This is a genomic window from Longispora fulva (genome assembly GCF_015751905.1).
Lineage (GTDB): Bacteria > Actinomycetota > Actinomycetes > Mycobacteriales > Micromonosporaceae > Longispora > Longispora fulva.
The window spans coordinates 4,403,498-4,461,168 of record NZ_JADOUF010000001.1; the positions used below are offsets into that span (position 1 = coordinate 4,403,498).

General features: G+C 71.3%; 45 protein-coding genes and 1 riboswitch (2 of these 46 running past the window's edge). Of the genes, 25 read left to right on the plus strand and 20 right to left on the minus strand.

Translation table 11 applies throughout. From position 1 onward, the window contains the following. The 5 genes from IW245_RS19550 to IW245_RS19570 form a co-directional block, all read left to right on the plus strand. Positions 1-595 carry the 3' portion of a helix-turn-helix transcriptional regulator gene (locus IW245_RS19550; protein ID WP_197004613.1) on the plus strand. 377 nt of this gene lie to the left of the window's left edge, so 595 of the gene's 972 nt are visible here — the last part of the coding sequence; its start codon lies beyond the left edge, outside the window; its stop codon occupies positions 593-595. 98 nt (positions 596-693) lie between these two features. After that, complete coding sequence (locus IW245_RS19555) at positions 694-1,908, plus strand: M23 family metallopeptidase (RefSeq protein ID WP_197004614.1); 1,215 nt, start codon at positions 694-696, stop codon at positions 1,906-1,908. 1 nt (position 1,909) lies between these two features. Continuing rightward, positions 1,910-1,978, plus strand: a riboswitch (guanidine-III (ykkC-III) riboswitch). 12 nt (positions 1,979-1,990) lie between these two features. Further along, a complete protein-coding gene (locus IW245_RS19560; RefSeq protein WP_197004615.1) occupies positions 1,991-2,242 on the plus strand; it encodes a CBU_0592 family membrane protein in 252 nt (83 codons plus the stop codon). Between the two features lie 207 nt (positions 2,243-2,449). Continuing rightward, entirely contained in the window at positions 2,450-4,384 is a 1,935-nt protein-coding gene (locus IW245_RS19565; RefSeq protein WP_197004616.1) for an Agd3-related carbohydrate deacetylase, read from the plus strand. Positions 4,385-4,485: 101 nt separating this feature from the next. Continuing rightward, positions 4,486-5,382 (plus strand): hypothetical protein, encoded by an 897-nt coding sequence (locus IW245_RS19570; protein WP_197004617.1) that lies wholly within the window; start codon positions 4,486-4,488, stop codon positions 5,380-5,382. Here IW245_RS19570 and IW245_RS19575 read toward each other — a convergent pair. Together IW245_RS19575 and IW245_RS19580 are read right to left on the minus strand one after the other, a co-directional pair. Beyond that, positions 5,379-6,041: a response regulator gene (locus tag IW245_RS19575; RefSeq protein WP_197004618.1), complete on the minus strand. Its 663-nt coding sequence runs from the start codon at positions 6,039-6,041 to the stop codon at positions 5,379-5,381. The two genes, IW245_RS19570 and IW245_RS19575, sit on opposite strands and share 4 nt — an antisense overlap. Further along, entirely contained in the window at positions 6,038-7,234 is a 1,197-nt protein-coding gene (locus IW245_RS19580; protein ID WP_197004619.1) for a sensor histidine kinase, read from the minus strand. Before IW245_RS19580 ends, IW245_RS19575 begins: the two co-directional genes overlap by 4 nt. Positions 7,235-7,406: 172 nt before the next feature. Between IW245_RS19580 and IW245_RS19585 the strand changes: the two genes are divergently transcribed. Beyond that, positions 7,407-8,216 carry a mechanosensitive ion channel family protein gene (locus tag IW245_RS19585; protein ID WP_197004620.1) on the plus strand — a complete coding sequence of 270 codons (810 nt, stop codon included), beginning with the start codon at positions 7,407-7,409 and terminating at the stop codon, positions 8,214-8,216. Between the two features lie 57 nt (positions 8,217-8,273). On the opposite strand, the gene IW245_RS19590 is transcribed toward IW245_RS19585, so the two are convergent. Both IW245_RS19590 and IW245_RS19595 read right to left on the minus strand, forming a co-directional pair. Further along, complete coding sequence (locus IW245_RS19590; RefSeq protein WP_197004621.1) at positions 8,274-8,462, minus strand: DUF397 domain-containing protein; 189 nt, start codon at positions 8,460-8,462, stop codon at positions 8,274-8,276. After that, entirely contained in the window at positions 8,425-9,297 is an 873-nt protein-coding gene (locus IW245_RS19595; RefSeq protein ID WP_197004622.1) for a helix-turn-helix domain-containing protein, read from the minus strand. The genes IW245_RS19590 and IW245_RS19595 overlap by 38 nt, the downstream gene beginning before the upstream one ends. 216 nt (positions 9,298-9,513) lie before the next feature. Between IW245_RS19595 and IW245_RS19600 the strand changes: the two genes are divergently transcribed. The 3 genes from IW245_RS19600 to IW245_RS19610 all read left to right on the plus strand — a co-directional run bounded on the left by IW245_RS19600 (position 9,514) and on the right by IW245_RS19610 (position 10,639). After that, positions 9,514-9,804, plus strand: a complete 291-nt coding sequence (locus IW245_RS19600; protein WP_197004623.1) for a hypothetical protein — start codon at positions 9,514-9,516, stop codon at positions 9,802-9,804. Beyond that, positions 9,801-10,013: a hypothetical protein gene (locus IW245_RS19605; RefSeq protein WP_197004624.1), complete on the plus strand. Its 213-nt coding sequence runs from the start codon at positions 9,801-9,803 to the stop codon at positions 10,011-10,013. Before IW245_RS19600 ends, IW245_RS19605 begins: the two co-directional genes overlap by 4 nt. A 128-nt stretch (positions 10,014-10,141) precedes the next feature. Then, positions 10,142-10,639, plus strand: a complete 498-nt coding sequence (locus tag IW245_RS19610) for a hypothetical protein (protein WP_197004625.1) — start codon at positions 10,142-10,144, stop codon at positions 10,637-10,639. Between the two features lie 64 nt (positions 10,640-10,703). Here IW245_RS19610 and IW245_RS19615 read toward each other — a convergent pair whose 3' ends face one another. Further along, on the minus strand, positions 10,704-11,645 hold the full coding sequence (locus IW245_RS19615) for a ribose-phosphate diphosphokinase (RefSeq protein ID WP_197004626.1): 942 nt from the start codon (positions 11,643-11,645) through the stop codon (positions 10,704-10,706). An 86-nt stretch (positions 11,646-11,731) separates the two neighbouring features. Between IW245_RS19615 and IW245_RS19620 the strand changes: the two genes are divergently transcribed. Then, positions 11,732-13,792: a phosphocholine-specific phospholipase C gene (locus IW245_RS19620; RefSeq protein WP_197004627.1), complete on the plus strand. Its 2,061-nt coding sequence runs from the start codon at positions 11,732-11,734 to the stop codon at positions 13,790-13,792. Positions 13,793-13,948: 156 nt separating this feature from the next. On the opposite strand, the gene IW245_RS19625 is transcribed toward IW245_RS19620, so the two are convergent. Genes IW245_RS19625 through IW245_RS19645 form a run of 5 tightly spaced genes read right to left on the minus strand, consistent with a single transcriptional unit; the run spans position 13,949 to position 26,202 of the window. Further along, positions 13,949-15,910 carry a hypothetical protein gene (locus IW245_RS19625; RefSeq protein ID WP_197004628.1) on the minus strand — a complete coding sequence of 654 codons (1,962 nt, stop codon included), beginning with the start codon at positions 15,908-15,910 and terminating at the stop codon, positions 13,949-13,951. Beyond that, positions 15,907-19,464 (minus strand): DUF5682 family protein, encoded by a 3,558-nt coding sequence (locus tag IW245_RS19630; protein ID WP_197004629.1) that lies wholly within the window; start codon positions 19,462-19,464, stop codon positions 15,907-15,909. The genes IW245_RS19625 and IW245_RS19630 overlap by 4 nt, the downstream gene beginning before the upstream one ends. Further along, entirely contained in the window at positions 19,448-20,620 is a 1,173-nt protein-coding gene (locus IW245_RS19635) for an ATP-binding protein (protein ID WP_197004630.1), read from the minus strand. The genes IW245_RS19630 and IW245_RS19635 overlap by 17 nt, the downstream gene beginning before the upstream one ends. Continuing rightward, on the minus strand, positions 20,617-25,326 hold the full coding sequence (locus tag IW245_RS19640; protein WP_197004631.1) for a hypothetical protein: 4,710 nt from the start codon (positions 25,324-25,326) through the stop codon (positions 20,617-20,619). The genes IW245_RS19635 and IW245_RS19640 overlap by 4 nt, the downstream gene beginning before the upstream one ends. 3 nt (positions 25,327-25,329) lie before the next feature. Further along, positions 25,330-26,202, minus strand: coding sequence for a DUF4132 domain-containing protein (locus IW245_RS19645; RefSeq protein WP_197004632.1), 873 nt, complete (start codon positions 26,200-26,202; stop codon positions 25,330-25,332). Between the two features lie 124 nt (positions 26,203-26,326). On the opposite strand from IW245_RS19645, the gene egtA reads away from it, so the two are divergent. From egtA to IW245_RS19660, 3 genes are all read left to right on the plus strand, one after another. Then, a complete protein-coding gene (gene egtA / locus IW245_RS19650; RefSeq protein WP_197004633.1) occupies positions 26,327-27,505 on the plus strand; it encodes an ergothioneine biosynthesis glutamate--cysteine ligase EgtA in 1,179 nt (392 codons plus the stop codon). Between the two features lie 347 nt (positions 27,506-27,852). Continuing rightward, a complete protein-coding gene (locus tag IW245_RS19655; protein ID WP_197004634.1) occupies positions 27,853-28,284 on the plus strand; it encodes a MarR family winged helix-turn-helix transcriptional regulator in 432 nt (143 codons plus the stop codon). Beyond that, complete coding sequence (locus IW245_RS19660; RefSeq protein WP_197004635.1) at positions 28,281-28,694, plus strand: organic hydroperoxide resistance protein; 414 nt, start codon at positions 28,281-28,283, stop codon at positions 28,692-28,694. Before IW245_RS19655 ends, IW245_RS19660 begins: the two co-directional genes overlap by 4 nt. A 78-nt stretch (positions 28,695-28,772) precedes the next feature. Here the strand turns inward: IW245_RS19660 and IW245_RS42270 are convergent, their stop codons facing one another. Further along, on the minus strand, positions 28,773-29,498 hold the full coding sequence (locus IW245_RS42270; RefSeq protein WP_197004636.1) for an AfsR/SARP family transcriptional regulator: 726 nt from the start codon (positions 29,496-29,498) through the stop codon (positions 28,773-28,775). Between the two features lie 84 nt (positions 29,499-29,582). After that, on the minus strand, positions 29,583-31,610 hold the full coding sequence (locus tag IW245_RS19670) for a S9 family peptidase (RefSeq protein WP_197004637.1): 2,028 nt from the start codon (positions 31,608-31,610) through the stop codon (positions 29,583-29,585). 187 nt (positions 31,611-31,797) lie between these two features. Here IW245_RS19670 and IW245_RS19675 point away from each other — a divergent pair, with 187 nt between their 5' ends. After that, a complete protein-coding gene (locus tag IW245_RS19675; protein ID WP_197004638.1) occupies positions 31,798-32,235 on the plus strand; it encodes a DoxX family protein in 438 nt (145 codons plus the stop codon). A gap of 21 nt (positions 32,236-32,256) precedes the next feature. Here the strand turns inward: IW245_RS19675 and IW245_RS19680 are convergent, their stop codons facing one another. The 3 genes from IW245_RS19680 to IW245_RS19690 all read right to left on the minus strand — a co-directional run bounded on the left by IW245_RS19680 (position 32,257) and on the right by IW245_RS19690 (position 33,831). Continuing rightward, complete coding sequence (locus tag IW245_RS19680) at positions 32,257-32,712, minus strand: peroxiredoxin (RefSeq protein WP_197004639.1); 456 nt, start codon at positions 32,710-32,712, stop codon at positions 32,257-32,259. Positions 32,713-32,805: 93 nt separating this feature from the next. Then, positions 32,806-33,171, minus strand: coding sequence for a hypothetical protein (locus IW245_RS19685; protein WP_197004640.1), 366 nt, complete (start codon positions 33,169-33,171; stop codon positions 32,806-32,808). Positions 33,172-33,345: 174 nt separating this feature from the next. After that, positions 33,346-33,831, minus strand: coding sequence for a hypothetical protein (locus IW245_RS19690; protein ID WP_197004641.1), 486 nt, complete (start codon positions 33,829-33,831; stop codon positions 33,346-33,348). Between the two features lie 132 nt (positions 33,832-33,963). On the opposite strand from IW245_RS19690, the gene IW245_RS19695 reads away from it, so the two are divergent. After that, the gene (locus tag IW245_RS19695; RefSeq protein WP_197004642.1) at positions 33,964-34,185 is read left to right on the plus strand and encodes a hypothetical protein; all 222 of its coding nucleotides are present in this window, start codon (positions 33,964-33,966) and stop codon (positions 34,183-34,185) included. Between the two features lie 166 nt (positions 34,186-34,351). Next, positions 34,352-35,623: a helix-turn-helix domain-containing protein gene (locus IW245_RS19700; protein WP_197004643.1), complete on the plus strand. Its 1,272-nt coding sequence runs from the start codon at positions 34,352-34,354 to the stop codon at positions 35,621-35,623. A 399-nt stretch (positions 35,624-36,022) separates the two neighbouring features. On the opposite strand, the gene IW245_RS19705 is transcribed toward IW245_RS19700, so the two are convergent. From IW245_RS19705 to IW245_RS19715, 3 genes are all read right to left on the minus strand, one after another. Further along, positions 36,023-36,478 (minus strand): hypothetical protein, encoded by a 456-nt coding sequence (locus tag IW245_RS19705; protein ID WP_197004644.1) that lies wholly within the window; start codon positions 36,476-36,478, stop codon positions 36,023-36,025. Between the two features lie 531 nt (positions 36,479-37,009). Further along, positions 37,010-43,342 carry an RHS repeat domain-containing protein gene (locus IW245_RS19710; protein WP_197004645.1) on the minus strand — a complete coding sequence of 2,111 codons (6,333 nt, stop codon included), beginning with the start codon at positions 43,340-43,342 and terminating at the stop codon, positions 37,010-37,012. Positions 43,343-43,557: 215 nt separating this feature from the next. Further along, positions 43,558-43,917: a VOC family protein gene (locus tag IW245_RS19715; protein WP_197004646.1), complete on the minus strand. Its 360-nt coding sequence runs from the start codon at positions 43,915-43,917 to the stop codon at positions 43,558-43,560. 44 nt (positions 43,918-43,961) lie between these two features. Between IW245_RS19715 and IW245_RS19720 the strand changes: the two genes are divergently transcribed. From IW245_RS19720 to IW245_RS19730, 3 genes are all read left to right on the plus strand, one after another. Next, positions 43,962-44,945 (plus strand): helix-turn-helix transcriptional regulator, encoded by a 984-nt coding sequence (locus tag IW245_RS19720; protein WP_197004647.1) that lies wholly within the window; start codon positions 43,962-43,964, stop codon positions 44,943-44,945. 19 nt (positions 44,946-44,964) lie between these two features. Further along, on the plus strand, positions 44,965-46,389 hold the full coding sequence (locus IW245_RS19725) for a WGR domain-containing protein (RefSeq protein ID WP_197004648.1): 1,425 nt from the start codon (positions 44,965-44,967) through the stop codon (positions 46,387-46,389). 155 nt (positions 46,390-46,544) lie between these two features. After that, complete coding sequence (locus IW245_RS19730) at positions 46,545-48,893, plus strand: immune inhibitor A domain-containing protein (RefSeq protein ID WP_307788898.1); 2,349 nt, start codon at positions 46,545-46,547, stop codon at positions 48,891-48,893. A gap of 52 nt (positions 48,894-48,945) precedes the next feature. On the opposite strand, the gene IW245_RS19735 is transcribed toward IW245_RS19730, so the two are convergent. After that, the gene (locus IW245_RS19735) at positions 48,946-51,117 is read right to left on the minus strand and encodes a hypothetical protein (RefSeq protein WP_197004649.1); all 2,172 of its coding nucleotides are present in this window, start codon (positions 51,115-51,117) and stop codon (positions 48,946-48,948) included. A 74-nt stretch (positions 51,118-51,191) separates the two neighbouring features. Here IW245_RS19735 and IW245_RS19740 point away from each other — a divergent pair, with 74 nt between their 5' ends. The 4 genes from IW245_RS19740 to IW245_RS19755 all read left to right on the plus strand — a co-directional run bounded on the left by IW245_RS19740 (position 51,192) and on the right by IW245_RS19755 (position 55,061). Next, positions 51,192-51,524 (plus strand): DUF952 domain-containing protein, encoded by a 333-nt coding sequence (locus IW245_RS19740; RefSeq protein WP_197004650.1) that lies wholly within the window; start codon positions 51,192-51,194, stop codon positions 51,522-51,524. 134 nt (positions 51,525-51,658) lie between these two features. Beyond that, the gene (locus IW245_RS19745) at positions 51,659-52,966 is read left to right on the plus strand and encodes an ABC transporter substrate-binding protein (protein WP_197004651.1); all 1,308 of its coding nucleotides are present in this window, start codon (positions 51,659-51,661) and stop codon (positions 52,964-52,966) included. An 8-nt stretch (positions 52,967-52,974) separates the two neighbouring features. Beyond that, positions 52,975-54,213, plus strand: coding sequence for an ABC transporter permease subunit (locus tag IW245_RS19750; RefSeq protein WP_231398870.1), 1,239 nt, complete (start codon positions 52,975-52,977; stop codon positions 54,211-54,213). Further along, positions 54,210-55,061 carry a carbohydrate ABC transporter permease gene (locus IW245_RS19755; protein WP_197004653.1) on the plus strand — a complete coding sequence of 284 codons (852 nt, stop codon included), beginning with the start codon at positions 54,210-54,212 and terminating at the stop codon, positions 55,059-55,061. Before IW245_RS19750 ends, IW245_RS19755 begins: the two co-directional genes overlap by 4 nt. On the opposite strand, the gene IW245_RS19760 is transcribed toward IW245_RS19755, so the two are convergent. Continuing rightward, positions 54,942-55,904 (minus strand): EamA family transporter, encoded by a 963-nt coding sequence (locus IW245_RS19760; RefSeq protein ID WP_197004654.1) that lies wholly within the window; start codon positions 55,902-55,904, stop codon positions 54,942-54,944. The genes IW245_RS19755 and IW245_RS19760 overlap by 120 nt on opposite strands. Positions 55,905-55,979: 75 nt before the next feature. Here IW245_RS19760 and IW245_RS19765 point away from each other — a divergent pair, with 75 nt between their 5' ends. Then, on the plus strand, positions 55,980-56,468 hold the full coding sequence (locus tag IW245_RS19765; RefSeq protein ID WP_269216164.1) for a MarR family winged helix-turn-helix transcriptional regulator: 489 nt from the start codon (positions 55,980-55,982) through the stop codon (positions 56,466-56,468). 46 nt (positions 56,469-56,514) lie between these two features. Continuing rightward, positions 56,515-57,671: the 5' portion of an AMP-binding protein gene (locus tag IW245_RS19770; protein WP_197004656.1), read on the plus strand. The gene runs 373 nt beyond the window's last position; only the first 1,157 of its 1,530 coding nucleotides appear in the window; it begins with the start codon at positions 56,515-56,517; its stop codon lies off the right edge, out of view.

Below are 57,671 nucleotides of genomic sequence, written 5' to 3' on the forward strand. Positions count from 1 at the left end.
CGACGCGCCCAACTGGTACGCCGGGGCCGACGACGTCCCGCACCTGGCGGCCCTCGCGCGCGCCGTCTGGGAACAGCGTCGGGTCGACGTGCGCTACCGGCGCTGGCGGGCGCCCCAGGAGGTGACCCGCACCCTGGAGCCGTACGGCCTGGTCCTGAAGGGCGGACGCTGGTACCTGGTGGCCGCCTCGGACGGGCTGGCCCGCACCTACCGGGTGTCGCAGGTTCTGGAGCTGCACGTCGGCGAGGACCGCTTCGACCGGGAGCCGGACTTCGACCTCGCCGGGCACTGGGCGCGTTCCCTCGCCGAGTTCGCCGCCCGGCGGTTCACCGGCGAGGCGGTGCTGCGGCTGTCGCCGGTCGCGGTCCGCCGGCTGGAGGACCTGGTCACCGACGAGGTGGCCCGGGCGGTGGCGGACACCGCGGCCACGGATCCGGACGGCTGGATCCGGGCGACCGTGCCGATCGAGTCGGTGGCGCACGCGCACACCCAGCTCCTGGTGCTCGGCGCGGGGGTCGAGGTGCTGTCCCCGCCAGAATTGCGGGCGGCGCTGGCGGAGACGGCCCGCGAGGTGGTCGCGCTGTACGCCGGCTGACCGGCCCCGCCACGCCCGGGGCACGACCCGCCGAGCCGGAAGTGCCAACAAGTCAGGCATTGTCTGGTAAAAGGTGCTTTGCTCGCTACTCTTAGTAAATGTCTGAGTTAGCGCGCAGGGTCGTGGTCGGGTTCGCTCTGCTCGGACTGATCGGCGCGGTGCCGGGGGCCGCGACCGCCGACCCGGAACCGGCGCCGTGGCAGCCGGCCACGGCCCGCCCCGCGCCGCCCGCGCCGCCCGCAGGTCCCCGGGTCGAGCCGGCGACGGCCCTCCCGAGCCACGGTTCCACCGCCTCCGCCTCCGCCCCCGCCACAGCCACCGCCGGCGCGGAGCCGACCGACGGGCCCGGGGCGACCGGCGGGACAGGTCCGACCAGCGGGCCGGGCGGATCGGCCCAGCCCACGGTGCCGGGAGCCACCGGCGCGCCGTCAGCCCTCGCCTCCGCCGTGCCCGTGCGGCCCAGGGCGGAGGAGACCCACACTCCGCCGCCGACCGGCCCGATCCCCGAGCCCCGGGTCGACCCGGGGGCGTTCGCCCGGGGCCAGGCCGTGCTGCGGGCCGGGCAGGCGTACCGGGAGGCGGCCGACGCGCGGAGCAGGCTCACCGCTGCCGAGGCCGCCCTGGCCCGCGACACCGAGCGGGTCCGCACCGACGCCGGGCTGCCCGGGGAGTTGTACCGCCGGTCGGCCGCCGTGCCGTCCCCGCTGCGCGGCCCGTGGTGGGAGTTGCGGCGGGCCACCGTCCGGCTCCCGGCGGACCGGGGCGCCCTCGAGCGCGCCCTCACCGCCGACGCCACCGCGGTCCGGGCCGGCCGGGTGGCCGTGGAGCGGGCCGACCGGCGCGCCCGCGAGGTGGCCGCCCGGCTGGACCCGGCGACCCGGGTGGCGCTGGAGGCCGGCGCGCGGGCCGTCCCGCCGGGGCCCGACCGGCTGCTCGCCCCGGTGCCGGGCACGGTGACCAGCGGGTTCGGCACCCGGATGGACCCGTACTTCCAGCGGGTCGCCCCGCACGCCGGCGTCGACCTGGCGGCGGCGGCCGGCGCCCCGGTCCTCGCCGCCGCCGCCGGCCGGGTGCTGCGCGCCGGCTGGGCCGACGGGTACGGCTACTACACCTGCATCGACCACCCCGACCGCAGGGTGTGGACGTGCTACGCGCACCAGTCGGTGATCCTGGTCCGGCCGGGCGAGCAGGTCCGCGCCGGCCAGGTGATCGGCCTGGCCGGCTCGACCGGCGCGTCGACCGGCCCACACGTGCACTTCGAGGTCCGGCGAGGAGGATCACCGGTCGATCCGGCGCCCTGGCTGGCACACTAGGGGGGCGCCCCGGGACCGGGGCCGCCCGGACGAGACGTGCGCCGTACCCGGAACGCCAAGACGACGCTCACGAGGAGTCTCCGTGGGCCAGATCGTCCAGATTCTCGGATCCCTGCTGGTGCTGGCCGGCTTCGCGCTGGCCCAGGCCGGGGTGCTCAACCCGCGCTCGCCGAGCTACCTGTGGCTGAACGTGGTCGGCTCGACCGTGCTGGCCGTCGAGGCCGTCCTCGAGCGGCAGTGGGGTTTTCTGCTGCTGGAGGGCGTGTGGGCCGTGGTGTCGGCGGCCGGCCTCGCCCGGTTGCTGCTGACCGGCCGGCGGGTCCCCGGGGAATGACCGTCCGGCGGGTCCTCGCGAGTGACCATCAGGTGACGGAAACAGCGAAACGGCAGCTCATACCGGCCGGATCGCCCGAACTCCACACCGAACGGCACGCTGTCCACAGACTTTAGGTCGGAACCTCTGTCACTCGGCGGACACAATCCCCTGTGGATCACAGAACCGGGTCCAAGGTGGGGCTGTTCGCGTAGAGAGAAGGTCCCCGTGAGACTCCGTACCCTCCTGGTCATAGCCCTGTTCACCGCACTGTTGGGAGTGCCGTCCGTGGCGTCGGCCGTCGACCCGGGCGACCGGGTCGCGCTGCGCCACCTCGTGGTCGCCGTCGACGCCGAGGACTTCGGCCTGGCCACCTGGAAGGCCGCCCTGGACCGGGTCGGCACGCCGTACGACGTGCTGCTCGCCGGCTCGGCCCCGCTGCCCAACCTCGTCCGGTCCGACGGGGCCGGGCGCTACGACGCCGTGCTGCTCACCAGCGCGGCCCTGTTCGTCGCCGACGGCTCGGGCGGCTACACGAGCGCGCTCGACGGCACCGAGTGGACGACGCTGTGGAACTACGAGGTGACCTTCCACGTCCGCCAGGTCGCCCTGTACGCCGGCTACGGCGCCTACCCCGAGGACTACTGCCTGCGGGCCGGCTCCGAGGGCGGGATCGGCGCGGCCCCCGAACAGGCGACGCTCACCCCGGCCGGCGCCACGGTGTTCGACTACCTGCGGGGCTCGGCCGCCGTGCCGATCCAACTGTCCTACGTGTACCGCTCCGAGGTCGCCCCCGGCTGCGCGGCCACCCCGATCCTCACGCTGGGCCCCGACGTGATCGCCGTGACGAGCACCGCGCCGGACGGCCGGGAGCGCCTGGCGTTGACGTTCACGACGAATCAGTACCTGCCGCAGGCGGACCTGCTGCTCTACGGGCTGCTGCGCTGGGCGACCCACGGGGTGTTCGTCGGCGAGCAGCGGCACTGGCTGCACGTGGACGTCGATGACCTTTTCATCTCCAACGACCACCTGCTGGCCGACGGGACGTACTCGCCGACCGAGTTCCGGATCTCCGGCGAGGACCTGGCCGGGGCCGCCACGCAGCAGAGCGCCCTGCGCACGGCCTATCCGCAGGCGTCGGCCTTCACCCTGAACCTGGCCTACAACGGGGAGGGCATCGACCCGACCGCTCCGGCCCAGTGCTCCTCGACCGGCACCACGGACCCGCTGACCAGCTACGCGCGCTGCCTGGCCGGCCAGTTCCGGTGGATCAACCACACGCTGACCCACCCGAAGATGAACACCACGCCGTACCAGGAGAATCTCGACGAGATCAAGAACAACCTGACGGTCGGGACGGCGGCCGGCCTGGCGCCGCCGACCGTGGTCCTCAAGACGCCGGAGTACTCCGGACTCGGCGTCTACAACCCGGACCCGAACAACGACATCGACCCGCCGACCGACTACGGGCTCGCGGCGTCCAACCTGCAGATGCTCCAGGCCGCCAAGGCCGCCGGGGTGAAGTTCCTGCACGGCAACATGTCCTTCGCCAGCCACCGGCCGGCCTGCTCGAACTGCTCGACCCCGCACCCGCTGGTGCCGGCGCTGCTCGTGGTCCCGGACTGGCCGACCGACATCGCCTACCACGTGACCACGCCCGAGGAGGAGACCACGTTCTACAACTCCTACTACGGGCCGACCGGCAGGTTCCCCTACTTCGACCACAACCTGACCTACGCGGAGGTCGTCAACCAGCAGGCCACGATCGCGATGGCGCACCTGAGCTCCGGCTCGGTGTACAGCCACACGATGCACCAGGGCAACCTGCACCAGTACGCGCCCGGGTCCAGCCTCGTCTTCGACTGGCTGAACGCGGTGCTGGCCCGCTACAGCGCCACCTACTCGGTGCCGCTGCGCACCCAGACCTGGCCGGACCTCGCCAGCTACACCTCCTACCGCAACACGCACTTCGCGGCCCTGGGCACCGGCGTGGACCCGATCTGGACGAAGTCGACCCGCACCGTGAGCTACACGTCCACGGTCGCCGGCGCCCTGTGGTTCACGGGGATCCGCGCCGGGGTGTACGACCTGTACGGCTCGGACTACATCTCCCGGATCTCGTTCACGGCCGGGGTGACCAAGTACCAGGTGCTGCCGAACTGACCGGGTGGCACCGAAGAACTGACCGAACGGGCAGGCCGCACTGAGGCATCGACAGTCATAACGTCAATGACTCCACTATGGATCAATCAGGAGGTTCGCCAGTGCGAAGAATTCTGACGGTCGCGGCCGCCGTGGCAGGTTTGGTACTGGGGTCCGGCTCTGCGGCCGTGGCGAACAACGGCGGCGTGCCGGCCCCGGTGCCGGTGCTGGCCTTCGACGTGACGACGGCGGGCGGGTTCACGCTGCCCGCCAGCCGCCTGCACGCCGGCTACATCACGTTCACGGTGAGCACGTCGGAGACCGGCTACCACGGGATCCAGGGCTTCCGGGTCAACCCCGGACACACCGCCGAGGAGGTGGTCAACGACCTGCGGCTCGGCGTCCAGTCCGCCGACCCGGCCGACAACGCCGCCGGCGCGCTGGCCCTGCAGACGGACGCCGTGCTGATCGGCGGGGTCGTGACCAGCGCGTACGCCCCGATCTCCGTCACCGTCCAACTGTGCCCCGGCACGTACTACTTCTTCGACCTCAACGACTTCTTCACCGACGGGATCACCACTCCCCGGCTGCACACCCTGGAGACCTGGGGCGGCACCCGGCAGAGCGGCCGACCCGCCTACGACGGGGTGATCGAGACCAACGAGGCCGACCACACGCCGGGCTTCAACGCGCCGGTGGCCCAGCACGCCACCGGCACGTACAAGGTGGTGAACACGACCGACGAGGTGCACGAGGTGGTCTGGCGGTCGATCGTGCCCGGCACGACCGACGCGTACATCCAGACGTACTACGACGCCGTGGTGGCCGGCACCCCGCGGCCGCCCCGACCGTGGCTGGACCGCCAGCACGGCCTGCAGGCCATGTCGCCGGGCCAGACCGCGTACATCCACATCAACCTGCCGGTCGGCGCGTACGCCCTGCTGTGCCTCGTGCCCGACGACGCCGACGGCATGCCGCACGCCTACATGGGCATGCACAAGGTGGTCGACCTGAGTTAGCCCCGGGGGGTGACCAGGCCCGACTCGTATGCGAGGACGACGGTCTGGGCGCGGCTCGACACGCCGAGTTTCGTCATCGTGCGGTTGAGGTGCGTCTTGACCGTCGCCTCGCTCACCACCAGCCGCTCGGCGATCTCCGCGTTGGACAGCCCCCGGCCGACCAGGCCCAGCACCTCCACCTCCCGGGAGGTGAGCCCGTCGAGGGCCGGCGCGGGCGGCACCCGGTCCGGACGGCGGGTGTACGCCTCGATCAGCCGGCACGTCACACTCGGCGCGAACAGCATGTCCCCGGACCCGACGATGCCGATCGCCGCGAGCAGCCGCTCCGGCGGGGTGTCCTTGAGCAGGAAGCCCGACGCCCCGGCGCGCAGGGCCGCGAACACGTACTCGTCCAGGTCGAACGTCGTCAGGATCAGCACCCGGGGCTGCGCGGCGGACCGGGACCTGGCCAGCACCCGCTCGGTGGCGGCCACCCCGTTGAGGCCGGGCATCTGGATGTCCATCAGGATCACGTCCGGCTCGAGGTCGGCGGCCAGGCGCACGGCCTCCTCGCCGTCGGCGGCCTCGCCCACCACCTCCAGGCCCGGGGCCGCGCGGAGCAGGGCCGCCAGACCGGCGCGGATCAGCACCTCGTCGTCGACGATGAGAACGCGGGTCATCTGCTGTCTTCCTCCACGAGTGCCACGGTGGGCAGGACGAGCTCCACGGCGAAGCCCCCGCCGTCGCGGGGGCCGGCGCTGAGGGTGCCACCGTACATCCGGGCGCGTTCGCGCATCCCCACCAGGCCCTGGCCGGTGGACTCCGCCGGTGGTCCGGCTGCGCGGCCGTCGTCGACGACCCGCACGGTGACGGTGCGCGGACCGTAGTGCAGGTCCACTGTGGCCCGGGCTCCGGCGGCGTGTTTCAGCACGTTGGTGAGGGCCTCCTGCGTCACCCGGTACGCGCACAGCTCCGCGCCGGGCGGCAGGGGGCGGGGCTCGCCCGTGACGGCGAGGGTGACCGGCACCCCGGAGGCCGTGACCCGGGCGGCCAGCTCGTCGAGCCGGTCGAGGCCGGCGGGCGGACGCTCGCCGCCCCCGGTCTCCTCGCCCTCGCCGACCCGGAGCACGAGGAGCAGCCGGCGGAGCTCCTCGAGCCCGGCGCCGCTGGTCGACTCGATCGTCTCCACCGCGCCGAGGGCGGTGTTCGGGTCGGTGTGGAACACGTACCGGGCGAGGCCGGCCTGCAGGGAGATCACCGACATGTGGTGGGCGACGACGTCGTGCATCTCCCGGGCGATCCGGATCCGCTCCTCGGTGACGGCCCGGCGGGCCCGTTCCTCCTGGTCGCGGCGGAGCCGGGCGGTGAGGACGGCCAGTCGGGCGTTGCGTTCGCCGATCATCCGGTTCCGGCCGCCGAACACGCAGGCCACGGAGGTGACCAGGGCCATCTGGAAGGCGATCACGTACCAGGGCAGGATCCGGGCGGACATCCCGCTGTACTGCAGCACCCCGAAGGTGACCACGGCGACGGGCACCACCCGGCGGGTCGGGTACAGCGTCGCCACCGTGTACAGCCCGAGCAGCGGGCCGAAGAAGTTGATCGACGGCAGGTAGCCCTCGGCGAGGAAGACCACGAAGGACAGGCAGCTGAAACCCAGGATCATCATCGGGTACCTGCGCCGCCCGGCCATCGGCAGGTTGACCAGCAGCGTGAGCAGCCACGCCTCGCCGTCGAACCGGCGGAAGCCGTCCGGCAGGAACAGGATCCCGACCGCGATGGTCAGACCGGCGATGGCCGTGGCCAGCAGCGTGTCCCACACCAGGGGATCGATCCGGGCGACCCTTCTGAGCAGCGCTCCGCCGGTCCCCATCCGGCAACCATAAAGCAACGTAAATCCGTTGTCACGACCCTGTTCGGATACCGCCAAAGTTGTACGGCTACCGCGCGGGCATGACCCCGCTCAGCCCCGACGGGGTAAACCGGCACAGTACTAATATCATGTCAATACCGTTTTTAGAGGTATTTGCCTTTACTCTGTGCACATGACCGATATCCGTGCCGTGAGCATCACCGACGGGCTGCAGAGCGCCCTCGACAAGACCATCGCCATCGTGCCGAAGCTGATCCTGTTCGCCGTCATCCTGTTCGTCGGCTGGCTGATCTCCAAGGGCATCCGCAACCTGGTCGACCGGTTGCTCGACCGGGTCGGCTACAACAAGGCCGTGGAGAAGTCCGGCCTACAGCGCTTCCTGGGCACCCAGAAGGCCAGCACCCTGACCGCCAAGCTCGCCTACTACGCGCTGCTGCTGTTCACCCTGGAGCTCGCGTTCGGCGTGTTCGGCCCGAACCCGGTCAGCACCCTGATCGAGGGCGTCGTGCAGTGGCTGCCGCGCGCCTTCGTCGCCGTGGTCATCGTGGTCGTCGCCGCGAGCATCGCCAAGGCCGTCCGCGACATCGCCGAGAGCGCGCTCGGCCGGCTGTCCTACGGCCCGTTCCTGGCCAAGCTCGCCCAGGTGTTCATCATCGCCCTCGGCGTGATCGCGGCCCTGAACCAGATCGGGGTCGCCAGCGCGGTCACCCAGCCGGTCCTGATCGCCGCACTCGCCACCGTGGGCGGCATCCTCGTTGTCGGCCTCGGCGGCGGCCTGGTCATGCCGATGCGCGAACGCTGGGAGCGGATGCTGAACCGCGCCGAGCAGGACACCAGCCGGATGACCGGGGACGCCGGCATGACGAGCCGGTTCGGCCAGTCGTCGTACGCGACCGGGGCCGCCGACCGCGACATGGACCCGAGCCGGATGAAGGACGCGAGTCCGGCCGCGAGCGACGCGGAGCACAAGCACACCGTCTGACGGGTACGACTCAGCGGCGGGGCCCCGGGTGGGGCTCCGCCGCTCGACGTTCGGCGGCTAGCCGAGCCGCCCGGACTTCACCGCAGCGGTGAAGGCGGCCCAGTCGCCGGGCGCGAAGCCGGCCAGGACCGGGCCGTGCGGGTCCTTGCTGTCGCGCAGGTGCGCGCGGCCGGCGTCATCCACGGCCACCTCGACACACTCGCCGTGGTCAGTCGACTTGCTTGACTTGCGGAACACCAGATCCATAGCGGCCAAACACCTTCGCAAGGTCGAGGATGAACTCCCGCGACACGGCCTCGTCGTAAGCGACATCTTCCGCGCGCCTCGTCCGGAGCCTAAACCCGTCGACGTGAATCCGCTCCTCGTAATACGTCTGCGCCACCGTGCCCTCGTCGATGGCGACCACGTCGCCGGCATCGAGATAGAACATGGTGAAGGTGCACATCCCGGAGACGACCGGCCGATCCATCGGACAGACCCGCACCGTGATCCAGTCAGGCAACGCCGCCAGCCGGTGTAACTGCTCAACCATCACCTCGGGGCCGCCGACCGTCCGCCGCAGAGCGGCCTCGTCGACGAAGACGGTCAGCTCAGGCTTGACCTCTCGGCTCTCCAGCGCCTTCCACCGCTCCAGACGGAGGGCGGTCCGACGTGCCGCGACCTCCTCGCTCACCAGCGACATGCCTTGTTCCAGGCTCATCGCATACGACTCGGTCTGCAACGGCCCGTGCACGATGACGGGGCTGTATTTCACGATCCGTTCCGCGTCGAGTTCGAGCGAGCAGTACATCTCGTAGTTGGGTGAGATGTCGCCGGAGAAGGGCTCCGCCGCCCACCAGCCCTTGACCTTCGCGCGGAGCCGCAGGCTCTCCAGCAGACAGCGCTCCTCCTCGGTCGCGCCGTAGTGCGCCAGCATCAGCCGCAGGTCACGGAGCTTGGGCTGGTGCTCGGCGCGCTCGTAGCGGGTCAGCGAGGCCGAGCCCATCTCCAGGGCCGCGCAGACCTCGCGCTGGGTCCACCCGCGACGCTCCCGCATCTTGGTGAGCTTCTGCGCGAGGCGGCGGGCGTTGATGGTCGGCATGACCGACAGATTACCGAGTGTCCGGTCTTGACACCAGAGTGCTAACTCATCATTCTGAGTCCACCGCACTACGGATCGCAGAGTCAAGATCACTCTTGGTGACAGAGTGGCTGGTCGGGGCCGTGGTCGCCGGTACCCATCAAAAAAAAGCAGCAGCGGGGACATTGCTTGGACGGCGCGCCCCCACCGCTGCGACCCCACAGAAGGGCTACGCCCATGCTCAACGCTGAGCCGCACCAAGTCAAAGAGCTGGCCGGGAAGATCAGCGACTTCACCGACCACTACGCGCCCGGCGAGCTGGAGGCCGTGCTGTTCCTCGACCCGGTCGGCCGGGTCGGGTTCGGGCCGGGGCCGGACGCGCCCGCCGGCTGCCAGGTCATCATGAACCGGGCCGGGGTCGACCGGCTGATGGTGCTGCACGGGTACACCCCGCTGGACCTGCTGCGGGACCCGGGGCGGGACGCGTTCGCGGAGCTCGTGTTCGAGAACTCCTGGGCCGACCAGTGAACCACGCGCCCGCCTGCACCGCGCCGTTCTGCGCGAACGAGGAACTGTCCGTGGCCCGGTTCACCGCCGAACAGCTGCGGAACTTCACCGCCCTGGCCCGGGCCCGGGTCAAGCCGGTACCGTGCCCGAGCTACCCGGGGGAATACCACACCGTCCGGCGGGCCGACACCCTCGCCGGGATGGCCGACTGGGCGCTGATCACGCGCTGAACCCGGGCGCAGCCCCCGGGCCGGGGGCTGCGCTCCCCCGCGCCGGCTCGCCGGCCGGGCGTCGGCGAGAATCCGGAGGACTGCGAACGGCGAGTCCGGAGGTGCCCGTGGACGATGGAATCGGAACAGTGGACCGGGTTGTGGCCGCCATACGGGCCCAGTACGAGGTCTTCTCGGCCGGCCGTACGCCGCACCCGGAGGCCGCCGCGGCCCGGCTGCCCGACGGCACCGTCGCGCCGGAGGTGCTGCGCGCGTGGGCGGCGTTCGACAACGCCTACCCGTGGTACCTCAGCTCACGGCGCAGTCCCGTGCCCGTGATCGGGGCCGACCGGGTGCTCAACGTCGCGCCCATGGCCGACGTGTGGCGGCACGTGTGCCACGACAGCGTCGCCGACGAACTCGAGGACGACCCGGAGACCCTCGACTGGCTGCTCGAACTGGCCGGCGAGCTGACCGACCGGTACGGCGGGTACGGGATCGTGCTGGAGCCCGACGACGACACCGTCTGCCGGATCCTGTGGATCGCCCCGGACCGCACCGCACGGATCCTGTGGTACGAGGACAACGAGGTCGAGCAGACGGAGCCGTTCCAGGACTGGCTGGCCGGGCTCTTCGAGGACGAGTGACCGGCCGGCCCCCGGAAACCGCCGTGGTCCCGGGGGCCGGCTCGTCGCGTACCCGAAAATGGGTTCAGGGGTGGAAGAGCGCGCTCACCGACTCGCCGTTGTGGATGCGGCGCATGGCCTCCGCGAGCGCCGGGGCGACGGAGAGCACCTTGAGCTTGTCGCTGCGCTCCTCCGGCGGGATCGGCACGGTGTTCGTGCAGACGATCTCCAGCACGTCGGACTGGGAGCCGATCCGCTGGAGCGCGCCGCTGGAGAACAGGCCGTGGGTGCACGCGACGCGGACGGTCTTCGCGCCGAGTTCCCGGAGCCGGTCGAGGAGTTCCAGGACGGTGCTGCCCTTGGCGATCTCGTCGTCGAGCACGATGATGTCCCGGCCGGCCACGTCGCCGATCACGGAGGAGATCGCGACCCGGTCGTCGGCGAACCGCTGCTTCGCGCCGGCCGCGACCCGCACGCCGAGCAGCCGGGCGAACGCCGCGGCCTCCTTCGCGTTGCCGAGGTCGGGCGACACGACGGTCGTGTTGGACAGGTCGTACTGCCGGAAGTGTTCCGCCAGCTCCCGCAGCGCGTGCAGGTGGTCGACCGGCACGCTGAAGAAGCCGTGCACCTGCGGCGAGTGCAGGGTCATCGTCAGCACCCGGTCCGCGCCGGCCGCGACCAGCAGGTCCGCGACCAGCCGACCGCCGATCGAAATGCGCGGTGCGTCCTTCTTGTCCGAACGGGCGTAGGAGTAGTGCGGCATGACCACCGTGGTGCGCGCCGCCGACGCGCCCCGGGCGGCGTCGAGCATCAGCAGCAGCTCGACCAGGTGCTCGCTGACCGGCCTGACCAGGGGCTGGATCAGGTAGACGTCACGTTCGCGGCAGTTGGCCTGGAGCTGGACCTCCAGGCAGTCGTTCGCGAAGCGCTGCGACCGGACCGGCAGCAGCGGGGCCTCCAGGTGGGAACAGATCTCGGCGGCCAGGGCCGGGTGGGCACTACCGCTGAACACGGCGATGTCTCGCATCGGAACTCCATTGTTGATCTCACGAGGCGAGCAAGAGGCTACCCGGCCGTCATCCACCGGCCATGATCGGCCGGTACACACAGGTCATGACCCCTTCCCTCACCCGCCGGGCCGTACTGGGCACCGGCGCCGGCATCGCCGCCGGCTCCCTGCTCCCCCTGTCGCTGCGGTCCGCGCTGGCCGCGCCCGCGCCGCCCGGCGACCTCAGCTCGGTCAAGCACGTGGTCTACCTCGTGCAGGAGAACAGGTCATTCGACCACTATTTCGGTACCCTGCGCGGCGTCCGCGGCTACAACGACCCCAACGCCGTCACCCTGCGCTCCGGCAAGCCGGTCTACGCGCAGCCCACCACCGGCGGCCACGTGCTGCCCTTCTCGGTCCGCGAGGCCGCGAAGGCCGGCAACAAGGACATCCACTACATCGGCGACCTCAACCACGACTGGAACGGCGGCCACAAGGCCTGGGCCGACGGCTGGTTCGACAACTGGATCGCCGCCAAGGGCCCGGCCACCATGGCCTACTACGACCGCACCGACCTGCCGTTCCACTACGAGCTGGCCGACACGTTCACGTTGTGTGACGCGTACCACTGCTCGGTGATGAGCTCGACCAGCCCGAACCGCAACTACCACGTCAGCGGCACCATCGGGTTCGAGGCCAACGGCAGGCGGGCCACCGGCAACTCCGCGTACTCCGAGGACAGCCACCCGGGCTACACCTGGGGCACGTACGCCGAGAAGCTCGAGCAGGCCGGCAAGACCTGGAAGGTGTACCAGGAGGTCGACAACTACCAGGACAACAACCTGGAGTTCCACGCGCCGTTCAAGCAGATCGCCCGGAAGGTCCTCGCGGGGCTGGGTCTGAAGAGCCTGGACACGTTCTACTCCCGTCTCGCGGACGCTTCCGGTGCCGACCGCGACGCCCTGCTGGCCGGGCTCGCCGCCGGGATCGCCACGCTGACGCCCGGCGAGAAGTCCCGCTACGACCGGGCCCTCGCCCGGGTCGAGCCCGGCGGCCTGGCCGCCGCCTTCGCCACCGACGTCGCCAACGGCACCCTGCCGCAGGTCAGCTACCTGGTGCCCTCGGCAGCCGACTCCGAGCACCCGGGCGCGTCCTCCCCGGCCGCCAGCGCCAGCATCACCTACCAGATCCTCGACGCGCTCGGCTCGCACCCGGAGGTGTGGGCCGGCACCGTGCTGTTCCTCACCTACGACGAGAACGACGGCTACTTCGACCACGTCCCCCCGCCCGTACCCGCCCCGTCCTTCACCGACGAATGGGTCGACGGCCAGCCCATCGGCCTCGGCGTCCGGGTGCCGATGCTGGTCATCTCGCCCTGGACCGTCGGCGGCTACGTCAACTCCCAGGTGTTCGACCACACCTCGATGGTGCGGTTCACCGAAGAGTGGCTCGGGGTCCGCGAGACCAATATCAGCACGTGGCGTCGGACGGTGTCCGGCGACCTGACCTCGGCGTTCTGCTTCGACCGGGGGGTTCGGCCGCCGGAGGTCGGCGCGCCGGGTCCCGTGCCGGCGGCGACGCCACGGTGGCGGCCGACCCCGCCCGCGGCGCAGGTGATGCCGGTGCAGGAGCCGGGGGTGCGGCCGGCGCGGGCGCTGCCGTACCAGGCGGACGCCTACCTGGCCGGGGGCAAGCTGGCGGTGCGCAATGACGGGACCGCCAGTGCGCATCTGGTGGTGTGGCCGTATGCGGGGGAGTTCGCGCGGCCGGTGCATCTGGATGTGTTGGGGGCGTCGACGGTGGATGTGCCGGGGACGCTGGGGGGCGCTCCGGCGGCCGGGGCGGGTTCTGGTGGGTATTCGTTCGTCGTGACCGGGCCGAACGGGTTCCGCCGGGAGTTCGCCGGCGCCCGGGAGTCCTCGGTCGAGGTGCGCACGACGGTGGGCGGCGCGAGCCGGACCCTCGTGTTGTCGCTGGCGAACACCGGGACGACCGGAAACCGGACCTTCGTCATCGACGGGGACCGGAGAATCACGGTCAAGCCCGGCAAGGTGTACGAGCTGAAGCAGGGCACCGCGACCTGCCACGGCTGGTACGACGTCGCCGTGACCGTGGTCGAGGAAGCCGGATTCCGGCGGCGGCTCGTCGGCCACATCGAGAACGGCAAGGAGAGCGTGACCGCGTAGGGCGTCGCCGCCCCGTGATCGTGCCGCGCGTCGGCGGCTCCGGCTGCCGACGCGCGAGCGGGCGGGGCGGCGTCCAGAGTTTGTGGGGCGGGTGCCGGCTGCCCGGACTCTGCGGAGTCGTCCGCTCGGTCGGGGAACTGGCGGCACCCGACCCCGTCAGGCCGTCGACTCCGGGGGGAGCCAGGTCGCCTCCGCGAAGGCCCGGGCCGACGCGTCCTCGTAGACGGCCGCCGACAACCAGGCCAGGGCATAGGCGTGGCCGTCGTCGTCCGCCAGTCGGCCGAAGGCGTCCCGTGGCCGGTGCCGGGCCGCCGCGCCCACGTCCGCCAGGAGCGTCGCCCCGGTTTCCAGTCGGGCTCGTCGCAGGATCCGGCTCTCGTCCCTGGCGAGGGCCTGCACGGCCCGCCCGCCGGACACTGCGCGCTCCACCTGGGCGCGGAGGAACCGGAGCGCGGGATCGGCCGCGACCACGCCCCCGAACCGGCCACTGTCCGCGTCGTCTCCGCGACCCGAACCGGACTCGACGACACCGGCACCGTCGACGGTGCCGGTGGAGGACCCCTCGGCGGCGGTGCCGCCGGCAGCGGAGGCACTCTCGTCGGTGGCGATGGGGGCGGGGAGGTGGCTCGGGTGCAGGCGGTCGATGCCCAGATCGACGCGGCCGGCCCACTCGTCGGGCAGGAGCAACGCCGCAGGACCCTCGACGGGTACGCCGACCGTCAGCGCCCGGACCCGACCCGGCCGACCCGGATCCGGCCGACCGACCACGAGCAGCTCGCCGTCCGCGGCCCGCGCCAGGATCCGCAGATTGTGCCGGTACGGCAGCTCCGGATACTCCGCCGCCGGGGTCAGGCACAGCGGCACACCATCCACAGTGTCCGCCCACACCCCCTCCCCGTCGGCCCCACGCACCCGTACCCGGAGGAAGAGCAGGTCATCGCCCACGGGGTGTGCCTGGACCCCGGCCGCCAGCGCCTCGAACGCCCGGTGCACCTGCGCCCTGAGCGGCTCGGCCCACAGGGTCGTCGTGGGAGCGTCGGTCCAGGGGGCGCCGGCGGCGCGGACGGCACGGACGGCACGACCGGCGCCGAGTTGGCCGGTGTCCGTGGCGGTCGCGCCGGACAGGATCAGGCCGGCGCGGCCCAGCGCCCGGTGGCTGATCGCCGCCTCGCCGACGGCGACCGTGGCCTCGGCGGAACCGGCGACCCGGCCGACGCCGCCCGGGTAGATGTCCGCGACCGCCCACAGGGTGCCGTCGCGGTCGACCAGGTACGTGATCACCCCGGCGTGTCCCGAGTCGGCGACGACGGGGACGGTGCACAGCCCGTACAGGCGGAGGCTGCCCCGAGGGTCGTACGCGCGCCGGGCCGTGCCCAGCAGGTCCGGTGACGCCTCGGGGCCCCGGAGTCCGTGGGCGACCGCGAGCAGGTCACGGAGGCTGTCGGTGAGGTCGCCGAGCCGGTACCCGGGCTGCTCCTCGCGGGCCGCCCGCAGTCCGGCCGCGACCCGGCGAGCGGCCGCGGCGCACCGGTGCAGGCCCTGCGCGCGGGCCTCGTGCGCGGCACGCAACAGGCCGACCCCGGTGACCACCCCGGACCCGACCACGCCGGTACCGAGGACACCGGCACCGGACCGCCACAGCTCCTCGGCGGCCGCGCGCTGCCGGGCCGTGAGCGGAGCCGGCGCGGCCACGGAAGGGTTGTCTGCGTCGCCGATGGCGTCCATGTCGTCGCCGACGCCCTCGAACTCGTCGGCGTCCGCCTCACCGGCCGGCGGGGCCAGGGCGAGGACCGCCGCGCGGTGCAGACAGTTCGGGGCGAGCAGGCAGCTGCACCGGGCCGCCCCGGCCTCCCGCAGCACGCCCCGGTCCGGGGTCAGTGTCACCACGGTGTCGCCGTCCACGGTCACGACGACCGTGTCGCCGTCGGCGGTCACCGGCCAGCTCGCGGCCCGGGTGACCATGTCGTCGAGCCGTTTGCGGAGCCGGCCGGGCAGTCCGTCGACGGCCTCCGCGACGAGCAGCGCGTCGGCGGCGGGCAGGGCCACGGCGCCCGGCGACCCGGGCTCACCGGTGCCGGCGGCCGGCGACGTCCCGGTGGGGGTCTGTGGATGCGTCATCGGGTCTGTTCTCCCACCCAGCGGGCCAACTCCAACGGACTCAGTGCGGCCACGGGCATCCCGGCGGCCACGAGCTGACTGGCGACCGACACGCTGTACCGGGGCCGGCCCGTGTCGTCCAGGCTCGCGCAGCCGAGCACCGTGCACCCGGACTCCACCAGGGCACGGGTCTCGGCGAGGAGGCCGCTCACCGGGTACCCCTCCTCGAAGTCGCTGACCACGACCACCATCGTCCGCGAGGGGACGGTGACCAGGCTCCGGGCGTGGCGCAGCCCTTTCGCGATGTGCGTGCCGCCACCGACCCGCACCTCCAGCAGCAGGCCGAGCGGGTCGGAGACCCGGTCGGTGAGGTCGACGATCTCGGTGGAGAAGGCCAGGAAATGGGTGGTCAGCGCGGGCACCCCGGCCAGCACGGACGCGGTGAGCGCCGACCAGATGACCGACGCCTCCATCGAGCCGGACACGTCCACGACGAGCACCAGCCGCCAGTCGACGCCCTTGCGGGCCCGGGTGTGGAAGACCGGCTTCTCCGGGACCAGCATCAGACTGCCGTCGGGGCGGCGGCGGCTCGCGGCGAGGTTGGCCCGCAGCGTGCGCGGCAGATTCAACCGCCCACCCGGCCGGTACGTCGGACGCGGCGTGTTCAGCCCGGACAGCGCCGGCCGCAGCCGGGTGGCCAGCTCGCGGGTCAGCTCGGCGACGATCCGGGCCACGAGGGGGCGCAGTTTCGCGACGGCGGACTCGGGCATGGCCCCGGCCAGGGACAGCACCGCCTGGAGCAGTTCGACGGACGGCCGGACCGTGTCCGGGTCCAACAGGCCGGCGGCCTCGATCCGGCCGGCCTCGACGGCGCGCGCCAGCACCTCCTCGCGGACCCCCGCCCCGAACAGGACCTCCAGCTCCTCGGCCCAGTCGCGTACGCCGGGGAACGCGGCCTCGCGGCCGGCCCGCCCCGCGTCGTCGGCGGCCCGGCCCTCGCCCCGGCCCGCGCCGTACAGCTCGTCGAGGGCCGTCGCGTACCGGCCGGCGCGGCCCGTCAGGCCGGACGTGTCCCGGCCGAGGAGCAGCCGCCACCGGTCGAGGGGGCCGAGTGACCCGGTCGCCTCGACCTCGGGAGCCGCCTGGACACCTGGCGGGGTGGACCCGACGGCGTCGGGCGGCGGGCCACCGTTCGACGCGAACTCCCCTGCGGGGGCGAGCCCCAGCGGGCCGAGCGCCGCCAGCCCCGCCCGGTCAGCGAGCAGCCGGGCCAGCAGGGTGCCACTGTCGGCGGGCGCGTCGATGTCCGTACCCCCGCCGAGGCGGCCGTCGACCACGGCCAGCAGCCGGTCCCGCCCGGCGGGGCTGACGGTGTGGAAGCCGCCGCGCAGCGCGGGCAGCCGGGCGAGGAACGCCGCGTCCGGCAGGGTCTCCACCCGGCCGAGCAGGTCGTCGAACACCGGCCCGCCGGCCTGGAGCAGCGGCTCTGCGACGGTGAGCAGCCCGGCGAGGTGCGCCTGGAGGGTACGCCGCGCCGGCGGACTGCCAGCGCCGTCCACCCAGGAGGTGACCCGCAGGGCGAGGCCGGCCTGGTCGCGCCGGCCGAGCAGGACCAGCACGGCGTGCGCGGCGGCGGATATCACCGGCGCGCCCGTGTCGGCCAGGTCGCCGAGCGCGGCCTCGAGCCTGAGCCCCACCCCGTGCGCGTCGGACCGCTGGGCGAGGGCCGCCAGCGCCCGGGCGTCGGCCGGGTCCTCGGAGCCGGCGAGGCCGTCGAGCTGGCGGACCGCCGCGGTCTCCACCTCCGCGGTAGTGGCCTCGATCGCGGTCAGCCGGTCCGGGTCCGGCCTGCCCAGGCCGGCGATGTGGCCGAGGCGCAGCTGGTCGAGCAGGGCCAGCGCCGCGACGGTCTCGGGCAGGCTGGCCGTGGCGGGCACGAGGACGGCGAGTTCGGCCAGCCGTTCGGCGGCCAGGCCGGGCAGCCCGCACCGGGCGGCCGCGGCGAGCGCGCCGAGCACGTCCGCGATGGTGGGGCCGCCGTCCACGGCCAGCCGGCGGTGCCGCTCGGTGAGGGTGCCGTGCGCGGACTGGGCGAGGGTGACGCCGCGCAGCCCGGCGAGGTCCAGCATCGCGTCGGTGCCCGGGGTCCACTCCAACCGCCACCGGGTGGTCAGGCCGTCGGAGCCGGACAGGCCCTCGACGGCTGCCGGGGTCGCGTAGCCGACCCCGCACACGGTGAGTTGGTTCAGGACGATGTCCCGGCGTCGGTCCAGGTCCGAGCGCAGGGGATCGAGCCGCAGGTCCTTCTCGGCCGCGCCGGGGCCGGGCAGACCGAGCGCGGTCAGCAGCCGCTGCACCGCAGGCCGCAGCCCCGATCTGGGGGTACCGGCCGCCAGCGCCCCCCGACGCTCCCCCACCAGCACGTTCTCCATCGCGGCGGCGACGACCCGCCCCCGGCCGAGCACGTCGCCGTGCGCGAGCACGCTGCCCATCGCCTCGACCAGTTCGCCCCGGCCCGGGGCCGGCAGGCCGCGCAGCCGGGCGAGGTCGAGCGCCATCCGGACGGTCTCGCGCGCCTCGGCGGGCCCGGCGGGATGCCCGGCCGACCGCAGGTACGCGCAGACCCGCACCACGGCCGCCACCGCGGCGTTCTCCACGGCGACCGGATCCGCGCCGGCCTCCAGGACGCACTGCTGCCAGGCGGGGTCACGGATGCCGGCCGGATACCCGGACCGCTCGTCGAGCAGCCCGAACGTGTACGCAACCAGCGACGTCGCCACCTCCACCCCGGACGGCCCGGGCTCGACGGGCTCGTCGGTCACCGCGAGCGCCGCCGCGTGGAAGGACCCGACGAGCGCGGTGACCCGCCGCCCGGCCCCGCCCGGGGCGGTGCCGGCCGCCGGCCCGGTGCCCGGCCCCGCCGGGAGCGGCATCTCGCCGCGCAGGGTCTCGGCCAGCACCCGGCGCATCCACGCCTCCCGGCGCAGGTCCAGGCCTGACACCCCACCCCCGCGCCGGGCGTCGTCCCGCAGCGCCCAGCCGACGAGCAGCGCCGCCCGGCGCACCTCCTCGGGGTCGGCCCCGGGCGCGCGGGCCTCCACGGTCCGGTCCCACATGTCGTCACCCGGCCGACCGGTCGCCGCGTCGCGCAAGGCTGTGGACAGCACCGGGTCGGGCCCGTCGCGGTCCTCGCCGGCCCGCCAGGCGGGGTCGGCGAGCGGCAGGTCGCAGGGCACGACGGGCACCCCGCGCCGGGCGGCCCACCGGATCGCGGCCAACTCCGGGGAGAAGTCCGCGAACGGGTAGAACGCCGGCGGGGAGTCCCCGACCACCCCGGCCAGCGCGACCGGGGCGACCGTCCCGGGGTCGGCGAGCCACGGGATCCAGCCGCCCAGCTCCGGGGGCAGCTCGAGGAGCAGCACCTCGGGGTCGGCGGCGTCGAGGAGGGCGGGGAGGACGGCCGCGAGGGCCGGGGAGTGGTGCCGCACCCCGATCAGGTGCGGCACCGTGCTCCCGGCCAACGCGCCGACGGCCACCTCCGGATCCCCGACGTGCCCGTCAGTCGGTGAGGACATCGCGCAGCTCCCACAGTCGCCGCCACGTCCACGACCCGTCCTCGGCCCGCCGCCGGACGGCCCCGTCCCAGTACCCCAGCAGGGTGGCACCGTCGGTCGGGTCGTCCTTGCGGACGACGCCCAGCAGGTGGCCGGGCAGCAGGGAGAGCACGTCGCGGTCCCCGGGGAAGTACGCCGCCGCCAGCCCGAGGGACGTGGCCACGGCGACCGCCTCGGCGGTGCTCATCACGGTGGAGGGTTTCTGCACGTCCCAGCCCTCGACGGAGCGCCCGCCCCGCAGGTCCCGGAACGCGGTGACCAGCACCTCGAGCACCGCGCCGTCGATCGTGAACGGCGTCGCCGCCCGGGCCAGCGCCGCCGTGGCCTGCCGGCGGACCAGCTCGGTCTCGGCCGCCAGGTCGCCGATCGGCCCGACGGTCTCGAAGTTGAACCGGCGTTTGAGGGCCGCGGACATCTCCGACACGCCCCGGTCGCGCAGGTTGGCCGTGGCGATCAGCGTGAAGCCGGGCGCGGCGTGCACCGTGGCCTCCCCGGTGCCGGCGAGTTCCGGCACCGCGATCCGCCGGTCCGACAGCAGGGACACCAGGGCGTCCTGCACCTCGGGGAGGCACCGGGTCACCTCCTCGATCCGGGCCACCGCCCCGGTGCGCATGGCGCGGAGCACCGGCGAGGCGACCAGCGCCTCGGGGCTGGGGCCGTGGGCGAGGAGCATCGCGTAGTTCCAGCCGTAGCGCAGCTGGTCCTCCGTGGTGCCGGCCGTGCCCTGCACGACGAGTTCGCTGGTGCCGCACACGGCGGCGGACAGCAGCTCCGACAGCATCGACTTCGCGGTACCGGGCTCGCCGACCAGCAGCAGCCCGCGCTCCCCGGCGAGGGTGACGACGCACCGCTCGACGAGCGCCCGCTCGCCGACGAACTTGGCGGAGATCACGAGCCGGGCGGGCAGCCCCGAGCCGCCGTCCGGCGCGCTGGCACCCGCCGGCAGCTCCAGCTCGCGACCGTCGCTGCCGACGATGAAGGTGACCACGGCACGCGGGGTCAGCCGCCACCCGGGCGGCCGGGGCCCGTCGTCGTACCCGGCGAGGAAGGCCAGCTCGGCGGCGTACGCGTCCTCGGCCGGTTCTACCTGGCGGCGGTGGGTGATGGTCTCGGTCACGGTCGGCGGCGCCTTTCGGTGATGAGCTCGTCGAAGCGGGGGCCGTCGCCCTGGCGGACCCGCTGCCAGGCGACGGTGAAGAGTTCGGACAGGGGGACGGCGGGGACCATCATGTCCAGGAACCAGGCGCCGGCCTGGTCGGTGAGCAGCAGGCCCGTCTTCCACGCCTCCATCGGCAGGCGCGGGGACCTCAGCTCCAGCCAGCCGCCGGGCAGGAACAGCGACCGGCCGGCGCGGCTGCGCTTGCCCTCGACGACCAGGTCGGTCGCCGCCAGCTCGGCCCGGGCCTTCTTGGACCGGGCGGGCTTCCAGCCGTTCCACAGGGTGATGTTGCGGTCCGTCGGGTTCGGCAGGGCCAGGAGCTGCAGGTACAGCGTCGCGGCGTCCGTACCGATCCCGTGGGCGGCACTGACCTCCTCGACGAGGTCCGGCACCACGGCCGCCGGGTTGCGCGGCTCCACGGAGCCGTCCCCCGGAACCGGCACGCCGCCGAGCACCCGGGCGATCCTGCCGTCGAGCAGCCCGCGCAGCGCCGTGACGGTCTCCGGCGCGTCCATCTCCGACCAGACCAGGTCGAGCGCTGGATCGTCCAGACCGGTGAGCTGCGCCGGGGTCAGGTGCACCCCGCGCCACCCCGAGTCCGCCTCCACCAGGAGTGGGCCGATCCGGTCGCCCTCGGTCGTCGTGGTGGCCGTCACGCCCAGCTTCTCGGCGAACTTCGGGATCTTCTTCGGATCGATGTGTCCACAGCGCAGGGTCGTGTCGGGGCGGGCCAGCAGGGCCAGCACCCGGTCCAGGGCCCCCGGGAGCGCCGCGCGCACCGGATCGTCGGCCGGCAGGTGGTGGGCCAGCCAGGGCAGCGCCCGGGCCAGGGAGACGACCACGGACTGGGCCGCGATGTCCTCGGTCGGCGCGGCCAGCCACCGGCAGGTGCCGGCGTTGACGATCCCGTGCACCAGCTCCGAGGGCGGGACCGGGAAGTGCAGCCCCGCCTTCGCGAGCTCGACGATCAGGCTGTCGCGGACCGGGGTGCGCACCCCGTTGCGATCCACGGCCCACCGGGCGAGCCGGTCGACGTCCGGGCCGGTCGTCCACAGGTCCGCAGGGTCGGCCGGCACCAGCAGGGCGAGGGCCCGGGTGAGCGGCAGACCCGACCGGCTCCAGGTGTTGTTCGCCGCCGAGAACTCGGCCTCGGTCAGGCCCAGGGCCTCGAAGCCGTCGCTGACCACCCCGGCGAGGACGACGGCGGCCTCGGCGCGGCTGATGCCGGCCCCGGTGGACAGCGCGTCGACCCTGGCCGGCTCCCAGGTCACCGGCCCGTGCTCCCGGTACGCCGCCGCGAACGCCGCCACCGCCGCCGCGTCCACGGTGCCGTCGGCGAGCGGCTGTTCCCGGGTGATCCGGCCGCCCGGCAGCGCGCCGAAGGCCCCGTCCAGGCTGAACTCCAGCAGCTCCGCGTACTCGCCGCCGGTGCTCAGCACGACGGCCCGCCGGCCGTCCCCGCCGAGCACCTGGCCGACGACCAGCGCCACCCCGTCGTCGGGCACGACGGTGACCCGGCGCATCCGGCTGCCGGGGGCGAGCAGGCCGACCTCTGCGCAGTGCCCGGCGAACGCGACCAGCGCCGCGCGCCGCGGTTCCGGGGTGGTCGGCAGCGCCGCCCGGTACAGCACGGCGGGCAGCAGCCCGAACACGTCGAACCAGTCCTGGTCCCCGGACGGGGCGGGCTGCGGCCCGGTGGGGAACTCCCCGAGGAACACCCGTGCGGCCCAGTCGACGAAGCGCGCCACGCTGTACTGCCGGTTGTAGCAGTACCGGATAAGCATGGTCAGCCCCGACTGCAGGTCCTCGTCCAGGTACGGCCCGGCCTCGGGCTCCACACCGCCCTGACCGGCGACCTCGCGGCCCTCGAGGATCGCGCAATAGTCGGCGAGCATCGCGGCCTGCGACGCGGCGACCCCGACGATGCCGGCGACCCCGGCGACCAGCTCCGGGTGGCTGATCCCCGGCAGCACCCGGCGGACCAGCTCGGCGACCGGGTCGGGCGCGCCGGCGACGGGCTCAGCCGCGAGGAGACCGACCGCGCCGGCCACCAGCTCGGCGGCCTGCGCGTCGGTGACCGCCCGCAGCGCCGCGGAACCCGCCTCGTCCCGCACCCGCATGTGGTGCCAGAACCGCTCAGGGGGCAGCACGGGCGTGCCGGCCGCGAACGGGGGCCGGCGCTGCCCGACCAGGTACGACCCGATCGCGAAGCCGTCCGACAGGCACCCGATGTGCGGCTGCCGGTGCCAGTTCGCGAGCCGGGCGAGCCCGACCACCTCCGCGGCGCCGGGGAACCGGAGCGCGCCGTTGAGTTCCTTGCCGACCGGGTTGTCCGGGGTCAGGGTGAACGTCCGGCCGTCGATGCCCTCGCCGACGAGGGTGCCGTCGGCGGTCTTCCGCAGTCGCCAGCCGGTGAGGCCGTCCGCGCCGCCGAAGGGGCCGAGCTCCGCGCCCGGGGCGGGGTGCAGCCGGCACCGGTCGCGGAGCAGGGTCTCGCCGTCGCGCGCGCCGTCCTCGAAGAAGGCTGGCAGCGAGGCCCGGCCGAGGGTGCCGGTCCTCGGGTCCAGCTCGTGCCACGTCTCGGGGTCGTCGGACGGCTTGAGCGCCCAGTAGGACACACCGTCGGAGGCCACCGGCAGGTAGCCCTCCGCCGACCGGTCTCCGGGGTGCAGGGGGCGCGCGCCGCTGGTCCGGCCGCCGCCGGGCAGGGGCAGGGAGACGGCGTCGCCGCTGTCGAAGGCGTGGTCGCCGACGACGAAAACGTCGTCAGGGGTGCCGGACCAGTAGCCGCCCCGGTCGGAGCCGCGGTCCCAGCAGACGAGGAGTTGGCCGTCCACGTACCGCAGGATCTGCCGCCACATCCACTTGCGCTGGTCGGCGGGGATCCGGGTGTGGTGCTCGAGCTCGATGCCGTCGCGGCCGACCACCTGGACGACCGGGGAGTCGTCGCGGGACACGAGCAGGTGCGGCCACTGCGGGGTGAGCCGCAGGTCGGTGGCGTCGTCGGGGGTCGTGGTGGCCCGGGCGACGGCGTCGTCCAGCGCCGGCCAGCCGTACTCGTCGAACACGCCCGCCCGCAGCGTCCGGCCCAGCAGCGGGCCGAGCGGGTGGTCCACGATCCGGCGGGTGGCCTCGGGGTTGACGGCGAAGCCCTCGGCACAGGCCAGCGCGTTGAGCCGGTTGAGCTGGTCGGACAGCGTGGGCAGTCCGTGGCCGGTCAGGTTCCCGGCGAACTCGGCGAGCCAGCCCTCGGCGGCCAGCCGCAGGCCGGGCACCGCCAGGGCTCGACGCACCTTCGTCAGGTCGGCGCGGGTCGAGCCGTAGCCCCGCAGCTCGTACTCCAGGCCGCTGGCCAGGGCCGACCGGTAGCGCGGGTCTCCGGCCACGGCCAGCAGGTCGCGCCGGCCGTCGGCCGGGTCGGTCAGCCAGTCGTCGACGGACAGCCGCGACGTCTGGTTCTCGGGGTCGGTGACCGGCACCCCCCGGGCGAGGCACAGGTCGAGCAGGTCGGGGTCGATCCAGGAGCCGTCGCCGAGGTTCACCGCGACGCCGTCGGCGACGAGGCGCGGGGCCATCCGCTCCACGAGGTCGAGCAACGCGGGCTCGCGGCGGGCGTTGCGGTACCTGCGGCGCATCCGGTGCGCGGAGAACCGGGTCAGCCAGTCCGCGGCCCCGTCGGAGGTGCCGTCGATCAGCGCCTCGACCGCGCCGGCCTCCTCGAGGATGGACAGCCAGGTCGCGTCGCCGCAGTTGCCGACGGTCATGCCGAGCAGCCGGGCGCGCAGGGCCGGGTCGCGGCGGGCGAGACGGACCAGCGTCCCCCGGTACGCCGTCCAGAACGACTCCGGCGCCTTCATCGTCGCGGGCGCGCCCAGCAGCTCGCCGAGGACCTGCTCGTCCACCTCGTCGAGGGCGAGCCCGGCGGCCTTGGCGAGCCGGCGCAGGTCGGTGTGCATCGCCGCGTACGGCGGGAGGCCGCCCAGGGTGCGCTCCACGCACAGCCGGCGGAACCGGGTGAACGCCTCCAGCGGGGTACTCCGTGCGGCCAGGTCGCGGGCGTGCAGGGACAGCGCCTTGGCGGTGAGCGCGCCGCCGAGGGCGAACTCGAGGAACACCGCGTGCTGGCGCTCCTCCTCGATGGTCAGCGCGTAGACCCGCTCGGCCTCGCGGGCCTTGCCGAACATGATCGCCGCGTACGACGCGGACTCGGCGGCCAGGAACGCCCGGCCGGCCTGCTCGTAGTAGGTGGGCAGGAAGTGCGGGACGGCGAGGGCGAGCTTCTGGCCGAGGGCGTCGAAGCCGTCCTTGGCCGGGCCGATCCGGGAGCCGGCCATCCGGGCGAGCTTCTCGATCTCCTTGACCAGGGCGAGGGCGTGGTGCCCGTTGGCCGGGTCGTTGACCAGGGCCCAGGCGGGGAAGCCGAGGGCGCGCTGCCGGACGATCCCGACGTCGGCCACTGTGGACGGTGCGTGGAAGCCGAGGAAGTCCATGGTGAGATCCTCGGCGCCGCCGAGCGTGCCGGGGACGAGCCGGACCACGGTCCGCCCGCCGAACGCCGGGTGGGTGTACGCGCGGGCCGTCAGGGTGTCGACCGTGTCCTCGGCGTCGACCGACGCACCGAGGGGCAGGACTGCTCCCGCGTCCAGCAGGTGGGCGCTGCGCATGCTCTAGGACTCCGTTTCGTTCTTCTCGACGGTGCGGCCGGCGTACAGGGCCGCGGCCATCCGCATGCCCTCGGACCAGGTGACCGGCCCGACCTCGGAGACCGGCAGGGCCTTGCCGCCGGGGCCGACGAAGACCAGGTCGCCGGTCTCCGCCTCGTAGTACGGGTCGTCGGCGCCGATCCAGGACCGGGCCTCGACGATGTCGCCGCCCTCGACGACCCGGCAGACCGCGTAGCCGCCGCGCACCGGGTAGCCCTGGGAGGCCGCGCGGGCCATCAGGTGCCGCAGCTGCTCGTAGTGGCCGCCGGCGTAGGTGGAGACGCTGGTCGCGAGGGGGTCGGTGTCGGCGGGGCGGGTCCAGGTCTCGCGGAACAGCTGGTCGACGGTCTGGGTGCCGCCGAGGTCCGCGGAGAACTCGCGCAGGTCGTCGAGCTCGGTGAGCGTCACCGGGTGCGGGATCACCATCCGCTCGCACGGCAGCCGGACGGTCTCGCCGTCGAGGTTGACGACGCCGATGCCCGTGTCGTCGGCGTGCCGGAGGAAGCCGACGGCGTCGGGATCCCACTGTCCATTCTCGTCGAGCACCGCGACGACGAGGTCGGTGAGCGTGGCCCGCCAGGTCTCGTCGGCCCAGACCTGGGCGAGCAGGGTGGCCGGGACGGGCAGGGACCGGATCATCCACCGCTCGACGTCCGCGCGACACTCGGTCTCGTGCCGGGTGAACCACTCGGTGAGCTGGCGCAGCCCGATCACGGCCGGATCGTCGCGCAACCCCTTGGGCAGGGTGCGTAACTCCTTGCCGGCGGCGTTACGGGACACGATCGCGCCGTCGCGCAGGGTCACCTCGTAGCCGCCAGTGGCGGTCAGCCAAGCCATGCGGATGTTTCCTCTCCACTGTTGAGACACCGCAGGCTAACCGTCGCCACCGACAATTCCCGAAAGCTGCTGGTGGAGTGGATGTGCCAGACTCCCTACAGTGCACGATCGGGAGGAGACCGGAATGACGGATATGCAACTCACGATCGACCTGGCGACGGCGCACGTGGCGGCCGTCTGCCTGCGTACCGGACCCGTGGAGCGGCTCGGAGTGGAGCTCGAGTGGCTGGTCCGCGACGCGGCGGATCCGGCGGCGCCCGTGCCCCTCGACCGGGTCCGGCAGACGGTCAAGGACTGCGGCGAACTACCCGGTGGCGGCCAGCTTACCTGCGAACCCGGCGGGCAGCTCGAGCTGAGTTCCGGCGCGGGCCTCGGCCTGGCCGGCTGCCTGGCCGACACCGTCGCCGACCTGCGGATCCTGCGGGCGGCGGCACACGCCAACAACCTCGACCTCATCGGGTACGGGCTGGACCCGCTCCGCCCGCCCCGCCGGATCCTGGACGCCCCCCGGTACCGGGCGATGGCCGAGTACTTCGCGCCCTACTCCCCCGCCGGCCAGCTCATGATGTGCTCGACGGCGTCGGTGCAGGTGTGCGTGGACGCCGGCCACGGCAGCGGCGGCGACCGGTGGCGCCTCGCGCACGCCCTGGGCCCGGTGCTGGTGGCGGCGTTCGCCAACTCGGCGCTGCGCGAGGGCCGGCCGACCGGCTGGAAGTCCACCCGGTGGGCGGTGTGGGACGCGCTCGACCCGGCCAGGACCCGGCCCGTGACGCTCCGGGCGAACGAGGACCTGCGCGGGGCGTACGCGCGCTACGTGCTCGACGCGCCCGTGATGTGCGTGCGGGACGGCAGCGGCGTGTGGCGGGTGCCCCAGGGGCTGACGTTCCGGCAGTGGATCGCGAGCCCCGGGGTGCGCCCGCCGGGCCTGGACGACCTGGACTACCACCTGAGCACCCTGTTCCCGCCGGTGCGGGCCCGGGGCTACCTGGAGCTGCGGATGATCGACGCGCAGCCGGGCGACGGCTGGCAGGTACCCCTCGCGGTGGTCTCGGCCCTGATGGACGATCCGGTCGCCGCGTCGGCGGCGCTCGCCGCGACCGAGGAGGTGCGCGGGGCCTGGCAGGCGGCCGCCCGGTGGGGTCTGTCGACGCCGGTGATGGCCCGAGCCGCCCGGGAGTGTTTCGAGGCTGCGGCGGCGGCGCTGGAGCGGACCGGCGCCCCGGCGGAGGTCAGGTCCGCCGTCCGGGACTTCCGGGAGGCCTACGTGGAGCGGGGCCGCTGCCCGGCCGACGACTGTCTCTGAAGCGGACGGCGCCGGGCCGCACGACGGACGCGGTCTGCCTCCGCCCAGGCCGCGTCGATGTCGGCGAGGAGCACGGCGGCGGGGTGCAGGGCGGGCTCCGCGGGCCCTGAGGTGAGGGGTTGAGTGGACACCCGGCGGACACTACCGCCCGGGTGCGACAGTCACGCCTGGTTATTCGCTGACGAACGGCGCACAGAGTCCTTCGACCAGCACCGATGGCTTATGTCCGTTGCGAATCCGCCGCTTGTTCCGCCGCTTCCCGACGTGTCCCCCCTCACATTGGCCGTGGCCCAGGTCACTCTCCGCATAGGTTGTGCACAACTTAATTGCCCACTACATTTAGCCCCATGGAACTCGAGCTGCGCAACCAGTTGTGCTTCGCGCTCTACTCGGCCTCCCGGGCGATGACCGCCGTGTACCGGCCGATGCTCGACGAGCTGGGTGTCACCTACCCGCAGTACCTGGTGATGCTCGTGCTCTGGGAGCGCGACGGCCTGACGGTCAAGGAGCTGGGTTCCGAGCTGCACCTCGACTCCGGCACCCTGTCGCCGCTGCTGAAGCGGCTGGAGGCCGCCGGCCTGCTCACCCGGTCGCGCAGCGCCGACGACGAACGGTCCGTGACGGTGTCCCTCACCGCCACCGGCCTCGCGCTCAGGGCGCGGGCCGCCGACATCCCGGGCAGGCTGCTGTGCGAGACCGGCCTGACCGGCGCCGAGGTGACCGAACTGCGCGACACCCTGACCCGTCTCACCGACACCATCCAACGGAGGAATTCGTGAAGGTTCTCTACACCACCGAGGCAGTCTCCACCGGCGGCCGCGACGGCCAGGTCCGCACGGCCGACGGTCTGCTCGACACCCAGGTCGCGACCCCGAAGGAGCTCGGCGGCCCCGGCGGAGCGACCAACCCGGAGCAGCTGTTCGCCGCCGGCTACGCCGCGTGCTTCCACTCGGCGCTGCGGCTCGTCGCCGGCAAGGCCGGCGTCGCGATCGACGGCTCGACCGTGGCGGCGGAGGTCGGCCTCGGCGCGAACGGCGCCGGCGGTTTCGGGCTGACCGTGGCGCTCACCACGAGCCTGCCGGGCGTGCCGGCCGAGCAGGCCGAGAAGCTGGTCGCCAAGGCGCACGAGGTGTGCCCGTACTCGAACGCGACCCGGGGCAACATCGACGTCGCGATCGCCCTGGCGTAACCCGCGCACGCACGGACGAGGGAGGGGCGACCCTCCCTTTTTCGTGCGCCACCCCGTGCCCGCGCGCCGCCCGAGCCGCTACGCCCCCTGCACCAACCGGTGCGCCGCCCGCACCTGCGGCCCCAGCTCCCGCAACACCAGCAACGCCTGCTGGTACGCCGCCAACGCGTCCGCCCGCCGCTCCAGCCGCCCGTACGCGGTGATCAACTGGGTCCACAGCCGTTCGCTGCGCGGGGTGTCCGCGAGCAGCCCCCGCACCAGGGGCACCACCGCCTCGGCCCGCCCCCGGGCGAGCTCCGCCTCGACGAGGTGCTCGTGCACCATGAGCCGGCGTTCGCGCAGCCCCCGCGCGGCGTGCGCGACCAGTTCGGCGGGCACGTCGGCGTACGGCTCGGCCCGCCACACCGCGAGCGCCTCCGTGAGCAGCAGCGCCGCCAGGTCGGGATCCCCGGCGATGTACGCGCGCCGGCCCCGTTCGGCCAGGTCCTCGAAGACGTGCAGGTCGAGCTGCCCGGGGTGCAGCCGCAGCCGGTACCCGCCGGGCTGGCTCTCGACCCGCGGCTCGCCCGTCAGCGCCGTGAGCAGCGCGCGCAGCCGGAACACGTGCCCGGACAGCCGGCGCGCCGGGGACCGGGGCGCGTGCGCCGGCCACAGGACGTCGACGAGGCGGTCGGCGGCCACCCACTCGTCGGGGCGGAGCAGCAGCGCGGCGAGGAGCGCGCGCTGTTGGGCGACGAGGATCCCGGCAGGATCACCGCCGCCCCGGGAGACCGCCACGGGACCGAGGACACGAAAGACCGGCACCCCACCAGCGTGGCCGGGCGGGCCGTCCCGCGCATGGGGGCGGACCCCCACCTTTTCTCCCCGCGGTACCCGTCCGTCCGGCTGCTACAGGTTCGCGCGGAGGAAGTCGAGTTCGATCGCCGCCAACCGCTCGCCGACCCCCTCCGGGGTCATGTGACTCACCCCCGGCACCGCGACCATCGCGTGCGGCCGGCCGTGCGCCGTCAGCGCCTCCGACAACCGCAGCGAGTGCAGCGGGTGCACGTTGTCGTCGGCCAGCCCGTGGATCAGCAGCAGCGGCCGGCGCAGGCCGGGGGCGTCGGCGATCAGCGCGTCGGCGGCGTACCCGTCGGGATTGTCGGCGGGCAGACCCAGATACCTTTCCGTGTACGCCGTGTCGTAGTCGCGGAAGTCCGTCGGCGGCGCCCCGGCCGAGGCGGCGTGGAACACGTCGGGCCGGCGCAGCACCGCCAACGCCGCGAGGTAGCCGCCGAACGACCAGCCGCGCACCCCGACCCGGCTGAGGTCGAGGTCCGGGTGCCGGTCGGCGAGCGTGCCGAGGGCCGCGACCTGGTCGTCGAGGGCGACCTGGGAGAACCGGCGGAACATGGCCCTGGTGAAGTCCGGGGACACGTTCGGGGTGCCCCGGTTGTCGACGGTGACGACGAGGAAGCCCTGGTCGGCCCACCATTGCTTGGTGGTCCACACCCTCGGGTTGTGGGTGATGGCCTGGTAGCCGGGGCCGCCGTACACGTCGAGGAGGACGGGGAGCTGGCGGCCGGCGACGTGGCCGCGCGGGTAGACGACGGCGGTGGGCAGGCCGTGTTCGGTGACCCGGGCGAACACCGGGCGGCCGAGGTGCGGCAGCGGCCCGGACAGGTCGGTGAGCGGGTGGCCGGGCTCCGCCGACAGGGCGCCGGTCACCGTGCGGGTGACGCCGTCGAGGGTCGCGCTGGTCGTGACGAGGACGCCGCCGCCGGAGACGGCGCTGTGGGTACCCGCTCCGTGGGTCAGCCGGTCGAGCCGGCCGTCGAGGTGCACGACGAACAGGTGCTGCTCGGCCGGGTCGCCGTCGCAGGCCTCCACGAGCAGCCCGCCGCCGTGGTTCCCGACGAGCCGGCGGACGTACAGGTCCGGCGGGGTGATCACCGCGCCGTCCACGGCGAGGGACCGGGTGTCCTCCTCGACCGTGGACAGGATCCGCCCGTCGTCCAGGACGCACGGCGTGCCGGGCACGCACTCCAGCCAGTGCTCGTCGGCGAACGCCGCCAGCTCGGTGGTCGCGCCGGTCACCGGGTCGACGGCGAGCAGCAGGCTGTGCTGCTGGAGCCGGTCGTACACGGTGATCACGAGCCCGTCGACACCGGTCAGATACGGGTACGTCTCCCGGTCCCAGCCCACCGGCGTGCTCAGCCCGTTGAGCCTGACGACATGCAACTCGACGTCGGCGTTGGGCCCGCCGGCCCTCGGGTACGCCTGCGCCACCGGGGCGACCTCGGGCCGCGCCGGGTCCCCGAGATACCGGCGGACGAGGGCCGAGTCGTCGACCCGGGTGACGAGCAGGCTGTCCCCGTCGGGGCCCCACCAGTGCCCGCGGGTGCGGCCCAGCTCCTCGGCGGCGTTGAACTCCGCCCGGCCCCAGACCGCGCCGTCGTCGGGGGTGACCCGGCCGATCCCGGTGACGTGCACGGCGTCGCCGGCCACGTACGCGATCCGCCCGCCGTGCGGCCGGGGGTCGAAGGCCGGCCCCGCGACCGGCACCTCCTCCGCCCGCCCGTCGGCGACCCGGAACAGCCGGCCGCCGAGCACGAAGGCGACCACCGCGTGGTCACCGGTGGCGGCGTACGAGCCGATCCCCGGCGCGTGCAGCCGGACGCGTTCGCGCAGCTCACGTTCGGCCCGCGGCAGGTCGTCGTACGTGACCGGCCGGCCGAACAGCTCCAGGGGGTCGGCGAGGAGGCGCTCGGCCCCGGTCGCGGTGTCGACCGTCCACAGTCGCTCGACCGGGTCGGTGGGCCCGGTGGAACGCAGCAGGAGGAGGCGGGACCCGTCGGCGGAGATCGTGACTGCCCGGGGTGCGCCGTGGGTGAACCGGCCGGTGCGCGCGGAGGCGTCGAGGAAGGCGTCGAGCATGCGGAGTAGTACATCACACGCTACCAGCGGAGACCATCCCCCGGGATGTCCCGCGGCGTTCGGCGTCCTCGTCGACCTGCTGATCCTCGGCGCGATCACCGCCGAACGCGCCCGACTTAAGGCGACCCTCATTACTTGTGGGCCATATTCGTTGACTTGACCTTGATGCCCCGACAAGCATGACGATATGGACTCACAAGCCAAACTACAGGGAACTGTCCACAGTCTGTACCGCGTGGTGGTCGGACTCCTCTTCGCCAGCCACGGCGCCTCCACACTCCTCGGAGTGTTCGGCGGGGCCATGGGCAAGGGCGGCACCGTCCCCTTCGGAACGTGGCCCGGCTGGTACGCGGCGGTCATCCAGCTCGCCGGGGGCATCCTGGTGCTGCTCGGCCTCGGTACCCGGATCTCGGCCCTGATCTGCTCGGGCTCCATGGCGTACGCCTACTTCGTCGTGCACCAGCAGATCGCCCTGCACCCGCTTCAGAACGGCGGCGAACTGTCCGCCCTGTTCTGCTGGTCCTTCCTCCTGATCGTCGTGCTCGGCCCCGGACCGCTGTCCGTGGACGCGCTGATCAGCAGGGCCCGCACCCGGACGGCCCCCGCCCGGGTCGAGACCGCATGAGCTGACGCGACAGGCCGGGCTCTATCGCCCCGAGGCCCGCAACGCCTCGAGCGCCCGGTCCGCGTGCACGTTCATCCGGACCTCACTCTTGATGGTCTCGATGATCCGACCGTCCTTGCCGATCACGAACGTCTGCCGCTTGACCGGCAGGATCGAGATGTTGCGCTTCACCCCGTAGGCCGCCGCCACCAGGCCGCCCACGTCCGACAGCAGCGGATAGTCGAAGGTGTGCTTGTCGGCGAACTCCTTCTGCTTGCTCACCGTGTCCGGGCTGATCCCGACCCGCTGGGCCCCCAGCTCTCCGAACTCGGTCGCGAGGTCACGGAAGTGGCAGCTCTCCGCCGTGCAGCCGGCCGTCATGGCGGCCGGGTAGAAGAAGAGGACGACCGGGCCGTCCTGGAGCAGGTCGGACAACGTGCGGCGGACGCCGTGCTGGTCGTCGAGCGCGAACTCTGGCGCGAGGTCTCCGGTCTTCATCCCGCGACCCTACCGCGCGGTAACCAAGATCGCCCAGCCCTGGCCCGGGTGCTGCCGCCACTCCGCCTGAGGTGACGGCAGCATTTTCCACGGCTACTTCATCGAGACGTGGTGGTAGACCGACGGAGCATCGCCGGACCAGAAGTCGTAGCCCCAGTCGTTGAGACCCCAGATGGGGCAACTTTTGGTCTGGCTGGCGCCGGCGGCGGTCAGCGTGTCGCCGAACTTCCACGTCGTGTTGTCATTGCACAGTGCGTACGGCCGGACTCTCCACGCGCAGGTGTCGCTCGCCACGTGCAGAGTAAAGGTGGTCCATCCCGGCGAACCTGACGCGGAGATGTTGCAGTTCGCCCCCGGGTCGGAGGCCATGGCCGGGGAGCCGGACACCGCCGCGACGCCGATCGAGGACATCAGCGCCACCGCGCCCGTAACTGCGGCCTTCTTGAGCATGAGGTTCATCGGTACCCATCCCGTTGTCGTCATACGATTCCGTGGCGAACGCCACCCACAGACATCGCACCACCGGGACGTGGCGGGAAACAGTTCTCCGCCGTCCGGATCCGTCCGGGACCGTCCGCCGGGCGGGACGGGGGCCAGGGGCACCGAGTCTTGCCAAGTCGGTGCTACGTACCGTCAGGTCCGCCCTTCGCAGACAACGGTCACTTCAAGTGCCGCGAGCCGACCGGTGCGGACATCGACGGACTGCTTGTCAGTCAGATTCCAGGTCCCGATTGGAGTCATTCCCTGCTTCACTCCATAGAGGCAGACACCACAGGATTTGCCGTCTTTTCCTACAACCCGGCCATCTGCGAGACCTTCCATAAAGTGACTCACCGAAACTTGTGAACCAGCCTTCAGCGTCAGCCCTGGGCCATGCACAAGTGCCTTGGGATCGCCAGCAGGCGGACCCAGGAACACTGCGGACCGCTCTCCCTTCTGAGTGCCCTCATACACCTTGGCATAGCCGTCGACACTCACACCGCGTATGTATGCCGCTTCCGGAGTCGAATCGGTTGGCGCAAGGAAGATCCACCAGCCAACGAGCGCAGTGAAACCGAATAGAAGCAGGAAAGCGACAAGGATGATGGCTCGCGAGTACGTCAATGCAAACAACTCCAAATTCAAAAGCCACAGATGAATCTATCGGCTTCGTGGTACGCGTTCTCCACTCAGCCACCCGTCGGCCCACCGCCGGAGCCCGCAGGGCCAGGCCCGCGCGCACACCACGCACCGGTCAACCCCGTCGGGCACGTGCAGCACCTGCTCCTCCCTGGCGATCTCGGTCAGTTCCCGCTCGACCTCGGGGCTCAGGCGGACCGGGCGAGCACCTTCACCCTCATCCTCCCGTCCCGCACCGCCTGGCACGCCGCCCAGACCTTGGCCGTCGCGAGCGCCTGGGTGCGGGTGTCGAACACGGCCATCCTCGTCACCGGTTCCGGAAAAGTCCCGGTCACGGCCACCATCAAGACCTGAAACGTCATCATCGGGTACCTCCATGCCAGCACCCTTCCGCGCCGCGACCCCGGGCGGGAGTGGACCCGAGTGTGTTCGTTGTGTGCCTGATTCCGCCGATACGGTTGCCGACTACGGTGGGCGTGCAGCACAGTTGTCCGCAGTGCCCGACAGGGGTGGTTTCACCATGGATCTCGCGACGCACCCGTTGACGCATGTGCGCCAGGAAAACGGCTGGTCAATGGCGGACCTCGCCCGACTGGTACGCCACGCGGCCCGCCGGGAGCAGCAGCGGTCCGGAGTGGACCGCAACCGGATCTGGCGATGGGAGACGGGACGGACCCACCCGAGCCCCGGGTCCCAACGCCTGCTCGCGACGATCCTGGACGTCCCGCCCGGGCAGGTGGAGGCGCTCGGCTGGCCGCACTGGTTGCCGGCCCACGTCGAGCCGCACCCGTTCACGGTCCCGGGCAGCCGGGCTGCGGTGCAGGAGGTGGTCGTGGCCAGGATGGACCGTAGGGCGTTCCTCGTCCTCGGCGGCGGCGCGCTCGCCGGCATGGCCCGGGACTGGGCTCTGAGCGAGCCAGGCAGGCTGGCCGGAGCGCTCGACGGCCGGGCCGTGGATCCGGAGCTGGTGGCGTGGTTGGAGGCGCGGACGTCCGAACTGCGGGCGCTGTCCGCGACGTCGGAGCCGCTGGTGGCCGAACTGGTCGACGCGCATCTGAGCACCACGATCCGGCTCCTCGACCAGGCGCGCTTCTCCGAGGAGGTGGGGCGGAGGCTGTGTTCGACCGTGGCCACCCTCGCGCAGTGCGCCGGGTGGGGGCGGTTCGACCAGTCCCGGCACGGTGGGGCGCAACGGCTCTGGCAGGCGGCGCTGCACGCCAGCCACCTCGCCGGGAACCGTGATCTGGGGGCCGGGGTGCTCGCGGATCTCGCGTACCAGGCGACGTGGCTCGATCAGCCGAAGCACGCGGTGGAGATTCTCGGGTGGGCACGGAGTCGGACGCGGTCGCCGGCGGCGCGGGCGCTGCTGGACGTACGGCGGGCCCGTGCCCTCGCCGTGTTGCGGGACTCGGTCGGGTGCGGGCTGGCGCTGTCCTCCGCCGAGCGGGAGTTGGAGCGGGTTCATCCGGAGACGACTCCTGGATGGGTGACGTGGATGTCGCCCGCCGACCTGGCTGCTGACGCCGGACGGTGCTGGTTGGATCTGGGACGGCCCGCGCGGGCTGTGGCGGAGATCGAGGTGGGGTTGCGGCTGCTGGATCCGGGGCGGGCGCGGACGCGGGCGGTGTTTCTGACGTATCAGGCGGAGAGTGCGTACGCGGCCGGGGAGGTGGAGGCTGCGGTGTCGTTCGCGCGGACCGCCTCGTCGGTGGCGTTGGCGACGGGATCGGCGCGGTGCGTGCTTCTGGCGGACGGAGTCGCGAACCGGGTGGGGGTCCGGACGACGTCGTAGGCGGGAACCTTACTGGTCACCGCTGCACCTGACTAGCATGGCCAAGGTGACCGCGCCTTCCCCGACTCAACCCGAAGGCCCCCGCGCACCCTCGGCGGACAACTGACTGCACATCACCTTCGTCACAAGCCGACGGTCCAGCAGGCATCGTGCGACGGTAGTGCCGCAACCGCCGGTTGCTTCTCACAACTCGGTCAACGGAAATTGCTCCTGGTCCTGGGTACCGCAGACGTGCCGCCCGCCGATAGGGGGGCGGATTTGGGTCAGCCTGGCGTGATGGTCTGGTGCGTACTGAACTGGCTCGATGCCGGTCAGCGCTCGAGTGATTCGGAGACGTCACCGTAGCGGCTCGGGTTCGAGGTGTGTCAACGTGAGTGCGGCCCACATGAAGAGCCATTGTCAGCCAGGTTCGTTGCCATGAAGAATTCCGTAGGCATAAGCCGCTAGGCCGTCCTCACCGATCACGATATCCATTTGAGCCTTCCCCGTGTCTGCTGCGTAAGTCATATACTTCTTCGTTGTCCGGGATTTCCAATCGAATTTGCTCTTCACTCTGTCCGCATCAAACGGCAAGGCGTCACCAGGCATGGTGAAAGTTTTGGTGGAGTCTTCTACGCCAAGATTTCGCAGGGTAGCAGCCTTGCATTCCGAGGCAAACCTCATCTCCAAATAGATCGAGTCGGACAGGTCATCACCAAGGAAGAACCTCACCTGTGTACCGGCGCACTGCTCATCCTTGACGCCGAAGCGTTCCAACGCCTGGGCGAGGGACACGCCCGTTCGACTTCCCTGGAGCGCATTCGGATCCGCTCCTCCACCACATCCGGAAGCAAGACCCACAAGCAGCGTGCCCACAATGACTAAAATGGGCGCAGCTCTCCGGTGGTCCTCCTCAGCAGCTCCTTTCAAAACCCAGGCGCTACTCACAAGTCAAGGACACCTCAATTAGCACCTTGGATCCATTGCGAACTTCCGCCGCCTGATCTGGCGAGGCTCGGTGATACGACAAGGGCAGCTTTCCCGGCCGAAGTTGTTTGACGTAAACTCCACAAGTACGCCCTGTAGAGCCTTTCATAGTCCCACCCCCCACCCATAGGAAAACCGAATCCTCGCCCCGCGCCTTACGTGAGTCATCCTCAACAAATCCTGGCCCCTCTAGCTCACCGACCACATCCGCACTCTGCGGCCCAATAAAATACTTGGTACCCTCACCATCTTGGCCAGTTGCCTCAAACCCATTTATCTTCACGGACTTGACACTCTCAGCGGAAATAGAATGTTCGTCATCCGGAAGCAGGTCGTGAAAAAAACCGCCGACAACGAAAAGTACGCCACAGACGACGACGATTGCCGTTAGACCAACGAGCGCACCTACAGTAGTGGTCTTCAGCCGCATGCGAAATACCCCGAACGACAGAACAATTGATCGGCCCTTGCGCGATTTCCACTATACATCTCGATGTAGTGGGTGTACTCAAGCGGCCCGCCCGTGCCTGAAGCTTTTTGCACCATATATTCGTCCCCAGCATTATAGCCGTACGCGACTAATTTGTCCCGAGAATAATTCACTCCACCCGGTTCGGTGAACCCTTCAAACCCATTCGGCAACAGTCGATCCAGATCCTTCAGTCTAAATGCAGTGGCCCGGATCGCCAAGTCGTCATCGCTGTCCAGATCCGACCAGGCAACATCAGCCAGTTGATAGTGAGCCGCGCGAGTCTTTTCGAACGTACCCTCTTTCATCTGACCAACCCCAATTGAAGGCCCCGCTTCTTTGGACCAAATTCCCGTCCCTGTCCACCACCAAGTCTTAAATGTACTGAACGCCCGCCATGCACCATCGGCATACGTTACACACTTTAAGTCGCAGCTTTCATTGAGCAAGATTGCAAAAAGTAGGAGTGGGTCGATTCCCGCCTCCGCTGCGGCAGCAAGGATGGAATCCGCATAAATACCCATGCCAGAGAGATCGTCGGAGTATCTGTTGTCATCACCCACACAGGGAACCGTCCCATGTGCCGTGTCACACACGGAATCCGGATAGTCCTTCACCCGCCCCTTCCTGGGATGACCAGGGCATGCTTGAGGATCTTCGTAACAGCGATCCGAGGACGAGTCGCGCCTATTGACGTTGTTCTGCGGGTCGCTTCCGCTTGTTGCCTGGCCGGCTCTCGCGCGGGCGGCAGGACTGCTGTTGTCCTCTCCGTCGCCAGTAGTCATACCCAAACCGCTGGGGTCACTGCTTGTCGCCGGCGCGTTGTTGGCGTAGGTATAGCCGTTCCAGCTCTGCGGATCCGCGCCGTCGAACTGCGGGTCGACCGACATGAAGCGGCCCGTGCTTGGGTCGTAGTCGCGGGCGCCGATGTGGACGAGTTTGGTGTCCGGGTCGTTGACTCCGTCGACGAAGCCTCGCTGGGTGGGCCAGTTGACCGCCGTGCCTCGGGGGCCACCGAAGGGGTCTGTGCGGCGGCGGGTGACGGTCAAGTCCGTGGACTTGATACTGGTCTGGCTCGTGCCGTGGTGGTCGGCGACGATCCACGACACCTCCGTGTCAGAGCTGCGCACCGCGCCCGGGTAGGTGCGCACCGCCGTCGGGGTGGAAGTCGGCGTGTTGGCGTGCAGTTCCGTGGACCCCGCGTAGATCGTGACGCCGGTGGAGTCCTTGCGGAGGATCCGGTTGCCGTCGGCGTCGTAGACGTAGTCGGTTGTCGGGCCGCTGTCGATGGCCAGCTTCGACAGTTTGCCGAGTTCGTTCCACGTGTAGTGGGCCCCGTTGTGCAGGGTCGTGTTGCCGGTGTTGTCGTAGGCGAACGTGTCCGTCGTCGTGGTGGCCGCAGGGCCGACCTTGGTGTCGACCTTCGTCAGGCTGTGCGTCTTCGGCTGGCCGGCACCCGGCGTGTAATAGGTGCGCAGCGTGTCCGTGGACAGCCCACCACCCGGTGCGGCGTGCTTGAGTTCCGTGCTCCGGTTGCCGGCGGTGTCGAAGCCGTAGGTCGTCCAGTACGGGTCCGTGCCGCCGATCACGCCGGAGGTCGGGGTCGACTGGCAGGCGGCTGCCGAGGTGGTCCAGGACTCCGTCATGCGGCGGAGGCCGTCGTAGCCGAAGCACTGGTTGAAGGCCGCCCCGCCGGGTGTGGCGTCGTTGATGCCCAGGACGTTGCCGGCCACGTCGTAGGAGTAGTTCTCGGTGTACTGCACGTCGAACGGGTCCTGGGCACCCGGGTGTAGTTCGGTGGAGACCTGCGCCACCAGGAGCCGTTGGGTCACGTCCTGACGGGCGGTGGTGACCCGCACCCGCTTGGTACCCGAGCCCATGATCGTTTGGAAGACACCGCCGTCGAAGTAGTAGGTGATCCCCGACAGGTAGTTCTCCAGGCCGCTGATCGAGATCTGCTGGCCCGCCGTGTTGTAGCCGAAGTTCACCGTCTCCGCCGCCATGCCGCCGGCGGCCGGGTACACCACTGTCCTCGGGGCGCCGTTGGGCATGTAGGTCATGGACGTCGTGTACGTCTTATTACCCAGAGTGTCGATGACCCCTGTCGACTTCGGGATGGTCACCGAGGAACCCAGCGGCCGGTAGCCGTCGTCGTAGCCGGTCACTGCCGTCTTGAACTCACCCAACGCGTCGAAGCGGGTCGAGGACGTGAGCTGGCCCTTGGCGAGGGTGTCGTACGTCCAGGAGGCGAGGATCGGGTTGTTCTGGTCGTCTTTCCTGTGCACCTCGGTCTTGCGATCCAGGTCGTCATACTTGAACAGCAGCTTGCGTGACTCCGCGTCCTCGGTGGTCTCCACCTGACCCACCGCAGTGTAGGTCATCTTCGTCAGGCCCGTGTCCGGGTCCGTCTTGGATTCGACCTGACCACGGATGTTGTACGCCGTCGTCCAGGTGCTTCCGGCCGTGCTGGACGAGGTCTGGCGGCTCAGGAGGTCGTACCCGTATGTGGTGTCCTGGAAAGAGCCGGACGGGGCAGACCCCAGGAACTGACGCAGCGTGGTCGTCCGGCCGCGACCGTCGCTGTATGCCGTGGACGCGGTGCCGCCGGTCGGCGGGGTCGTGGTGACGCTGTCGCCGTCGTAGGCCGTCGCGACCTGGGAGAACTTGTTTCCGGCTCCCCACAGTTCATCCGCGACCACTCGACCGGAGTCGTCGTAGACGAAGCGGTGCTGCGACTGCACGGCGGTGTCGGCGAACCCCGCCAACGTCCCCGACGGCGCGCCGTCGGCCTTGAAGGACGACGTCTTCACCACCCGGCCGGCCATGTCGTAGACCGTGTCGGTGATGTGCCGCACGCCGTACTGGGTGATCTCCTGGGTCTGCCTCGGGCGGAACCGGGAGTCGAGGATCTCGTAGGAGTCGATGACGCCGTTGGTGTCGTTCGGCCCCAGAACCGAGGTCTTGATGACCGGCGATGTCGTCTTCGAGTACGAGTAGCTGTAGGTGACGTTGGGGGTGGCCGTGGCCTTGTCCCGGCCGGGTGACCAGACTGAGATGAGTCGGCCCAGTGGGTCGTAGGTGACCTCGGTCTTCTTGCCGTTGGCGTCGATCACCTTCACGGGCTGGCCGGTGATCGGGTGGATCGTCGTGGTCGCCGTGAAGCCGGCCCCGGTGCCAGACGGCGGCGGTGTGGTCACGGCGAGTTGGGTGGGTGCGCCGATTCCGGTCGGGGTGTAGGCGGTGGTGGTGGTCCGGCCGAGGGCGTCGGCGGCGGACACGGGGCGGCCGAGGGTGTCGTACTGGACGGTGCCCGTCGTGGTGTAGGTCTTCGCCGCGGCGTTGTCCAGGACCTTCGTCCGGGTCGGGAGTGCGATCGTCGGGGCCGTGGTCAGGCCCTGTGAGGTGTCGGGGGCTCCGTCGTAGTAGGTCTGGGCTCCGCTGAGTGGCTGTGCTCCGCCTGGGATGGTGCCGCCGGGGCAGGCGTAGGTTTCGGCCTGCGAGACGGTGGACATGATCCAGTTGGTGAGGTTGCGGTTGTACGTCGTGGTGGAGCACACGTCGTCGGTGGTGGTCGCGTTGTCGCCGCGGTCGATGACCTTCGACGGGAACAGTTCGGCGTCGTACTGGGTGTCGGAGCTGGTCACCCGCCATGTGTTGTCACGTTGGATGTGGGTGCGGTTGCGGGTGGAGCCGTTCTGGATGGAGGAGGCGTACCGGTATGTCTGGCCCGTGTTCTGGGTGGACAGCAGCGAGCCCCACAGGTCGTGGATGACGAAGTGGTCGGCGGTGCCGTTGTCGAAGGAGTAGTCCTCCCAGACCTGGCCGCGTAGGTTCTCCCAGTCGGTGTTGACCGTGCCCTCGGAGTTCCACACGGTCATGGTCCGGGTGCCCCAGCCGGCGTCGGTGCGGTCCCCGTTCATGCCCCGGTAGTACCGGCGCACGCTAGTCTGCGGCTGCTGGCCGGCCACGCCGTGCGTGGTCACGACCTGCGAGTAGCCCCGCCAATCGGACCAGGTGCGGTTGGCCAGGGGGGTCAGGAAAGCGTTGTTGTGGCCCCACAGCACGACGGGGTTGCTCCCGCTGGCGGAGTTGTCGTTGCTGTAGCCGTACGTCCATGTCTCGGTCGGGGTGCCGCCGGTGGAGTCGGTCACGGTGACCTGGGTGGCGACGTATTTCTGCCACCACGCCCAGCCGGCCGGTGAACCTTGGGGTTTCCAGTACTGCGGGAAGCACCGTCTGGTGTTCCAGTCCGGGTCAGGCATCGGCTGGCCTGCGGCGCAGTCCTCACCGGAGTACGTGACCGTGGTCATCGCCCCGGTCTCCGACCAGATCCGGTCGACCCGGTAGTGCACCATCGGCAGCGAACCCGTGGACACGTTGTAGTCGGCGCGGTTGTTCTTCTGCGTGCCGAAGAAGTTCACCGTCGGGGTGGTCAGGGCGTTGCCGTCGGCGTATCCGGTGTGGGTGACCGACTCCAACCACAACGACGGCGACGTGCCATCAGACACCGTCGGAAAGCCGGAGGGGAAGTCGTAGAAGTCCAGGTCCTTGTACGTGCTGCTGCCCGGGTCATAGACCTTGGCGGTCATCGACACGATCTTGTTGAGCACCCAGAACGTCGGCGACTGCACCGTCGCGCACGAGGACATCGCGACGTCGCAGTACTGGTCCCACGGCACGTCGGGGAAGTTCGGCTGGTCGTTGGCGGCACACGGAGCCTTGGCACACCGCCACGTGGTGCCGAAGTCCACCCGGTACGGGGCCGGGCCGTCACCCTCGTGCCCGGCGCGGGTGCCGTACTCGATGTGGTGCAGCACCGCACCCCGGTGATACGTCGCCGTGGTGTAGTTGTTCCAGATGCCGTACTTCTGCGACTCCTGCGTGTAGAAATACGTCATCGAGTTCCCGGCGGTGTCGACCACGTAGTCGAGGTTCCACCGGTAGTTCTGCCAACACGTCGACACCTTGATATCCGTGCCGTTGTAACACGTCTCCAAAGGCTGGTTGGCCACCACCGGCACCGACTGCTCCGAATGCGTCCCCGCATCACCGGCATAACGCACCCGATGCCCGAAGAAGTACTGCGTGCCGTCAGCCGTGGTCACCTTCCACTGACCACCATTGACCATCGAACCCGTGTAGTCCGCGACGTTCTCGACCTTCCAACCCGCCTGGCCGTCCATGTGCCACACGTGCGAGGTGTCGTCCTGGACGAGCGCGCCGGCCTTGCCCCCGAGCGACATCGAGTAGTACTGGCCGCCCATGCACAGGTCACCGGTCATGGTGCCCTCGTCAGCGCACGACACAAACGTGCGCTCCACGAACCCGGTGCCCAGGTCCCAACCCGCCCCGACCGGAGAACCCTGCCCCGACGTCGCGTTGGTCATGCCGTCGATCGCCGCCGACGAGTACGACAGGCTCAGGTTCGGCTGCGGACCCGCGGGCGCCTTCGGCGTCTTCAACGGGTACGAATAGGAGAAACCACCCCCTGAGTCCCCGGACGTCCACGACCCCGACTCCGACAACGACGTCTTCTTGAAGTCCCCCGCCGGGCCGCCACCAGAAGACGCCAGCGCGTACACCGGAGCCGAGACCGACGCCACGCCCGCCGAAGCCGACAACGAACGGGCCTGAGGCTCGGCGACATCGACCGGGACCGCGTCCACATCCGCCGACACCGTCTTCGACGCCGCGTTGTTCACCGACGTCAACACCGGGGTCTGGGTCTGACACTCCTTGCGGTCCGGCGTGCTCAACACACACGCCGGCAACTGCACCAACACCAGACGGGAACCGTAGTTCCCGCCGAACGCCTCAGAAAAGCCGGAATAGTCCACTTCGACCCGAACCCGGCCCGACGTCGTGCCACCATCGGCACGGGTCACCCGCAACCCGGTACCACTCGACACCGCCTTGACCACGCTGGTCCGGTCCACGATCTCGACCTTCACGTGCGCCGGCACCGTCGACGCCAGAGACCGCAAACCCTTCTCATCATCAGCAGGAGCCGCGTACGCCGACACCGACGACGCCGACCCGAGCCGCACCGGCAACCCACCGGCCTTCACCAACCCCGCCACAGGCCCGGCCGCGCGCAACGACGTCGACGCACCACCGAGGGCGACCACCGCCGAAGCCGGCGCAGGCCACGACACCACGGGCTTCGCCGTCGCGTACGTCATCGGCGTACCGAACTGCGGAGGCTGCACCGGCACCGACGTGACCGACGCCAACGGCTCGTTCAGGTCACCGACACCGGTGCCCGGAGCGGCCAGCGCCGGCACGCCGGCGAGCGTACTCGCGACCAATCCGGCAGACAGGACAGCGATAAGCGACAAACGCCGCACAGTGGAACCCCCGTGTTTCGGAACCGCGTCGAAGACCAGCGGCCAGACACTACGGAGAACCTGTGACGGGATACAAGAGTTTACTTTTCCGGCAGATCAATCTATGGCGGTGTGGTCGCGACCTGGCCAGGTCGGGCCAGGTCGCGACCGGCTCAGGCCAGCGGGCTCAGGCAGAACGGGTGCCCCGCCGGGTCCTGGAGCACGATCCAGCCGCCGTCGCCGGGCTGGAACTCCGGACGGGTCGCGCCGAGTTCCAGGGCGAGCGCCTCGGCCTTGGCGAGGTCGGCCACCCCGAAGTCCAGGTGGAACTGCTTGGCGTCGTCCGGCCAGCTGGACCGGGGGTGGTCGGCGATCCGCTGGAAGCCGAGCTTCACCGGGCCGGTGCCGGCGAGGTACACGTACTCGTCGCTGGTGTAGACGGACTCCCAGCCGGTCAGGGCGGTGTAGAAGGCGGCCAGGGTCGCCGGGTCGGCACAGTCGAGGGTGACCCCGGACAGGGTTGCGATGGTCATGCGGCCCAGCCTGCCGGGCATACCTGACAGGTACTGTCAGGTACATGCGACTCCTCTCCGTGCTCCTGTCGTTGCAGAAGCACGGCCGGCGCACGGCCCGGGAGCTGGCCGCGGAGCTGGAGGTGTCGGTCCGCACGATCTACCGGGACGTCGAGGCGCTGGGCGCGGCCGGCGTGCCGGTCTACGCCGAGCGCGGCCCGGCCGGCGGCTACCGGCTGCTGGACGGCTACCGGACCCGGCTCACGGGCATGACCCCCGAGGAGGCCGAGGCGTTGACCCTGGTCGGGCTGCCGGGGCCGGCGGCCCAGCTGGGGCTCGGGGCGGTGCTGACGGCCGCGGAGCTGAAGCTGCACGCCGCGCTGCCGACGACCTCCGGGCGGGTCCGGGAGCGGTTCCACCTGGACGCGGCGGCGTGGTTCCAGGCGGCGGACGACACGCCCTGGCTGGGCACGATCGCCGACGCGGTGTGGCGCGGGGTGCGGCTGACCCTGCGGTACCGGCGGTGGTCGGTGCCCCGCGAGGTCACCCGGACCGTGGATCCACTGGGCATCGTCCTGAAGGCCGGCCGATGGTATCTGGTCGGCGCGGCGGAGGGGACTCTCAGGACATACCGGGTGTCGAAGGTGTTGCACGCCGAGCCGCTGGCCGAGGAGTGCGCCCGCCCCGAGGGCTTCGACCTGGCCACGCACTGGAGCGAGCACACGGCGTGGTTCGAGGCGCGGCAGTACACGGGTGAGGCGCGCGTGCGGTTGTCCCCGCGCGCGGTGGACCTGATCCCGGGGATGCTCGGCACCACGGTCGCCCGGGCGGTCGCGGAGACGGCCGGGCCACCGGACGCCGACGGCTGGGTCGAGGCGACGATCCCGGTGGAGCACCCGCGGATGGCCGTCAGCGACCTGCTCCGGTTGGGGGCGGACCTGGAGCTGCTGGGGCCGCCGGAGCTGCTCGCCGCGTACTCCACAGTGGTCGCCGACCTGGCCCGGAAGTGTTTGTCGCACCCGCCGGTTAATCTGCCGGCACAGTCGTAGTGGTGGACGGATGGGTGAAATGGGCGCACAGACGCGGTATCTGGAGCTGTCGGAGAACGACGGGGGCTCGCACAAGTTCTACGAGGTGCGGATCGACGGGGTCGAGCTGACGATCCGGTTCGGCCGGATCGGCGAGCAGGGTCAGGCGAAGACCAGCGCGTTCCCCAGCCCGGACCGGGCGCTCGCCGAGGCGGAGAAGAAGATCCGCGAGAAGATGCGCAAGGGCTATGAGGAGGCGGTCCAGGGCGTGCGCCAGCGCCGCGCGATCACCCGCCGGGAGATCGTCAGCACCCGGTCGACGGCCAACAGCGCCCCGGTGCTGTGGCGGTTCCGGTCGGGCACCTCGGCGTTCGGCATCTTCGTCGACGACGCGCACGCGATGGTCGGCAACGAGCGCGGCCAGATCTACACCCTGACCCTCGACGGCCAGGTGACCCGGGAGTTCCAGCTGCCCGACGGCGTGAAGTGCATCGTCGCCGACGACGACTGGCTCTACGCGGGCTGCGACGACGGCAACGTCTACGACCTGGGCGGCAAGGCTCCCCGGGTGTCGTATGAGATCGCCAAGGACGTCGACATCTACTGGCTCGACATCCACGACGGCGTGCTCGGGGTCTCCGACGCGGGCGGCGGGATCTCGGTGTTCAACCACGAGGACGAGTTCCAGTGGCGCCGGCCGGGCCGCGGCACCGGCGGCTGGATGGTCCGCTGCGACGACCTGGGCGTCTACCAGGGCCACTCCAACGGCGTGACGATGTACGACTGGGAGACCGGCAAGGAGCTGTGGCACGAGGGCACCCAGGGTCAGGTGCTGTTCGGCTGGCAGGAGTCCGACCGGCTCTACGCCGGCACGTCGCGCAACAAGGTGCACGAGCTGACCAAGACCGGCCGCCCGGTCCGGGTCTACCAGTGCGACGCGGCCGTCTACTCGTGCGCGGCGTCGCCGGACGGCCGATTCGTGTTCGCCGGCGACAGCTCCTCCTCGGTCTACTGCTTCGACAGCGAGGGCACCCGGCTGTGGAAGCTCGGGACGGGCTGCGGCTCGGCCTTCTCGATGCAGTACCGGGATGAGCGGCTCTACATCGTCACGACCGACGGCTCGCTGGCCTGTATCGACGCCTCCGAGGCCGCGATCCGCGACGCCCACGCCGGCACGGTGCCCCAGGTCCGCGACGTGAAGGCCCCGAAGCTGGACGCGATCGTGCCGTCGACGACGGTGGAGGTCGTGACCACGGCCGGCGACGGCGGGATCGTCGTGGAGTGCTACCAGGACGGCGGCGAGCTGCGGGTCCGGGTGGTCTCCGGCGGGTTCCACTCCGACTGGCGGGTGCAGTTCCCGAAGCAGATCCGGCAGGCGGGCGCGCGGTATGTCGTGGACGAGGTCCGCGAGTCCGTCCGGGGCGGTTTCTACCGGGCGTACGGGGACATTCGCCGCCTGTCGTAGGCCATGCCGTTCGGCCGGATCACCCCTCGGAGCTGGGGAGATCCGGCCGTTCGCATGTATGGATCTGGGGCTGTGTCGTGTGTAACATATCACCGATCCTGTGGTCGGTGCCCTGTCCCTCCATACCGGCCACACCCAGGTGAGAGGACCCCCTAGTGCGCAGACCCACCGCGATCGCGGCGGGGCTCACGGCGACGCTGCTCGGCGCCGTAGCCCTCGCCGGCCCCGCCTCGGCCGGCCCGCCCCCCAACCCCGCCGCCGACACCGCCCAGCAGGGCCAGGCGGCCCCCGTCTCGCTCAGCCCGCAGCAGATGGAGCTGCAGGCGCTGCGCCGCAAGGCCATGGAACAGGTCACGTCCGGCGCGCCGGCTGCGGCCTCCCGCTCGGTCGCGCCGGCCCCCGCCGGCACCGTCCGGGTCGGACAGAACTACGTCGAGGTCGCCCAGCAGCGCACCGACAAGATCTTCGTGGTGCTCGCCGAGTTCGGCGACCAGGTCGACAACACCACGATGTACAAGGGGCAGGTGCAGTACGGCGGCACCCCCGGACCGGTGCACAACACGATCGTGAACCCGGCCACCACGAACGACAACCACACCATCTGGCGGCCCGACTTCGACCGGGCCTACTACCAGGACCTGTACTTCAACCGCACCAAGGGCGCCAACTCCCTGCGTAACTACCTGCAGGTGCAGTCCTCGGGCCGCTACGACATCACCGGCTACGTCTCCGACTGGGTCAAACTCCCCTACAACGAGGCCCGCTACGGCAGCGACCTGTGCGACGGCGGCGGCCAGTGCCCGAGCAACTGGGACATGGTCCGCGACTCGCTGACCGCCTGGTACAACGCGCAGCTCGCCCAGGGCCGCACCCCGGCGGACATCAAGGCCCAGCTGGCGGAATACGACCAACGGGACCCGTACGACTACGACCACGACGGCAACTTCAACGAGCCCGACGGGTACATCGACAACTACGAGGTCGTGCACGCCGGCGTCGACCAGACCTGGAGCGGGGGCCCGCAGGGCACCGGCGCGGTCTGGGCGCACCGCTACTTCGCGTACTGGCCGGCGCGCGGCACCGCCGGCCCGGCCGGCAACCGCAACGGTGGCACCCAGATCGGGGACACCGGCGTGTGGGTGGGCGACTACCTGACCGGCGGCGAGAACAGCGGCCTCGGGCTCTTCGCGCACGAGAACGGCCACCTGCTCCTCGGCCTGCCGGACCTGTACGCGTCCACGGGCGACAACGGGGTGAACTTCTGGTCGCTGATGTCGTCGGCGTCGTACCTGGGTCGGGAGAACGGCCCGACGGGTGAGTACCCGGGCGATCTGGACGCGTGGAGCAAGCTCCAGGTGGGCTGGCTGAACTACGACCAGGCGAAGGCTGCCACCGACTCGACGCACGAGCTGGGGGTGTCGTCCTACAACACGGCGGACAAGCAGGCGGTGCTCGTGGACCTGCCCGCGCGGCAGATCACCACCGAGCTGGTCGAGCCGTTCCAGGGCGCGACCCAGTGGTGGAGCGGCCGGGGCGACTACCTCGACGAGTCGCTGACCCGTTCGCTGGACCTGTCCGGGGCGACGACGGCCAGCGTGTCGGCCAAGGCCCGGTACTGGATCGAGCAGGACTACGACTACGCCTACGGCGAGGTGTCCACCGACTACGGTGCGACCTGGAAGGGCGTCGGCGGCACGGTCGACGGCGCGCCGATCCCGGCCGTCAACGGCCGCCCGGGCCTGACCGGCACGTCCGCCGGCTGGGTGGACGTGTCCTTCAACCTGGACGCGTTCGCGGGCGGCACGGTGCTGTTCCGGTTCCGGTACGTCACCGACACCAACACCGCCGAGAACGGCCTGCTGGTCGACACTGTCACGGCCCGGGCCGGCGACCGGGTCGTGTTGTCCGACGACGTGGAGAGCGGCGACAACGGCTGGTCGGCGGTCGGGTTCACCCGGATCGGGAAGACCGGGTCGAAGGCGTACCCGCGCAAGTACATCGTGGAGAACCGGCGCTATGTCGCGTACGGGCAGTTCCTGCAGACCGGGCCGTACAACTTCGGTTGGGGCGGGGTCGCCGGGCAGAGCAACCAGGTCGAGCGGTTCCCGTACCAGGACGGCGTGCTGGTCTGGCTGTGGGACCCGTACTTCACGGACAACACCACCCGGTCCCACCCGGGTGAGGGCATGATCCTGCCGGTGGACGTGCGGGCCACCCCGCTGCGGTTCGCCGACGGCGCGCTGGTCAGCGGTCGGGCGCAGTCGTTCGACGCGACGATGGGCCTGAAGTACACCGACAGTGTCACGCTGCACCGGGGCGGGGTCGCGACCGTGTTCCCGAAGCAGGCTCCGGTCAGGGCGTTCAACGACCACGCCGGGACCTACTGGTACGCGGCGAACCCCGACCAGGGCGTCAGGGTGCCTGACACCAACACGGTGATCGAGGTCGTCAAGGAGCACGCGCAGGGCCGTTACACCACCATCCGGGTGCACAGCGCCAGCTAGTCACCCGTGACGGTGCCCGGATCCACCCATCGGATCCGGGCACCGTCAGCGGCTACCCGCCGGTGAGGAACCACTTCTCGATCGAGCGCGCCTCCACCGCCGGGTCCATCACCCCCGTCGAGGACGCCTCGGCCCTGATCGCCGGCCCGTACTCCCGCGACTCCGTCAGCCACTTCACCAGGTCGGCGTCGGTGGCGTTGCGGATCCGCGCGTGCTGCGCCGGCACCAACTCGTCCGGCAACGCCAACAGGAACTCCCGCTGCGCGTGATACGCCTGGTACTCCGACCGCATCGTCCCCAGACTCGTCAGCTCCCCGCGCAGGTGCTGCCCCCGGTGCGCCATCTCGTGCGCCAGCGAGGACGCCATGGTCTCCCCGTCGCGGAGCAGCACGAACCCCTTGTCCCCGGCCTGGAAGTAGTGGCCGTGGAAGCCGCCGGAGTTGAACGCCTGGTAGATCTGCTCGGCCTGGGCGTTGAGTCCGGAGTTGACCCCGGCTCCTTCCAGTACCCGTTTGATCTCCTTGATGCTCGAGGCCTTCTTGCCGGGGAAGAACACCGCCACCTTCTGCTCGTTGACGAGTTTCGCGGCGGCCTCGCCCATCGCCTCGACCAGTGCGGCGTCGCGGTCGGGGCGGGCCGCGGCGAACGCGTCGAGGATCGACTGCAGGGCCTTCTCCACCGACCGGCTGCCGCCGAGGCGCTCCAGGACGGTGGCGATGAGTTTGCTCCGCGAGCCCAGCGGCAGGCCGGCCCGGCCGGAGGCGGCGATGAGTTCGGGGAGTTTGCCCAGCTGGCTGGCCTCGGCGGCGGCCATCGCCCCGCGCAGCGTCTTGAAAGCCGCGGCGGCGCCGACCACGTTCAGGCCGAGGTCGAGCAGGTCGAACGCCAGCCACATCAGGCCCGGCTCGTCCTGGGAGACGGCCTGCGCCTTGTCCAGGGCGGTACCGGTCTCGGCGCTGGCGAGCTGGTAGTCCTTGTAGTGCTCGTAGAGGTTGTACGCGCTGTACGCCGCGCCCACGCCCGCCGACGCCGCCGCGACCCCGGCGAGCACGCTGGTGCCTCCGGTGGGGATCGCGGCGAGCAGCCCGAGCCCGATCGCGACGGCCGCGAAGACCTTGGCGTCGAGTTCGGCGTCGGCTTTGACGTCCGCGGCGCGCTCGTCGACGACCTTGCACTGCCACGGGTTGAGCCCGAGCTGCTTCTTGGTCAGCGCGACGATCTGCGGCTGCTTCCACGGGTTGAACCGGTCGCCGAACGACGCGCGGACCGTGGCGATGTTCTTCACCCGGTCGTCGATGGTCTTGTACAGCGACTCGGCCAGGGCCGCGGAGTCGGCGTCGGCGACCTTGCGCAGCTCGGCGGCGGCGTGGTCGAGCGTGGAGTACGCGGCGAGGACCGGGTAGGTGATCTGTTCCTTCGTGCACGCGTCGTGGTAGGCGTCCTCCTGGGCGACCCAGGCCTTGCGGGCCTCCTCCTGGGCGGCGAGCAGCGCCGGTCGGGCCGGGATCAGGGGACCCCACTGCCGGGCGTCGGCCTCGGCGGCCTTCTGCGCGGCGAAGAACGCCCTGGTGGCGTCGTCGCAGGTCTTGCGCTGGCCGGCCAGCCGGCGCGCGGCGTCCTTGAGCCCGGTCTGGGCGGGGCCGCCGGCCATCGAGTAGTCCTTGAACACCCAGCCGTCGACCTTGAGCCCGTAGTGGGTCATCTCGCTCTTGAGCTGCTGTTCACTGCGGTTGAGCAGTTCCGTGGTGGTCGACATGGCCGCCGGCTCGAACCGGCCGCCGCCGAGCACCACGTCGCCGAGGTCGAGGGTGGGGCTGCCGGTCAGGCCCCGGATCTCGTTCTCCTTCATCGTGACCTCGACCCGCAACCGCTCCCGGACCCGGGCGACGAGTGGCAGGTCGCCGCCGTAGCGCAGGTCGGTGAGCGGGTCGGCGTTGATGAACCGGTACGCCCACGACCGGGTCTGCCGCCACCCCTTCTCCGCGATCATGGCCTCGAGCTGGCCCTGCACCTGGCGGAAGTCCTCGGTGACCTGCCGGTTCTCGTGCACGACGGCGTGCTGGCCGAGCGGGGCGGCGCGGGACACGGCGAGCCGTTGGACGTGCCGGGTGGCAACCCGGTTGCCGGCAGTCGCCTGCAACCGGAGCAGGTCGTGCGCCGGGCCCGGCCGGTCGGGCCCGGGCCCCCGGCCGGGTCCCGTGTCCTCGGCGTGCAGTCGTCTCATCGTCCACCAGCTTCTCCGCCGGCCCACCGGGATGCCAGGCCCGAAGGGGCAGCCAAAAGGGGTAGCGTCGGGGAATGACCGTGATCTACCACCTCACCGAGCCCGCGACCTGGGCCGCCGCCGTGGCCGCCGGCCAGTACACGATGTCGACCCGCGAGGTGACCCTCGCCGAGGAGGGTTACATCCACGCGTCGCTGCCACACCAGGTGCGCGGCGTGGCCGACCGGTTCTACGCGGACGTGCCGGAGCTGCTGCTCCTGGTCATCGACACCGACAAGCTGGGTGCGGAGGTGAAGCTGGAGCAGGCAGGGGCCGAGCTATTCCCTCACATCTACGGCCCGATCCCGGTCGCGGCTGTCAGCGAGGTCGTCGAGGTGGCCCCTGACCGGTCCAACCTGCCCGGCTAGAGCGGCGGCTCCCACCGCAGCGTCACGCTCTCGCGGTATCGAGCGTGTTGAATAGATTTTTCAGTGCTCTTTCCATGTTTTGCGGGATAATCCCCGGGTACTCGAACGGTTGTGCTCATCCGGGAGGGAACCTCATGAAACTCTTACCGCGCCTCGCCGCGACGACAGCGGCCTTCGCGCTGGTCGCCACAGGCTGTAGCAGCAACGACACGAGCAAGTCCCCCGCCTCCGGCTCGCTGAAGGGCGAGTCCGTCCAGGTGTCGGCGGTGTGGTCGGGCGAGGAACAGGCCCGGTTCCAGAAGGTGCTCGACGCGTTCGCCGCGAAGACCGGCGCGACGGTCACCTTCAGCTCGACGGGCAACGACATCGCCACGGTGCTCGGCAGCAAGATCTCGGGCGGCCAGCCGCCGGACGTCGCGATCCTGCCCCAGCCTGGCCTGCTCGCCGACCTGGCGAGGAAGGGCAGCCTGCAGCCGGTCGACGCGGACACCAGGGCCAACGTCGAGAAGAACTACGCCCCGATCTGGAAGACCCTGGGCACGGCGGGCGACGGCAAGCTCTACGGCGTGTGGGTGAAGGCGGCGAACAAGAGCCTCATCTGGTACCAGGCGGAGAAGTTCTCCCAGGCCGGCGTGCGACCGCCGAAGACGTGGGAGGAGTTCACGGCCGCGCTGGGGACACTGTCGGACGCGGGTACCCCGCCGCTCGCGGTGGGCGGCGGGGACGGCTGGGTGCTGACCGACTGGTTCGAGAACGTGTATCTGCGGGTGGCCGGCGCGGAGAAGTACGACAAGCTGGCCAGACACGAGATCCCGTTCACCGACCCGACCGTGGTGGAGACGCTGACGCTGCTCGGGCAGCTGTGGGGCGCGCCGAACACGATCCCCGGCGGTCCGGCGTCGGCGTTGCAGACGAAGTTCGAGCAGTCCGTGACCCAGGTGTTCGGGCCCAGCCCGAAGGCGTCGGTGGTGTTCGAGGGCGACTTCGTGGCGACGAACATCCAGAAGGAGACCGGCGCGAAGGTCGGCACCACGGCGAAGTTCTTCGACTTTCCGGCCGTGAAGGGTTCCCAGCCGGCGGTGGTCGGCGGCGGGGACGTGGCCGTGGCGCTGAAGAACTCGAAGGGCGCGCACGCGCTGCTGCGATGGCTGGCCACCCCGGAGGCCGCGGAGGTGTGGGCGCGGCAGGGCGGGTTCCTGTCGCCGGACAAGAGCCTGTCGTCGAGCGTGTACCCGGACGAGACCAGCCGGAAACTGGGTGAGGCGATCATCGCGGCCGGCAACGACTTCCGCTTCGACATGTCCGACCTCGCGCCGAGCGCGTTCGGCGGCACCCCGGGCAGCGGGGAGTGGAAGATCCTCCAGGACTTCCTCGCCAACCCGGCCGACGTGCGCGGGACGGCCACCAAGCTGGAGGCGGCGGCAGCGGCAGCGTACAAGTGAGAAGGGCGTTGCCATTCCTGGTCCCGGCCGTCGCGGTGCTGGCCGTCCTGGTGCTGTACCCGATCGGGTACACGGTGGTGCGCAGCTTCTTCGACGCGGGCGGGGACTCCTATGTGGGCGTGGACAACTACCGGACGATGTTCACCACGCCTGCGACCCTGACCGCGATCCGCAACAACGCGATCTGGGTCGTGCTCGCCCCGACCGTCGTCACGGTGCTCGGGCTGCTGTTCGCGGTGCTCACGGAGCGGATGCGATGGCAGACGGCGTTCAAGGCCGTGGTGTTCATGCCGATGGCCGTCTCGTTCCTGGCCGCCGGGGTGACCTGGCGGATGGTGTACGACGCCGATCCCGACCGGGGGCTGGCCAACGCCGCGGTGGTCGGGGCGCACGACGCGTTCTCGCCCCCGTCGCGGTTCCCCGGGGTGCGGGCCCGCGACGGGGCCGGGGTCGCCGTCTCCCCTGCCGGCGACCTGGAGCTGCCGGCCGGCTCCGGGGCCCTGTTCCCCCTGGTGGGGCTGGCTCCGGAGAAGATCCCGGCCGGGGCCGTGCCCGCCGCCGCCCCGGCCGGTTCCGGGGTGCGCGGCGTCGTGTGGCTGGACTTCGCGGTCGGCGGCGGGGGCCGGCAACGGGTGATCGACCCAGACGAGAAGGGCCTGCCGGGGGTCGCCGTCGAGGTGGTGCGCGCCGGTGCCGTGGTGGCCAGCGGCGAGACGGACGCCGCCGGGCGGTTCGCGTTCCCGCGGCTCTCCGGCGACGGCTACACGGTCCGGCTGCCCGCGGCCAACTTCGCCCCTCCCTTCCGGGGCGTCGACTGGCTCGGCCCGGCCGTGGTGACCCCGGCCGTGATCGGGACGTACCTGTGGATCTGGGCCGGGTTCGCGATGGTGATGGTCAGCGCCGGGCTGGCCGCGCTGCCCCGGGACACCCTGGAGGCCGCCCGGATGGACGGCGCGTCGGAGTGGCAGGTGCTGCGCCGGATCACGGTGCCGCAGCTGCGCCCGGTGCTGATCGTCGTGCTGGTCACCATGGTGATCAACGTGTTGAAGGTGTTCGACCTGGTGCTGGTGCTCGCCCCGGAGGCGGTGCAGGCCGACGCGAACGTGGTCGCGCTCCAGATGTGGCGGGTGTCCTTCGGCGGGGCCCGGGACTACGGGCTGGGCAGCGCGCTCGGGGTGCTGCTGTTCTTCCTGGTGCTGCCGGCGATGGTGTTCAACCTGCGCCGACTCAAGCGGGAGGGCACATGAGCACGCCGGAACGGGCCCGGGCCGGCGGGGTGGCCAGGCGGCTCGGCGAGGTCGTGCTGGTCCTGATCGGACTGTTCTGGCTGACCCCGACGATCGGCCTGGCCGTCGCCAGCTTCCGCCCGGCCAGCGCCAGCAACTCCTCCGGCTGGTGGACGGTGTTCACCGCCCCGGGCCAGCTCACGGCGGACAACTACGTCCGGCTGTTCGGCAACGAGCGCATCGTGTCCTCGCTGTGGAACACGGTGCTGATCACGGTGCCGTCCACGGTGCTCGTGGTGGTGCTGGGCTCGATGGCCGCGTACGCGTTCGCGTGGATCGAGTTCCCCGGCCGCGACTGGTTGTTCCTGGTCGTGGTGGCGCTGATCGTCGTGCCGGTGCAGGTGGCCCTCATCCCCGACGCGGAGATCTTCGGCGAGCTGGGGCTGTTCGGCGGCATCCCGGGCGTGGTGCTGTTCCACGTGGCGTTCGGGCTGCCGTTCGCGATCTTCCTGTTGCGCAACTTCTTCGCCGGGATCCCGAAGGAGCTGCTGGAGGCGGCGCGGATCGACGGCGGGGGCGAGGCGGTCATCTTCCGGCGGGTGGTCATGCCACTGGGCTGGCCGGCGATCGCGTCGCTGGCGATCTTCCAGTTCCTCTGGGTGTGGAACGACCTGCTGGTGGCGCTGGTGTTCGCGAACCCGGACTCGGCCCCGATCACGTACGCGATCCGGGAGCAGACCCGCTCGTTCTCATCGAACATCGACGTGATCGCCCCGGGGGCGTTCCTGTCGATGGTCATCCCGCTGGGGGTGTTCTTCGCCTTCCAGCGGTACTTCGTCCAGGGCGTGATGGCCGGCTCGGTGAAGTAGCGCGGGGCGGGGGCGGGCCGGGGACAGCGCCCCCACCGCCACCGCCCCGAGCGCCATCGCCGCCCCCACCAGCTGCCACCCACCCAACGCCTGGTCGAGCGCGATCCACCCGATCGTCGCCGCCATCACCGGGCTCAGCAGCCCGAGCATCGACACCTGGGTGGGCTGCAGCCGGGTCACGCCCCGGAACCACAGGCTGTAGGCGAGGATCGCGCCGAACACCGACAGGTACCCGAATCCGAGGACGTTGCGGCCGGTCAGCTCCGCCGGCAGCCCCTCGAAGCCCAGGGTCACGGGGAGCAGCAGCGCCCCGCCGATCGCGAGCTGCCAACTGGTCAGCGCGAACAGCCCCTCCGGCGGCGCGCCCCACCGCCGGCCGAGCACGGTCCCGGTGGCCATGATCATGGTGCCGGCCGCGCCCGCCGCGAGGCCCAGGCCGTCGATGGTGGCGGTGGCCCGCAGCACGACGAGGGTGACGCCGCCGAGGCCGACGATGCCGGCGACGAGCATCCGGGGGTTGGGGACCAGCCGGAGCAGCGGGTAACCGAGGCCGGCGGCGACGAACGGTTGCAGGGCCGCGACGATCGCAGACACGCCGCCGGGCAGCCGGTACGCCGACAGGAACAGCAGCGGGAAGAACGCGCCGATGTTGAGCACGGCGAGGACGACGGCCCGCCACCGCCACGCGCCGTGCGGCAGCTTGCGGACGAAGAGCAGGAGAACGAGGCCGGCGGGCAGCGCGCGGACGGTCGCGGCGAGCAGGGGCCGGTCGGCCGGGAGCAGCTCCGTGGTGACGAAGTAGGTGGAGCCCCAGATCAGCGGGGCGAGAGCGGTGAGCCACATGATGTTCTCCGTTAAACTTCTCAACGTTGAAGCAATACAGGTACCTTAACATGAAGAGGTTCAACGTTGAAAGATATGGTGGACGGCTTCCTCGAGCAGTGGCGGCGCGAGCGGCCGGACCTCGACCCGGCCCCGATGGGGATCATCGGCCGGGTGTCGCGGCTCGGCGCGCTGTTCGACCGGGAGCTCAAGCGGTTCTTCGCGGGTCACGGCCTGGAACGCTGGGAGTTCGACGTGCTGGCCACCCTGCGCCGGGCCGGCGCGCCGCACGAGTTGACCATGGGCGCGCTGCTCGACCACATGATGGTCACCTCGGGCGCGATCACGAACCGGATCGACCGGGTGGCTGCCCGCGGCCTCGTCGAACGACGCGCGGACCCGGCCGACCGACGGACGGTCCGGGTCGGGCTCACCGACGAGGGCCTGCGGGTGATCAACACGGTGATCGCGGACCATCTGGACAACGAGCGCCGGATTCTCGCCGCGTTATCGGCGGGTGAACAGGCGGAATTAGCTGTTTTGCTGCGGTCCCTGCTGATAGGCCTCGGGGACAGTCCACAGTAAACTTGGCCCCATTTGCTGATCATCGCGAGTCGGGGCTGGGGCCGGAATGACACAGAACTACATTTCACGGGTACTGGACCTCTTCGCCCGGTATGGCGACCGCGAGGCGATCGTCGCCGACGACCGGCGGCTCACCTATCACGAGCTGATCACGGGCACCCTGTCGATCGCCGCGGCGCTGCATCGGGAGGGGCTGCGGCCGGGCGTGGCCGTCGGGGCCCTGGCGAGTACCGCGCCGGAGGCCGTGATGCTCCAGTTCGCCGTACACATGATGGGCGGCCGGATCGCCTGGATCGCCCCGAACTCGCCGGCGGCGTTCCGTGAGCGGTTCCTCGACCTGGCGGCGGTGGACGCGTTCGTCTACGACGCGCGGGCGTACGCGGAGGCCGGCGCCAAGCTCGCCGCCGGTACCGGGCTGCCGGTGCTGTGCCTCGGGCCCGGCGGGGAGGGGCCGGACATCACCGCCGGCCCCACGGTCGGACGGGTCGAGGACCTGCCCTTCGACCCGGCGGAGGTCACCGGGGTGCCGCAGGCGCTGTTCCAGACCAGCGGCACGACCGGGCAGCCCAAGCTCGTGCACCACACCCAGCGGTTCTTCGACACGGCGCTGGCGTTCGCCGCCCAGTACGTGGAGTCCGGGCAGCACGCGATGAAGCACCTGGCGCTCGGCGGGTTCTGGGTGGTCAGCTCCCAGATGCCGGCGCACATGGCCCTGCTCACCGGCGGCACCTACTACACGGTGTCCTCGTTCGAGACGGTCGCGTTCCTCGAGCTGATCGCCCGGGAACGGATCACTGACACGCTGCTCACGCCCCCGTTCCTCTACTTCCTGCTCGACCACCCGGCGCTCGCCACCGCCGACTGCTCCAGCCTGCTGCGGGTCAACGTCGGCGGGGCCCCGGTGGCCCCGAGCCGGCTGTCGCAGGCGATCCGGCGGCTGGGGCCGGTGCTGCGGACCGCGTACGGGATGAGCGAGGCGCCGATCATCGCGGCGTACCAGAACATCCCCGACGACCCGGCCGTGCTCTCCTCCGTCGGCCAGCCCTACGGCGACCTGGAGCTGGAGATCCGCGACCCGGCCGGCGCGCCGGTGCCCGTCGGCGAGGTCGGCGAGGTGTGGCTGTCCGGCGGCGTGATGATGGTCGGGTACTGGGGCCAGCCGGAGCTGACCGCCGAGACCCTGGTCGACGGCTGGCTGCGCAC

What these genes read in the sequence shown, in the direction of transcription:
- IW245_RS19555 (WP_197004614.1), top strand. Translation starts at nt 694, where the DNA reads ATGTCTGAGTTAGCGCGCAGGGTCGTGGTCGGGTTCGCTCTGCTCGGA.
- IW245_RS19575 (WP_197004618.1), bottom strand. Translation starts at nt 6,041, where the DNA reads ATGACCCGCGTTCTCATCGTCGACGACGAGGTGCTGATCCGCGCCGGT.
- IW245_RS19580 (WP_197004619.1), bottom strand. Translation starts at nt 7,234, where the DNA reads ATGGGGACCGGCGGAGCGCTGCTCAGAAGGGTCGCCCGGATCGATCCC.
- IW245_RS19585 (WP_197004620.1), top strand. Translation starts at nt 7,407, where the DNA reads ATGACCGATATCCGTGCCGTGAGCATCACCGACGGGCTGCAGAGCGCC.
- IW245_RS19590 (WP_197004621.1), bottom strand. Translation starts at nt 8,462, where the DNA reads ATGGATCTGGTGTTCCGCAAGTCAAGCAAGTCGACTGACCACGGCGAG.
- IW245_RS19595 (WP_197004622.1), bottom strand. Translation starts at nt 9,297, where the DNA reads ATGCCGACCATCAACGCCCGCCGCCTCGCGCAGAAGCTCACCAAGATG.
- IW245_RS19600 (WP_197004623.1), top strand. Translation starts at nt 9,514, where the DNA reads ATGCTCAACGCTGAGCCGCACCAAGTCAAAGAGCTGGCCGGGAAGATC.
- IW245_RS19615 (WP_197004626.1), bottom strand. Translation starts at nt 11,645, where the DNA reads ATGCGAGACATCGCCGTGTTCAGCGGTAGTGCCCACCCGGCCCTGGCC.
- IW245_RS19620 (WP_197004627.1), top strand. Translation starts at nt 11,732, where the DNA reads ATGACCCCTTCCCTCACCCGCCGGGCCGTACTGGGCACCGGCGCCGGC.
- IW245_RS19625 (WP_197004628.1), bottom strand. Translation starts at nt 15,910, where the DNA reads ATGACGCATCCACAGACCCCCACCGGGACGTCGCCGGCCGCCGGCACC.
- IW245_RS19630 (WP_197004629.1), bottom strand. Translation starts at nt 19,464, where the DNA reads ATGTCCTCACCGACTGACGGGCACGTCGGGGATCCGGAGGTGGCCGTC.
- IW245_RS19640 (WP_197004631.1), bottom strand. Translation starts at nt 25,326, where the DNA reads ATGCGCAGCGCCCACCTGCTGGACGCGGGAGCAGTCCTGCCCCTCGGT.
- IW245_RS19645 (WP_197004632.1), bottom strand. Translation starts at nt 26,202, where the DNA reads ATGGCTTGGCTGACCGCCACTGGCGGCTACGAGGTGACCCTGCGCGAC.
- egtA (WP_197004633.1), top strand. Translation starts at nt 26,327, where the DNA reads ATGACGGATATGCAACTCACGATCGACCTGGCGACGGCGCACGTGGCG.
- IW245_RS19655 (WP_197004634.1), top strand. Translation starts at nt 27,853, where the DNA reads ATGGAACTCGAGCTGCGCAACCAGTTGTGCTTCGCGCTCTACTCGGCC.
- IW245_RS19670 (WP_197004637.1), bottom strand. Translation starts at nt 31,610, where the DNA reads ATGCTCGACGCCTTCCTCGACGCCTCCGCGCGCACCGGCCGGTTCACC.
- IW245_RS19675 (WP_197004638.1), top strand. Translation starts at nt 31,798, where the DNA reads ATGGACTCACAAGCCAAACTACAGGGAACTGTCCACAGTCTGTACCGC.
- IW245_RS19680 (WP_197004639.1), bottom strand. Translation starts at nt 32,712, where the DNA reads ATGAAGACCGGAGACCTCGCGCCAGAGTTCGCGCTCGACGACCAGCAC.
- IW245_RS19685 (WP_197004640.1), bottom strand. Translation starts at nt 33,171, where the DNA reads ATGAACCTCATGCTCAAGAAGGCCGCAGTTACGGGCGCGGTGGCGCTG.
- IW245_RS19700 (WP_197004643.1), top strand. Translation starts at nt 34,352, where the DNA reads ATGGATCTCGCGACGCACCCGTTGACGCATGTGCGCCAGGAAAACGGC.
- IW245_RS19715 (WP_197004646.1), bottom strand. Translation starts at nt 43,917, where the DNA reads ATGACCATCGCAACCCTGTCCGGGGTCACCCTCGACTGTGCCGACCCG.
- IW245_RS19720 (WP_197004647.1), top strand. Translation starts at nt 43,962, where the DNA reads ATGCGACTCCTCTCCGTGCTCCTGTCGTTGCAGAAGCACGGCCGGCGC.
- IW245_RS19725 (WP_197004648.1), top strand. Translation starts at nt 44,965, where the DNA reads ATGGGCGCACAGACGCGGTATCTGGAGCTGTCGGAGAACGACGGGGGC.
- IW245_RS19735 (WP_197004649.1), bottom strand. Translation starts at nt 51,117, where the DNA reads ATGAGACGACTGCACGCCGAGGACACGGGACCCGGCCGGGGGCCCGGG.
- IW245_RS19740 (WP_197004650.1), top strand. Translation starts at nt 51,192, where the DNA reads ATGACCGTGATCTACCACCTCACCGAGCCCGCGACCTGGGCCGCCGCC.
- IW245_RS19745 (WP_197004651.1), top strand. Translation starts at nt 51,659, where the DNA reads ATGAAACTCTTACCGCGCCTCGCCGCGACGACAGCGGCCTTCGCGCTG.
- IW245_RS19755 (WP_197004653.1), top strand. Translation starts at nt 54,210, where the DNA reads ATGAGCACGCCGGAACGGGCCCGGGCCGGCGGGGTGGCCAGGCGGCTC.
- IW245_RS19760 (WP_197004654.1), bottom strand. Translation starts at nt 55,904, where the DNA reads ATGTGGCTCACCGCTCTCGCCCCGCTGATCTGGGGCTCCACCTACTTC.
- IW245_RS19765 (WP_269216164.1), top strand. Translation starts at nt 55,980, where the DNA reads ATGGTGGACGGCTTCCTCGAGCAGTGGCGGCGCGAGCGGCCGGACCTC.